Source organism: Pseudoalteromonas sp. SG44-8 (assembly GCF_014164125.1).
GTDB classification, from domain to species: Bacteria; Pseudomonadota; Gammaproteobacteria; order Enterobacterales; family Alteromonadaceae; genus Pseudoalteromonas; species Pseudoalteromonas rhizosphaerae.
This window is the reverse complement of record NZ_JACJEQ010000008.1, coordinates 57672-115342: the sequence shown is the minus strand read 5'-3', so window position 1 is coordinate 115342 and position 57671 is coordinate 57672. Positions and strand designations below refer to the sequence as shown.

General features: G+C 39.4%; 51 protein-coding genes and 1 pseudogene (2 of these 52 cut by a window edge). 37 read left to right on the top strand and 15 right to left on the bottom strand.

Annotated features, from left to right (window positions below; all coding sequences use genetic code 11):
- A protein-coding gene (locus tag H5163_RS09080) for a hypothetical protein (protein ID WP_182734982.1) crosses the window boundary here: on the bottom strand, positions 1-34 show its start. The gene continues 170 nt to the left of window position 1, outside the view; only the first 34 of its 204 coding nucleotides appear in the window; the start codon lies at positions 32-34; its stop codon lies beyond the left edge, outside the window.
- A 329-nt stretch (positions 35-363) separates the two neighbouring features.
- Between H5163_RS09080 and H5163_RS09075 the strand changes: the two genes are divergently transcribed.
- From H5163_RS09075 to H5163_RS21300, 8 genes and pseudogenes are all read left to right on the top strand, one after another.
- Positions 364-936, top strand: coding sequence for a hypothetical protein (locus tag H5163_RS09075; RefSeq protein WP_182734966.1), 573 nt, complete (start codon positions 364-366; stop codon positions 934-936).
- A 127-nt stretch (positions 937-1063) separates the two neighbouring features.
- On the top strand, positions 1064-1468 hold the full coding sequence (locus H5163_RS09070) for a hypothetical protein (RefSeq protein WP_182734965.1): 405 nt from the start codon (positions 1064-1066) through the stop codon (positions 1466-1468).
- 157 nt (positions 1469-1625) lie between these two features.
- Complete coding sequence (locus H5163_RS09065) at positions 1626-2225, top strand: hypothetical protein (protein WP_182734964.1); 600 nt, start codon at positions 1626-1628, stop codon at positions 2223-2225.
- A 436-nt stretch (positions 2226-2661) separates the two neighbouring features.
- Complete coding sequence (locus tag H5163_RS09060) at positions 2662-3258, top strand: hypothetical protein (protein WP_182734963.1); 597 nt, start codon at positions 2662-2664, stop codon at positions 3256-3258.
- Positions 3259-3549: 291 nt separating this feature from the next.
- Positions 3550-3966 (top strand): hypothetical protein, encoded by a 417-nt coding sequence (locus tag H5163_RS09055; protein ID WP_182734962.1) that lies wholly within the window; start codon positions 3550-3552, stop codon positions 3964-3966.
- A gap of 122 nt (positions 3967-4088) precedes the next feature.
- Positions 4089-4703 carry a hypothetical protein gene (locus tag H5163_RS09050; RefSeq protein WP_182734961.1) on the top strand — a complete coding sequence of 205 codons (615 nt, stop codon included), beginning with the start codon at positions 4089-4091 and terminating at the stop codon, positions 4701-4703.
- A 672-nt stretch (positions 4704-5375) separates the two neighbouring features.
- Positions 5376-6158, top strand: a complete 783-nt coding sequence (locus H5163_RS09045) for a GNAT family N-acetyltransferase (RefSeq protein ID WP_182734960.1) — start codon at positions 5376-5378, stop codon at positions 6156-6158.
- Between the two features lie 174 nt (positions 6159-6332).
- A pseudogene (locus tag H5163_RS21300) lies at positions 6333-6464 on the top strand (alpha-amylase family glycosyl hydrolase); the annotation flags it as partial.
- A gap of 897 nt (positions 6465-7361) precedes the next feature.
- On the opposite strand, the gene H5163_RS09035 reads toward H5163_RS21300, so the two are convergent.
- Complete coding sequence (locus H5163_RS09035; protein ID WP_182734958.1) at positions 7362-10814, bottom strand: hypothetical protein; 3453 nt, start codon at positions 10812-10814, stop codon at positions 7362-7364.
- Positions 10815-11134: 320 nt separating this feature from the next.
- Here H5163_RS09035 and H5163_RS09030 point away from each other — a divergent pair, with 320 nt between their 5' ends.
- The 6 genes from H5163_RS09030 to H5163_RS09005 all read left to right on the top strand — a co-directional run bounded on the left by H5163_RS09030 (position 11135) and on the right by H5163_RS09005 (position 21629).
- Entirely contained in the window at positions 11135-12052 is a 918-nt protein-coding gene (locus tag H5163_RS09030; RefSeq protein WP_182734957.1) for a carbohydrate kinase, read from the top strand.
- A gap of 231 nt (positions 12053-12283) precedes the next feature.
- On the top strand, positions 12284-15223 hold the full coding sequence (locus tag H5163_RS09025) for a SusC/RagA family TonB-linked outer membrane protein (protein WP_182734956.1): 2940 nt from the start codon (positions 12284-12286) through the stop codon (positions 15221-15223).
- A 33-nt stretch (positions 15224-15256) separates the two neighbouring features.
- Positions 15257-16966 carry a RagB/SusD family nutrient uptake outer membrane protein gene (locus tag H5163_RS09020; protein ID WP_182734955.1) on the top strand — a complete coding sequence of 570 codons (1710 nt, stop codon included), beginning with the start codon at positions 15257-15259 and terminating at the stop codon, positions 16964-16966.
- A gap of 50 nt (positions 16967-17016) precedes the next feature.
- Positions 17017-18354: a sugar porter family MFS transporter gene (locus tag H5163_RS09015; protein WP_145242824.1), complete on the top strand. Its 1338-nt coding sequence runs from the start codon at positions 17017-17019 to the stop codon at positions 18352-18354.
- The gene (locus H5163_RS09010) at positions 18341-20353 is read left to right on the top strand and encodes a glycoside hydrolase family 32 protein (RefSeq protein ID WP_182734954.1); all 2013 of its coding nucleotides are present in this window, start codon (positions 18341-18343) and stop codon (positions 20351-20353) included. The genes H5163_RS09015 and H5163_RS09010 overlap by 14 nt, the downstream gene beginning before the upstream one ends.
- Positions 20354-20414: 61 nt before the next feature.
- Positions 20415-21629, top strand: a complete 1215-nt coding sequence (locus H5163_RS09005) for an oligosaccharide MFS transporter (protein WP_145242828.1) — start codon at positions 20415-20417, stop codon at positions 21627-21629.
- Here the strand turns inward: H5163_RS09005 and H5163_RS09000 are convergent.
- Positions 21601-22596, bottom strand: coding sequence for a LacI family DNA-binding transcriptional regulator (locus tag H5163_RS09000; protein WP_182734953.1), 996 nt, complete (start codon positions 22594-22596; stop codon positions 21601-21603). The two genes, H5163_RS09005 and H5163_RS09000, sit on opposite strands and share 29 nt — an antisense overlap.
- A 540-nt stretch (positions 22597-23136) precedes the next feature.
- On the opposite strand from H5163_RS09000, the gene H5163_RS21295 reads away from it, so the two are divergent.
- From H5163_RS21295 to hflC, 3 genes are all read left to right on the top strand, one after another.
- A complete protein-coding gene (locus H5163_RS21295; protein WP_259399797.1) occupies positions 23137-23271 on the top strand; it encodes a hypothetical protein in 135 nt (44 codons plus the stop codon).
- Positions 23272-23462: 191 nt separating this feature from the next.
- A complete protein-coding gene (gene hflK / locus H5163_RS08995; protein ID WP_182732215.1) occupies positions 23463-24527 on the top strand; it encodes an FtsH protease activity modulator HflK in 1065 nt (354 codons plus the stop codon).
- 2 nt (positions 24528-24529) lie between these two features.
- Positions 24530-25513, top strand: a complete 984-nt coding sequence (hflC, locus tag H5163_RS08990) for a protease modulator HflC (protein ID WP_182732214.1) — start codon at positions 24530-24532, stop codon at positions 25511-25513.
- 80 nt (positions 25514-25593) lie between these two features.
- Here hflC and H5163_RS08985 read toward each other — a convergent pair whose 3' ends face one another.
- Positions 25594-26421 (bottom strand): PRC-barrel domain-containing protein, encoded by an 828-nt coding sequence (locus H5163_RS08985; protein ID WP_145242835.1) that lies wholly within the window; start codon positions 26419-26421, stop codon positions 25594-25596.
- Between the two features lie 169 nt (positions 26422-26590).
- Here H5163_RS08985 and H5163_RS21175 point away from each other — a divergent pair, with 169 nt between their 5' ends.
- From H5163_RS21175 to H5163_RS08935, 10 genes are all read left to right on the top strand, one after another.
- Positions 26591-27112, top strand: coding sequence for a BON domain-containing protein (locus H5163_RS21175; protein ID WP_218939791.1), 522 nt, complete (start codon positions 26591-26593; stop codon positions 27110-27112).
- The gene (locus H5163_RS08975; protein WP_145242837.1) at positions 27109-27534 is read left to right on the top strand and encodes a hypothetical protein; all 426 of its coding nucleotides are present in this window, start codon (positions 27109-27111) and stop codon (positions 27532-27534) included. Before H5163_RS21175 ends, H5163_RS08975 begins: the two co-directional genes overlap by 4 nt.
- Positions 27535-28015: 481 nt before the next feature.
- The gene (gene dkgB, locus H5163_RS08970; protein WP_145241103.1) at positions 28016-28843 is read left to right on the top strand and encodes a 2,5-didehydrogluconate reductase DkgB; all 828 of its coding nucleotides are present in this window, start codon (positions 28016-28018) and stop codon (positions 28841-28843) included.
- A 55-nt stretch (positions 28844-28898) separates the two neighbouring features.
- Entirely contained in the window at positions 28899-29186 is a 288-nt protein-coding gene (locus H5163_RS08965; RefSeq protein WP_149982864.1) for a putative quinol monooxygenase, read from the top strand.
- Between the two features lie 434 nt (positions 29187-29620).
- Positions 29621-32323: a TonB-dependent receptor gene (locus H5163_RS08960; protein ID WP_145241099.1), complete on the top strand. Its 2703-nt coding sequence runs from the start codon at positions 29621-29623 to the stop codon at positions 32321-32323.
- A 76-nt stretch (positions 32324-32399) separates the two neighbouring features.
- Positions 32400-33176 (top strand): family 16 glycosylhydrolase, encoded by a 777-nt coding sequence (locus H5163_RS08955; RefSeq protein WP_182734952.1) that lies wholly within the window; start codon positions 32400-32402, stop codon positions 33174-33176.
- A 49-nt stretch (positions 33177-33225) separates the two neighbouring features.
- A complete protein-coding gene (locus H5163_RS08950; protein WP_182734951.1) occupies positions 33226-35748 on the top strand; it encodes a glycoside hydrolase family 3 protein in 2523 nt (840 codons plus the stop codon).
- 61 nt (positions 35749-35809) lie between these two features.
- Complete coding sequence (locus tag H5163_RS08945; RefSeq protein WP_310736643.1) at positions 35810-36865, top strand: histidine kinase; 1056 nt, start codon at positions 35810-35812, stop codon at positions 36863-36865.
- Positions 36862-37653, top strand: a complete 792-nt coding sequence (locus H5163_RS08940) for a LytTR family DNA-binding domain-containing protein (protein WP_145241093.1) — start codon at positions 36862-36864, stop codon at positions 37651-37653. The genes H5163_RS08945 and H5163_RS08940 overlap by 4 nt, the downstream gene beginning before the upstream one ends.
- Before the next feature lie 105 nt (positions 37654-37758).
- The gene (locus H5163_RS08935) at positions 37759-38334 is read left to right on the top strand and encodes a hypothetical protein (RefSeq protein WP_182718958.1); all 576 of its coding nucleotides are present in this window, start codon (positions 37759-37761) and stop codon (positions 38332-38334) included.
- A gap of 90 nt (positions 38335-38424) precedes the next feature.
- Here the strand turns inward: H5163_RS08935 and H5163_RS08930 are convergent, their stop codons facing one another.
- From H5163_RS08930 to H5163_RS08920, 3 genes are all read right to left on the bottom strand, one after another.
- Positions 38425-39396 (bottom strand): glutathione S-transferase family protein, encoded by a 972-nt coding sequence (locus H5163_RS08930; protein WP_182732208.1) that lies wholly within the window; start codon positions 39394-39396, stop codon positions 38425-38427.
- Positions 39397-39417: 21 nt separating this feature from the next.
- Positions 39418-40260: a pirin family protein gene (locus H5163_RS08925; RefSeq protein WP_182734950.1), complete on the bottom strand. Its 843-nt coding sequence runs from the start codon at positions 40258-40260 to the stop codon at positions 39418-39420.
- Between the two features lie 71 nt (positions 40261-40331).
- Positions 40332-41312, bottom strand: coding sequence for a YihY/virulence factor BrkB family protein (locus H5163_RS08920; protein WP_145241085.1), 981 nt, complete (start codon positions 41310-41312; stop codon positions 40332-40334).
- A 136-nt stretch (positions 41313-41448) separates the two neighbouring features.
- On the opposite strand from H5163_RS08920, the gene H5163_RS08915 reads away from it, so the two are divergent.
- Together H5163_RS08915 and H5163_RS08910 are read left to right on the top strand one after the other, a co-directional pair.
- A complete protein-coding gene (locus H5163_RS08915; RefSeq protein WP_182734949.1) occupies positions 41449-42537 on the top strand; it encodes a mechanosensitive ion channel family protein in 1089 nt (362 codons plus the stop codon).
- Positions 42538-42871: 334 nt separating this feature from the next.
- A complete protein-coding gene (locus H5163_RS08910; RefSeq protein ID WP_182734948.1) occupies positions 42872-43744 on the top strand; it encodes an MYG1 family protein in 873 nt (290 codons plus the stop codon).
- A 59-nt stretch (positions 43745-43803) separates the two neighbouring features.
- Here H5163_RS08910 and H5163_RS08905 read toward each other — a convergent pair whose 3' ends face one another.
- Together H5163_RS08905 and H5163_RS08900 are read right to left on the bottom strand one after the other, a co-directional pair.
- Positions 43804-45321 (bottom strand): DUF3360 family protein, encoded by a 1518-nt coding sequence (locus tag H5163_RS08905; protein ID WP_145241079.1) that lies wholly within the window; start codon positions 45319-45321, stop codon positions 43804-43806.
- A gap of 329 nt (positions 45322-45650) precedes the next feature.
- Positions 45651-46055, bottom strand: a complete 405-nt coding sequence (locus H5163_RS08900; protein ID WP_145241077.1) for a YkgJ family cysteine cluster protein — start codon at positions 46053-46055, stop codon at positions 45651-45653.
- Positions 46056-46239: 184 nt separating this feature from the next.
- Between H5163_RS08900 and H5163_RS08895 the strand changes: the two genes are divergently transcribed.
- Positions 46240-46830, top strand: a complete 591-nt coding sequence (locus tag H5163_RS08895) for a LysE family translocator (RefSeq protein ID WP_182732204.1) — start codon at positions 46240-46242, stop codon at positions 46828-46830.
- A 10-nt stretch (positions 46831-46840) separates the two neighbouring features.
- Here H5163_RS08895 and H5163_RS08890 read toward each other — a convergent pair whose 3' ends face one another.
- On the bottom strand, positions 46841-47677 hold the full coding sequence (locus H5163_RS08890) for an AraC family transcriptional regulator (RefSeq protein WP_149982853.1): 837 nt from the start codon (positions 47675-47677) through the stop codon (positions 46841-46843).
- Between the two features lie 198 nt (positions 47678-47875).
- Positions 47876-48811 (bottom strand): LysR family transcriptional regulator, encoded by a 936-nt coding sequence (locus H5163_RS08885; RefSeq protein ID WP_149982852.1) that lies wholly within the window; start codon positions 48809-48811, stop codon positions 47876-47878.
- Positions 48812-48905: 94 nt separating this feature from the next.
- Between H5163_RS08885 and H5163_RS08880 the strand changes: the two genes are divergently transcribed.
- The 6 genes from H5163_RS08880 (at position 48906) to H5163_RS08855 (ending at position 51772) form a co-directional block, all read left to right on the top strand.
- Positions 48906-49340, top strand: a complete 435-nt coding sequence (locus H5163_RS08880; protein ID WP_145241069.1) for a DMT family transporter — start codon at positions 48906-48908, stop codon at positions 49338-49340.
- Between the two features lie 9 nt (positions 49341-49349).
- A complete protein-coding gene (locus tag H5163_RS08875; RefSeq protein ID WP_145241067.1) occupies positions 49350-49811 on the top strand; it encodes a DMT family transporter in 462 nt (153 codons plus the stop codon).
- Between the two features lie 244 nt (positions 49812-50055).
- Positions 50056-50472, top strand: a complete 417-nt coding sequence (locus tag H5163_RS08870; protein WP_182734977.1) for a tetratricopeptide repeat protein — start codon at positions 50056-50058, stop codon at positions 50470-50472.
- A gap of 37 nt (positions 50473-50509) precedes the next feature.
- On the top strand, positions 50510-50950 hold the full coding sequence (locus tag H5163_RS08865; protein ID WP_182734947.1) for a GNAT family N-acetyltransferase: 441 nt from the start codon (positions 50510-50512) through the stop codon (positions 50948-50950).
- Positions 50951-50957: 7 nt separating this feature from the next.
- A complete protein-coding gene (locus H5163_RS08860; RefSeq protein WP_145241061.1) occupies positions 50958-51176 on the top strand; it encodes a DUF6500 family protein in 219 nt (72 codons plus the stop codon).
- Between the two features lie 74 nt (positions 51177-51250).
- A complete protein-coding gene (locus tag H5163_RS08855) occupies positions 51251-51772 on the top strand; it encodes a YgjV family protein (RefSeq protein WP_182734946.1) in 522 nt (173 codons plus the stop codon).
- A gap of 40 nt (positions 51773-51812) precedes the next feature.
- On the opposite strand, the gene H5163_RS08850 is transcribed toward H5163_RS08855, so the two are convergent.
- The 4 genes from H5163_RS08850 to H5163_RS08835 all read right to left on the bottom strand — a co-directional run bounded on the left by H5163_RS08850 (position 51813) and on the right by H5163_RS08835 (position 56295).
- Positions 51813-53783 carry an RICIN domain-containing protein gene (locus H5163_RS08850; RefSeq protein WP_182734945.1) on the bottom strand — a complete coding sequence of 657 codons (1971 nt, stop codon included), beginning with the start codon at positions 53781-53783 and terminating at the stop codon, positions 51813-51815.
- Positions 53784-54660: 877 nt separating this feature from the next.
- On the bottom strand, positions 54661-55140 hold the full coding sequence (locus H5163_RS08845; RefSeq protein ID WP_182734944.1) for a YchJ family protein: 480 nt from the start codon (positions 55138-55140) through the stop codon (positions 54661-54663).
- A 40-nt stretch (positions 55141-55180) separates the two neighbouring features.
- A complete protein-coding gene (locus tag H5163_RS08840) occupies positions 55181-55615 on the bottom strand; it encodes a SulA-like leucine-rich domain-containing protein (protein WP_145241055.1) in 435 nt (144 codons plus the stop codon).
- Positions 55616-55839: 224 nt separating this feature from the next.
- Positions 55840-56295, bottom strand: a complete 456-nt coding sequence (locus H5163_RS08835; protein WP_145241053.1) for a sel1 repeat family protein — start codon at positions 56293-56295, stop codon at positions 55840-55842.
- Positions 56296-56422: 127 nt separating this feature from the next.
- Between H5163_RS08835 and H5163_RS08830 the strand changes: the two genes are divergently transcribed.
- Positions 56423-57671: the 5' portion of an NCS2 family permease gene (locus tag H5163_RS08830; RefSeq protein ID WP_145241051.1), read on the top strand. Its footprint extends 44 nt past the window's final position; 1249 of the gene's 1293 nt are visible here — the first part of the coding sequence; its start codon is at positions 56423-56425; its stop codon lies beyond the right edge, outside the window.

Below are 57671 nucleotides of genomic sequence, written 5' to 3'. Positions count from 1 at the left end.
TATGATTAGCACTAGGTTGAATATCGCTAGGCATACATACCTTAAAGCCAAATAAAAGTTATATTTAATAATCGCACTCCTGCTATCCAGCTGATAGTCGGGTTAGAGCGATAACCGGACACTGAAAAAGTTGAATTTTTTCCTACTTTTTTGAGTTGGAGCCTAATTTTGTCCAATAACATTATTAAACGGCGTTTTGGTGCAAAATAACAAGAACAATTCCTAGCTATTTTAATTACTTGTTTACAAAGGTAATTTTTGGTGAAATTATCAGGGTGTGTAATACACGCCGTTTTGGTGTGTTATAAACCACCACAATGGTGTTCAATAAGCTGCTATGTTTTTATTCTGAAAGGTTCACTTATGGATGCAATATCAAAAGAAGTATCGGCTCTTGAAAGCCATTTGGGGTTACCAAGTGGTTTTTATGATGCGTTGTTAGCGGAGGATGATTGGTCTTTTGTTATTAAGTTAAGTGCACTTTTTGAAGCCGCAAGTGGGCAAGCTCTTGGGGCTAAACTCCAACATCCAGAAATCGAAAATGAACTTTCTTATCTTGAGCAATCCAAAAAAATCTCTTTAATTACTAAACTAAACATTATTAAAAAAGATCAATCCACTTTCTTAATTAAGCTTTCTGAATTAAGGAATAAGCTTGTACACAATATCAGCGAAGTAACGTTTGATTTTGACGTTTTCACTTCTAAGTTTGATAAAAGTGCAAAAAGATCTTTTGCTAATGTGTACGGGCATGGAATCCATGAAAATTTCACTGTGGATGATGTATCCCTTAATAGAACAGACTTTACTGTTGAGAATCCGAAAATGGCGATGTGGATAACCGCTCAAGAGATTTTGGCTTGCTTACATGCTTACATGCTGACATTGCAAGTAGCGCTGACATTAGAAAAATTAATGAAATTGGTCAAGAGTTAGTCCAAAAAATAACAAGACACTTAAACGGGTGAAGTTAAACTAAAACAGTTAGTTAGGTTTCGCTTCGTTACATATTATAACTAACAATTTTAATCCGCTTAGTGCGGCGTTATGTTACATGGAGAGTATGGTGATTCAAATTCAAAAAGTAGTAATTATTACGGCAATCTTTTTATCTTCCTGTTCATACGTGACAAGCGAGAAAGACGTGGAGCGCAGATATAAAAATGCAGGCTCACTGAGTGGAACTGCATTGGCTTGCAAAAATAACTTGCAAATTGTTAACACTTCAAAAGCACTCGAAATGTTTATTTCTAAGCAAGAGTTAGCTAAACATTTTACCAAAGAAAAACTAGATTATTTTCTAGCTGCTCACGATAGGGTTGCAATGGAAACATGGCAAAACTTGGAAGATATAAATTTAAAAATGGGGAAACCTCATAAAGTATGCAAAAGCCCTGACTTTATTAAAAATACCGTTAAAAGTTTGTATCGCTGTATTCGTATGGGTGAGGCTACTTATTGTCTCTAGCGAGGTAACATAACAAAGCACTTCAAAGGGCTAAAACATCTGGCTGTGCTCGTGCCTCGCTATTTTAGCCATCAATTTTTAGCTTCTGAGTGATGAGTTATACGAATCGTAGACAATATGCACAGCATTCATTCAAAGCACCTTTAATGGAATATAAATGCCAAAAACAATAGATACGACAGTGCAGGATTGGGCTTCTAAGTTTATGGAAGAATCCAATGATGAAGATCAGCTTATATTACCTGCTTCCATTCAGCCTATGGAGCTTGCAAAATATATTTCTTCATTAGCAAATTCCAATGGCGGCAATATATTGCTGGGAGCTTATTCTCATGAAGGTTATAGTTCAGGTTTTCAAAATGTTGATGATAAGTTAGTAGAACAATCGCGAAGTTTGCTAGATGGCGTGGATTTTGAAGTCAGCTTAGATAAAGCAAGGTTTCAAAGTATTTACTTGTTAAGAGTTAGTAAAAGTGAATCGTTAGCTTTCGCAGATGGTAGCCCTTATGCATTAAAAAATGGAAAACCAGTGCTCATTTCTGAAAGGCAGGTTATTGAAAAGTTGGGGCTGGGAGTGGATTCATCATTAATTAATATGATTTCAGAGCAAATAACTAAACAATCCAGTAAGGTTGATAGTTTAAGTGCAGAGCTAAAAGAAAAAAGCAAAATAAAAAACCAAGTTCCTGGCCTGCTAGCTGGTGCAATCTTGGGATGGTTATCTTCGACTATTTTAAATGTGCTGTTTGGCCTTTGAACTAAGGTGCTAAATTCGTATAACAAAGTCATAAACGCGGACAAAAACTTGTTGGCTGTTACGCTTCGCTTCATATTTTAGCCAATAATTTTTTGCTGGTTACAACGACGTAAAAACCAAAGGGGTCAATCTTGACTTCAGATATTATACTCCTTACCGTCCGCAATTGGCACTTTTGCGAAGTTCGGCTGAGAGCAAGAAGCGGAAGTTGGGGGTGAACAAATAATCTTGTTAATTGGCTATTTATTGCTTACTGTGGTGATTCAAACAAATGGGCTACGCGCTCAAGTTGTTTGCTGTAGTTTTGCTCATATATGATAGAAAATTTATTGATAGTAATATTTGTTTCAACTATGAAAAGTATAAATGTGAGCAAGGTGTCAGCAGAAGTATAAGCGTTCGCTCGCAACTAACTCGTTGGTGATAAAGGATAAATATGGATAAATTAGCATTCACTATTTTTGGCGCGTTATTTTCACTTTTTCTTGTTCCTATGGTTGAAAAGAAGAAGGCTGAGTTTCAGTGTAAAAAAGATCTTGAAATGATGTTTATCGAGCTAGGTGATTTACAATCTGAACTTACTTGCCATATTGAATCGTATTTTAAATTTCTATTAAAAATCAGGCAAGAACCTGAGTTGACCAATAGCTTGGCAATCCCTATTCCTCTTTCAAGAGATATTAATGTCGATATCTTAATTGAACTTTATAAGAATTTAGCTTTAGTGCTTTCCCGAGACCAGCGTTTAGTTGTTAAAAGGGTGCCAAGAAACATAACTTTAATAATGTCCCATGCCCAAACTGCGGTGAGCAAATTGGTGGATAGCGACGAATATTGTATTCAATCGATAAAAAATACAATTAAACTTTCTTGTAAATTAGTGCACGAGCTAAATAGCATAAATGAACAAAGAGAACGTTATGTAGACATTTACTTAGACTCACAAGGTGCAATGGAGCCTGTATTAAAAAGCATGGGTTTTACAGAAGAGCAACTTAATATATCTACAATTAGGGAGACTCACTTCGTTTAAATTATAGCAGGCCAATAGTTGCTTTTTGAGCACGCGTTATTAATGTCTGGTATTGGCACTTTTGCGAAGTTCGGCTGTGAGCGAGAACCGGACATTCAGGTGAGTTGTCATTAACTTAATAAGAGTCAGAGACACTTTCTTCTTTTTTACATGTTTATATGAGTTACAGAAAGCATAATATTTATAGCTGGCAATCACTTATACTATTTGCTATTAATGTAAGTTCATTAAATAAGGACGTTTTCGCGCTAAAATAGGGAAAGTGTCCTCTGATAAAGTTGTTAAGTGTCCATGATGGATAGAGCAATCTACGAAGAAGTATTAGAAATTTCTTGTGAGCTAGTAAATGCTTCAGGAGATGATGATACGAAGAGTTTTTGGGAAAATTACCAGAAGCTTAAATCTATCTGTGAGAAACATGAAGGACTAGAAACTGATCATCCATTACAGTGGGAAGCGCTTGGCGATTTCACAAGAGATGATACAGTATCAATTACCATCTATGAGAAAGCCCTTAAACTTGCAATAAAGAAACAAGTTAAGGAATATGAGGCTTCTATTAATTTCGCAATAGCTGAGAGACATCAATCAATAGGCAATAATGATGAGTCTAAAAGTTTTGCTCACATGGCTAATGAGTTAGCAACGCAAACTAATGACTTAGATTTGCGCAAAGAAATAAGCGAATTTTTACTAAATGTCACGTGACACACTTAACAAGCGCCTGCACATGACCTCCGGCCACCGTCACCTTTTTTGCGGTGTAACTGCAAAAAAGGCGCCATTGGCTTCCGGCAAGTGAGGGGGGCGTTATTTCACAGGAGGTGAAATTGAACATCGATACATTACTACTCTTTTTTGGTGGTCAAACAGTTGTATTAATTGCCTTAATTGCGTTTCTGGGAAAGGTGTGGGTAAATCGTATAAACTCCCGTGAAACTGTTAAATCTAATCAATTGCTTGCAAAATTACGGGCAGAGTTACAAAACAACCTTTCTAGACTATCAGAACGAAATGAAAGTGTCGTGCACACTCATAAGCATCTAATTGAACTCGAGTATGGTCATTACCAGAAAATATGGGAAGCACTAACAAGAATTTCTCCGCTATTTGAGTCAGTTGAGAAGAAACTTCTGTCCAGTGAAGAAATCCTAATTACTGCGAATGAGCTACATGAAGCTCGCACCTCATTAGGTTATACGCTTACCTCTGCATATCCATTTATAAATAAATCTATCTATGATGCAGCCTTTTTGGCACTAGAACTTTCAACGAAGGCTTCTGGTTGTTTGTGGGAAAACGAAAAAAAGATTAAACCTGAAAGCGCGTTGCATGAGAGCCTAAATGAATTTAAGTCCTATGCTCACGAGTTTCAAACTTACATCAAACATACAGCCAAAGGTATTAAAGTTAGGACTTCTGCAATGGTCGAGTTTAGTGATTAAAAAGTGACATAATAAGTAACTATGGATGGGACGCTTAAAGCTTGGCAGGCACTCATTCTTCGCTAATTTTAGCTAAACTTAATAGACTCATATTACTGCGTTTACCAATGACCGCAATTGGCACATAGCAGCCAACTAAACTTGGCAGTATTTTTATGGGATTGACCTCATAAAGCCTGTATTTGGTAACTTTATGGCATTATATGCTTCAATTTTATGCCAAGTTACACTTTACTTACGGCGCTGTAGCCCAGTAAAAACGTATGTTATTATGCCAGCTTATGCTTCAAACAACATCCGCTCCATGTTTGAGTATTTAAGTAATGAATCATATTCTGAAATTTTAGAGTCAGAAAGGCTTTGAATTCTATTAGTTTGGTATTTCACTAAGGACTCTAAATAGCGTTCGACTTCATTGTCTCCCATTGAGGCGGGGTGTGAGCCGTGAACCAGGCACTTTAATAGAGAATTTGGGGGAGGTGATCTTTTGCGAAGCAGAAGAGATATCATAAAATGGAGTCAAGTTTGCGCCTTTGGTAGCGTTCTTAATTGGAGCAATTACTAATAGATATAAAATAGTGATCACCTTTATTTAAAGGTGATTCCATCATTTGGTCGGAGCGGTTGGTTGACAGCTGTTTTAGCCAAATTAATATAATAAGAGAGATAAATATGGGGCAGCTAAACCATAATCAGAAAGATAATTTTGATAATCTTCCGCTGCTTAAGGCAACGGAAGCATCAGTTGAAGTTGCGAAATATTGGCAGGCTCTATTTGCTACAGGTGATGATGTGTTAACCACTTCTAGTATTGAGGTACGTAGCAATACTAAGTTAGAGGCAGAAGAACGGTTTATGCTTTTGGGCACAGTTACTGGGCCGGATAAGGCAATAATGCTACCTGAAATTGCAGCTCAATTACCGTGTTTAAATCGTACTCAGTCTGTTAATTTATCACAATTACGCAGTGAGCTGGCTAAGGCAGGATTGATTCTGCATAGCGCAGATTACATTTTTTACTTTAGCGCCACACAGAAGCTAACACTTGCTCCTGATGTCGCAGTGCGTCAGCTTAACCAAGATGATGCCGCCGATTTTTCTGAGTTTCAACGTCAATGTTCTGAGTCCGAACTCGATAATGCTTCCGTCGAGCTCGATGACTGGATGGTTTACGGTTTATTTAATGATGGCCGCTTAGTTTGTATCGCGAGTGCTTATCACGGAGAGAACGATAAGATGGCTGATATTGGAGTCATTACGTTGCCGACTGAACGGGGAAAAAGTTATGCAACTAGAGTTGTTCGAGCGATGAGTCATGATATTTGCGCGCAAAATCTTGAACCGCAGTATCGTTGCCAACAGGATAATGAGGCTTCAATCTCAGTGGCAAAATCAGTGGGTTTAGCATTATATTGCACTTGGGAACCGCTGTCGCCAAACAGTGACATTGATTGATCAGACCATTTATCGTCATTTTAATTTATATACATATCAACAAGAGAGATTATTAGTGTGATTATTAAGAAAATTGCAGTTATTGATGGTGGCTACGAGTAAAAAAGGACAGGCACATTTTTTGCAAAAATCATAGTATCAACCACTGTCATTACATACAGTGGTTGATGTATTATGACTCGCGCAAGAAAAAAGCTTATTGATTTAGCATCGACATTTTATTATCACTTAATCTCACGATGCGTGAGACGTGCATTCTTGTGTGGTTATGATAAATACACAGGTAAAAACTTTGATCACCGTAGGACGTGATTACCTTACCATCAGGTGAAAAGAAGTCATCTATTTATAGGCAAATAAATGTTAGTGGACACGATGGAACTTTTGTTTGGCCTTTTGATTACTATTTTGATCTAGACTACGAAGTTGAGCCGGGGAAATGGGATATAAGAGTTTTTTCTGAAGGTAACTTAATTAATTCATCTGATTTCATGGTAATAGATAGTGAGTAAAGCGGTTATAACGCATATGAGCCTAACTCTATCAATAGGCACTAGTGTTTTTTTTGACCGTTTTTATAAATTGACGGTCAATTCAAAATCAACTCTAATTCAATAAACAAATTCGTTTACTTCGTCTGTTGGTGGGGCAGTTAAGCAAGTAGCTTACGGCAAACACATATAGGCGCGTTACGCAGTAATCGATTATTGCGATCTCATCGCAGCCAGGTTTTTCCCATATCCTTTTGGGGTAGCTGGGGCACTACGACTAAATGGATTTAGAAGGTAGAGCGAAGCAGGATGCCAGAGCCGAGACATTCATCGGTTAACCTCATCATGGCACTATTCAAGGCGCTGGTTTCATTATTGGTAAAAGCATGAGCAGTTGACCTTGCGCGGACAAACGAAAGTGAATGCACAATTATCCTGACACAGGGGGAGCACCACAGCATCTAACATGCACTTTTTATTAGTAGGAAGTGCAATGGGCGGTTCATCTCCCATACAAAATGTGTTTATTGTTTTCAAAAAATAATTATGGTGGGTGTCAATGTATTTCAATGTTGGCCAAAACTAGTCGATCGTTACATGGTTAGTGCCTTACTGATATGGGCCGCAAATCAGCAAAGCAAAATTTTTCATGGCATTACAATATAGGAATTAAACCTCAGAGGCTCTAGTTGCAAACCTCTGAGGTAGTTTATTAAGGGTTTACTGCCTCAGAGAAGCGTGACATTTCACTTACGTTGAGTGTACCTTGTTTACTATAGATGCCTACTTGGCGTTTATCTAAGTCATAAAGCCTAAAGGTTAGCGCTCTAAAATCATTGATATATGCGGTACCAAAGCCACTTTCTGGTTGTAAAAGAAGATCCACGGTTACCCCTTGTTGTAAATTGATAGGAACAGTAACTTGTGAGTCGATTCGACTTTCTGAAGTAGGTGCAGATTGCTCACCCAGTACCGCAGGTAATGCTGCTGCCCTGAATTCATCAGCTAGAAGGTAAGCTAAGCTGTTGTCTGAGCCATCGTCATTATGAAGATCAATAAACTGTATAAAGGCTGTTTTCCCTATGAATTCTTCAACATCCCAGGTTGCCCATTGCATTGTTAGTTTATTATTCTCATCGGGTTGTGTATTTTTACCAGATTGGCTACGTACAACTTTACCGTCCACTATAAGCACAACTGCAGTTGCTTTAGGGTGGTCAAACTGATTTGAACCCCCACCTATCTTGAAATTAATATATTGCTGTGAGATTACAAATGACGGGCTATCCATTTTTCCTGTTGCTGAGTAACCTATCCACCCTAATGCAGTTCCATCTTCATCATAGCCATCTGCAAAGCTGGAAAAAACTCGTTCGCCAACGTTGTTGTTTACATCGGCCCCCCACCAACCTCCATCTAGTTTAGAGAAGTCTCCAGTTAGATTATTAAAACCGTGGGCTTGGAGGGTGTTATAACCGCCGCAGCAAAATTCAAAACCAGCTATATGCTGAGTCAGGTCTTCCTCTCGATTGAATAGAGGTTTGCCTTCTAGTTCAGGTGTGAGGGTGATGTTAGAGTTTGATTGAGTAAGTGAATCGCCGAAGTAAAAAGTAGCTGTTTCTGTGGCTGTGTTTATTTCTATACTAGCCGTTTGCGTAGTCTCTTCATAAGCGGGAAATATCAGACCAAATCGGTTGTCGGTATCTTCACTCGAAATACTAAAGTGAAGACGGTTGATTTTATTGTTACTACCTAGTAATACTTGATCACCTGGTGAGACTAATAGTGAATTATCATTATTGGTTTGTGCTGATTGGGTTTGTGCATTTTCATCTATTGGTGTTGCTAATGCGCTTAAGTATTGCTCAGGAATTGATACCGCTAGTTCTCCCGATTCTGTCATTGATACTTGATGAATTGCTAAGTCACCACCAAAATCAGCACTGCCTATATTTGAGCGGGTATTTTTATGGGCGACCCAACCAAACATCAGGGTTTGAGTAGGGGAGCTTGCAGTTCTTCCTGCGTAGTAAAATTCTCCATCTAGTGAAGGGTATCGACCAGGTACCCATGTGTCTTCATTCTTTACTAAATATTTTACATCGCGCTCATTATTATTTTGATCAGAGTAAATTATTGCTTGTCCGTTATTGAAGCTCACCCAATCAGGAACCTCAAAGTTAAGTGGTTTGTTTGCAGTATAAATCGGCTCTTGCGCTTCCCAAGTTTTGAGATCGCTCGAAGTATAAAGAGCAATAGCTGCATCTGCGTTATATCGACTAGTTAATAACATCCAATAGTTGTTGCTTTGTTTGTTATAAAAAACGTCAGGATCACGAAAGTCAAAGTCGCTATATGATCCTGTACCACTGAATGTGCTATTAACTTGTTTTTCCCATTTAGTCAGCGTGTTATCTGTTGCTTTTGCATGCATAACTGCTTCGACAGGAGAAAAATCGAGATTGTGTCCTGAGTAAAATAAATGAGCTACATTGTCTTTATCTTTAATAACACTACCAGATCCGGTCCATTGGTCTTGTGTTTGTGCATCTCCCGTCGCTTCTAGAACACGTTGTGGGAATGTACCATTAATTAGATCTGTGGTTCGGGTTAGATACCAATCATGAAATGCGGTATCAATTAAATAATAAATATAAAACTCACCGTTTAAAAATACAGGGTTAGGGTCTGCCATCGTTAATGGTAAAGGTATCGTGTGTTGATCCAGTTGGGTGACAATACTTTCACTCGACGGGTCAACGGCTGCATACTCTGATAATTTAAATTCATCAGCCATAATAAATGCAAGTGCAGTTTCGTCTGCAGTGTCATCCTGATCAATGATTTCAATAACAGCTGTTTCACCGATTAAGCTATTAACATCCCAAGTAAACCAATCGAGCTTATCTGATTGCCCGTTACCTGTGGCATGCCTGACAATTTTGCCATTTATTCGCAGGACAATTGCTGTCGCTTTTTCAGTATCAAATGGGTTTGTACCACCACCAATTAGAAAGTTTACATAGTCATGTGTAATCGTGAATGGGGGCGAAGAAAGTGTGCCGGTAGCTTCGTTACCAATCCAGCCTAATTGGCTCCCATCTGCTAAAAAACCATCGGCGCGGCTAGAAAAAACTCTCTCACCAACATGGTTTGTGATGTCTGCAGCCCACCAACCACCATCTAATTTGGCCATATCGCCAGTTGCTCTAAAGTCATGGTTTGCGTAGGTATTAAACTTACCGCAACAAAATTCAAAACCCGCAATATTTTGCTCAGCATTTGATACACGAGTGAATGCGGCTTGGCCAGTACTAGCAGGTGCGGTGGTTTTTTTTATTTTCTTTATCAACTTACTATTTTGACTAGGAACTTTGGCTGCACTGTCGGCTTGGCGAATTTCGTCGACTAATAAATATGGTAAGTCAGTATCTGAATTATCATCAGCATGATGGTCAATAAATTTAATTTGCCCTTCTTGAGAGCTAAACTCGCTGACATCCCATGTTTGCCAATCAACTTGCATTGCAGTATTGCTTCCACTTGCTTGACGAACTATCTTATTATCAACAACAAGTGCAATTGCGGTTGTATTTGCGTCTGTTATGCCATTATTGCCACCACCAATTAAAAAATTGATATAGTTTGATTGTATTGTAAATTTAGGACTTATCATCGAACCTGTAGCGGAAAAGCCTAGTTGCCCAAGTGCTTCACCTTCTAAATCAAAGCCATCCGCAAAGCTCGAAAATACGCGCTCACCTAAATGACCTGAAATATCTGCAGCCCAAAAACCACCATCAAATTTAGAAAAATCACCTGTTAATTTATCAAACCCATGAGCTTGAAAGGTGTTATTACCACCACAACAAAACTCAAAGCCAGATAGTACTTGCTCTGTATTTTCAGGGTTGTAAAATAATGGTTGACCTTCGCTTTCAGGGTTGGAAGTTATTGGAATGTCATCTGTATTTGGTTCATCATCACTGTCGCTTTCATCTTTATTAATAACGTCAGCAGCGGTTTGTCCTTCTTCTAGAATGATCAGTTTGTAATCATCTTCTTGTTGGTTTTTGTGATCACCAGAGCAGGCTGTCGTTAAAGATATAAGTAACGCGAGCCCCGTTTTTTTCCAGCAAAGTGCTATGTCTTGCTTTGTTTTCATGCTTATTCCTCCACAACTATTATTGTTGTGTTTGTGTGTGTTTAAGTTATTGAATATATTGGTTAAAAACTTTATTTCCTTAACTTTTCTTATTGTTACAGAGTAATACTTTTAAAATAAACAACGTTGTCTTTTTTTAAGGTAGATGTTATCTTTATTTTTTGCAACATGTATTTTACACAATGGCTGTAATTGTGTATTTAAATACAACTTTTACTATTCGTGGCCATTTCTCCCTGATTTATCTAGAGGATATTGTTACGAATTTATAGTGTGAAAATTTATTTGGAAATGGTCTAAATAATAAAGGGAGTAACTCGGTGAGTATTGTAATAAGCAGCAAAAAGGCTGAAGAAATTAATTTAACATGTTTTGGAGAGGTACTGTGGGATTGCTTTGAGTCCGGTATGCGTTTAGGTGGTGCTCCTTTAAACATGTGCTTTCGTTTTAATTCACTAGGCCTGAAGGCACATATGATAAGTGCTGTTGGTAATGACAAATTAGGTGAAGCACTACTATCTGAGATTGAGCAAAAAGGGCTCTCTAAAGAGTTTATTTATGTTCATGAGTCTAAGCCAACGAGTGTGGTTGAAGTGAAGCTTGATCAGAGCGGATCGGCCAATTATCAGATTGTGCTTGATACTGCATGGGACAATATAAGTTTATCGCAACGAGTTATAGATAAGGTGCAAAGTGCAGATGTGTTTGTATTTGGTAGTTTAATTGCTCGAACAGAAAGCTCTATGAGTTCATTAGATCAACTTTTAGATTTGGCAAAATTTAAAGTGTTTGATGTAAATTTACGTGCACCTCACTATCAGTTAGAAAGCTTAATTAAGTTGATGAATAAAGCTGACTTTATCAAGCTCAATGATGAAGAGCTATATGAAATAGCAAAAGGAATGGGGTGTAAATACCATTCATTAGAGCAAAACTTAGCATTTATAGCAAAGCAAACCAACACAGAGTTTTTGTGCGTGACGAAAGGAAACCATGGTGCTTTATTATCGATTAAAGGTAAAAACTACTATAACTCAGGCTACCTGATCGATGTTGTGGATACTGTTGGTGCAGGGGATTCGTTTTTGGGGGCTTTAATTTATCAACTGTGCATTCAAAACGATCCGCAACAGGCAATTGATTTTGCTTGTGCTGCCGGAGCTATGGTTGCTCAGCAGTCAGGGGCAACACCAGATATAACGTATCAGCAAATCCTAGAATTTATTGAACCATGTTAGCGTATAGTGTTGTATTTCAAGTTATACATATTTTTAACAAAATATTTTGTTATTTATATTGAATAGATGTTTTTTTAATGTTAAAAAGACAACGTTGTTTATTTTTATTGGGCCTGCCAAGCTAAACAACAAAATGTAAAAAGATATTTTTTTTGCACTAAAAAGACAACGTTGTTAATTTGACTGATGAAATCAACATTAAAAAATAAAATTAAAATGAGGACACACACAATGCTCAGATTTAGGAAAAACCAGCTTGCTGCGAGTGTTAGTACATTATTGTTAGGCTGTTGGCTGCCATCCAACAGCTTCGCCGCTGAACAACTGCAAGAAGAAGAGTCGGCCAAGATTGGTATTGAAGTTATTGAAGTTTCATATGGTTATGGAAGTGTTAAAAAACAAGATTTAACAGGCGCAGTGAGTACGGTTGACCTTGAAGATTTAGTAGACCAGCCTTCAGGCAATATAATGCAAAACTTGCAAGGGAGGGTGCCAGGTCTACAAATTACAACGAATGGTTCACCTGACTCTACTGCGACGGTACGAATACGTGGTCAAGGCTTAGGGCCACTTGGAAATAACGATCCATTATATGTTATTGATGGCGTACCAACTAAATCTGGAATGCATGAACTTAATAGCCATGATATTGCTGATATACAGGTGCTAAGAGATGCGGCAGCTGCAAGTATTTTTGGTGCTCGCTCTGGTAATGGAGTCATTATTATCACAACCAAAAAAGGGAATGAAGGGCTGGATTTCAATTTTTCAGTTAATCAATCTCAAGATGCCTATAGCTATGACCTAAATCCGCTAAATACCAAACAACGTGGGCAGGTTGTATGGCAGGCTGCTGTTAACGATGGTTCAGATCCAAGTGCAGCGAGCCCATTATATAGCTATGATTGGAATGGTGACTACAATAACCCACAGCTAAACTCAGTAATATTGCCCACGTATACCGATCCTCAACAAGTTCAGCGTCCTGCTGACACTAACTGGTTTGATGAGGTCACTCGTACAGCTAAGGTCACTGATCTTAACTTTTCAGTTTCAGGTGGTTCTGAGAACGCCTCTATTTATAGTTCATTAGGTTACTTTAATTCAGAAGGTGTTGTTGATGGTTCTGAATTTGAACGCATTAGTTTTAGGGTCAATTCTGATTACCAACTAACAGATAAATTAAAAATAGGTGAAAATTTCACTGTAACCAATCAAGAGTCAAACCTAATCAATGCTAGAGCTGGTGAAATATTGGGTTTGGCTATAGAGCAACAATCTATCGTTCCTGTGTACAACGAGGTAGGTGGCTGGGGAGGACCGGTTCCTGGCGTAACTGACCGAGATAACCCTGTCAGAATTATCGAAATGAACCGTGATAATGTTAGTAGGTTCAATAAATTAATGGGAAATATTTTTGTTGAATATGAAGCAATAGAGGACTTAACGTTAAAAAGCTCTATCGGTTTAGACTACGGGCAATATTACTTCAGAAACTATACCCGTGCTTTTCAAGCAGGCTCACTAAATTATGGTGATCAGCTATCAGTGACAGAAAATTGGAATAGTAGTTTTAGCTGGACTAATACCGCCGAATATAAGCTTGATTTAAACGAAAATCATTTTACGTTTTTGCTCGGTACAGAACAAATAGATTATGAGTATGAAGGGTCTGTTGGTTTTGGTTCAGGTTTTGCGTCTGATGATCGTGATTACGCACATTTATCACAAGCAACAGGTGATGTTCGTGTAGAAGGGGATGGTGATAAATGGTCTCTTAATTCTTATTTTGCGCGTATGGACTATAACTTTGATGACCGCTATTTAGCAGGCTTAACAATACGTCGTGATGGCTCATCTCGTTTTGGTAGTAATAATAGTTATGGAAATTTCCCAGCTATCTCTGCAGGTTGGGTGATCAGCAATGAATCATTCTATGATATTGAATTTTTATCTACCTTAAAGCTTCGTGCTAGTTGGGGCAAAACGGGTAATCAAGAGATACCTACCGATGCAACATACACAACGTATTTAAGTCGTTATGCAACACAGTCATTATTCACTGATCGGCAAGATGAAGGGACCGCTTATGATATAGGCGGTGCTAATGGCGGCACGCTTCCATCTGGGTTTGTAAAAGCACAAACAGGGAATGATGACCTAAAGTGGGAAACATCAACGCAAACAAACATTGGTCTTGATTTTGGTATGCGTTACGAAACCATATACGGCAGTATCGATTGGTTTGAAAAAACCACAGAAGATATTTTAACGTTAACCAATCCGCTTGCAACATTGGGCGAAGGTGCTCAGCAATGGGTTAATGGTGGCACAATTGAAAACTCTGGTTTTGAGTTTCTTATTGGATACGCCGACTATCTTACTTTTGATAGCTTAGATGGTGATATCGATGTCGATATTAGCTTTAACATTTCTTCGGCTAAAAATAAGGTTGTTTCGTTACCTGGAGACGTTGTGAATTCATTTGGTGGCAATGGTGTTGATAAAACGATTGTTGGTCATTCTATTAACTCTGTTTATGGTTATGTCGCTGATGGGTTATTCCAAAATCAAGATGAAATAGATGCTCACGCAGCGCAATCTGGGGCCGGTTTAGGTCGAGTTCGCTGGAAAGATTTAGACGGTAATGGCGTGATTGATGAAAACGATCAAAGCTTTTTCACCGATACTGATCCTGACTTTATGTATGGATTGAACATGAATTTCAAATACAAAAATTGGGATTTCAATATGTTCTGGCAAGGTGTTCAGGGAGGTGAGATACGTAATAGCTGGCGTGGGTTTACTGACTTTACATCATTAAATATAGGTTCTAACTACGGTGATCGCGTTCTTGATGCATGGTCAGTTAATAATACTGACAGTAATGTACCGGCATTAACTTTAATCGATAACAATGGTGAAGGCCGTCAATCAAGTTTGTTTTGGGAAGATGGTAGCTACCTCAAGCTTCGCAACTTATCTATCGGTTATACACCTGATGAACAGTGGTTAAATCAATACGGTATTAGTTCTGCACGAATTTATTTGCAGGGCAGTAACTTATTGACCATTACGCCATCGGGGACGCTAAGCCAAGATCCAGAAACTCCAAACGGCAACTTCCCAATTCCAAAACGTATCACGTTAGGCGTGAACCTTTCTTTTTGATTTATTAAAACGACAACGATACGAGCACATATTATGAATAAAATTAAAACTCTATTTACAGCAGCTACACTCGCGCTTTCTTTAGCATCGTGTGGTGGTTCTGATCTTGATGTTGCACCTTCTGGGGTATTAACCGAAGAGCAAGTTTCTAACAGTGAAAATATAGATGCTTTGGTCATTGCTGCCTACTCATATCTAGGCAATGATCATTATACTGCCCCTAACTTTTTATGGCCGACAGGAAACTTACGTGCCGGAGACGCTCACAAAGGCGGTAATGGACCTGGTGATATCTTTGCTTATCATGCTTTGTCTCTATATCAACCAATAGTGCCTGATATGGAGTCTTTCCCGCCAGATTTGATTGATTTGAACAATAAGAAATGGGTACGTAATTACACCGGTATTTCAAGAGCAAACTCAGCATTAGCGGTAATCGCAAATGCGCCAGATGCTATTGAAAACAGTGCTGCAAAACAATCCGAACTGCGGTTCATTCGCAGTATTTTCTACTTTGATTTAAAAATACATCATAAGCATATCCCGTGGATTGATGAAACAATGACTCAAGATCAAATTCTTAGCGCTACTAATCGTGAGCTGAGCGATCAGGAGCTATGGGATAAAATTGCCGCAGATTTTGAGTTTGCTGCAAACAATTTACCACAAACCCAAGAAGATGTAGGGCGCGCTTCAGCGTTATCAGCTAAGGCATATCTAGCTAAAACATTGCTCTACCAAGCGTATGAGCAGAATGAGCTACATGAAGTTATCAATATTAATAAAGATAAACTTGTAAAAGTAGTGGCCCTAGTTGATGAAATTGAAGAGGCCGGCGTCTATGGCTTATTTGATGATTACGCGAATAACTTCTTGTTTGAAAGTGAGAATGGTAAAGAGTCAGTTTTTGCTATTCAGCGCTCTCTAAATGACGGCTCTCCAGATGGACGTGGTAGCTGGCCTAGTGCATTAAATGCGCCAATGGCTGGTGGTTTTGGCTGTTGTGGTTTTCATGTACCAACAGAAAATTTTGTTAATGCGTTTAAAACAGACCAACAAGGCTTGCCGTTATTTGGCTCTTTTAACGACTTTAATTATGACATGACGACTGACTCAGTTGACCCTCGCCTAGATCACACTGTGGCAATGGAAGGTAAACCATTTAAGTATGACGAAAACTTAATTCATGGCGGTGATAGCTGGGCACGTGCCCCTGGTATATATGGCAACTTTACGGCAATGAAAGATCTTGAACACCCTGACTGTAGTTGTCGTGGTGAGAATGGCCCTTTTCCTATCTTTTCATTAAATACACCACTCATTCGTTACGCTGAAGTATTGCTTTGGAAAGCAGAAGCATTAATTGAGTTAGACAGATATGACGAAGCATTGCCAATCATTAACCGTATTCGTGAACGCGCTAAACAAAGCACCGATAAATTGCATAACGCGAGTATTTATAACATTGGCTTATATACAAGTTTTGGTTCTAAAGAACAAGCAAGAGTAGCACTGCGCTTTGAGCGACGTTTAGAGTTAGGGCTTGAAGGACATCGGTTTTTTGACTTAGTGCGTTGGGGAATAGCAAAAGAAACGATTGATAGTTACTTGGCAATTGAAGCTGTACGTAAACCTTATTTAGTCGATGCTATTTTCACTAAAGGTAAGCATGAGTATTTACCTATTCCAAACCAGCAAATTATTTTAAGTGGTGGGTCGTACACACAAAACCCAGGTTATTAATAGTGGTGGGTTTCGGCCCACCTTTTAAGCTTTAAGTTTTAAGAGTGATTATGAAAAAAATTATTTACTGGTCAGTCACTGTTGCAGTTGCTGGTTTTTTATTCGGCTTTGATACTGCTGTTATATCCGGTGCGGATAAACCTATTCAAGCATTATGGAATACGAGCTCGTTATTTCATGGCTTATTTATTATGTCTTCAGCTTTATGGGGAACACTACTTGGTGCCTTAACTGGTAATTACCCATGCGATAAGTGGGGTAGAAAACCCACATTGATTTTAGTCGGTGTGTTGTTTTTAGTTTCGGCGCTTGGCTCCGCCATGGCACCTGACGCATATAGCTTCGCCTTACTACGGTTTATTGGTGGCGTGGGAGTGGGTATTTCTTCAATTGTTGTACCTGCTTATATATCTGAGATTGCACCTGCTAAGTACCGTGGGCGTTTGGTCGCGCTTTATCAGTTTCAAATTGTATTTGGTATTTTAGTTGCGTTTGTTTCTAATTTTTTAATTGCAGGAACATCAGCAATTGACTGGCGTTTAATGTTAGGCGTGGAGGCAATACCGGCCTTAGCTTATTTATTAATGATCATTAAGGCACCTGAAAGCCCACGTTGGTTAGTGCAAAAGAAAAACGAAAAAGCTAAAGCGCGTTCAATCTTAGTGACTTTAGGTGAACAAAACCCAGACCAAGTATTAAATGACATTGAACGCGACAAGTTACAAAACAGTCAATCAAAGCTATTTGGTGGTAGTTACAATAAGGCGGCTTTATTTGCATTTTTATTTGCCGCATTTAATCAATTATCTGGCATCAACTTTATTATTTATTATGCACCGCGCGTATTTGAACTTGCAGGATTGGATGTAAATCAATCCTTACTTTCAGGCGCTGGAATTGGCGTGGTTAACTTATGTTTTACCATGCTTGGGTTATCGTTGATTGATAAATTTGGCCGACGTTCGCTGATGTATATCGGCTCAATTGGCTACGTTATTTCCCTCTCTGTTGTGGCGTGGGCGTTTAGTACGGATTCTGGTGGTTTAACGGTTGTAGCGTTTGTATTTGTGTTTATTGCCGCTCATGCTATTGGCCAAGGTACCGTTATTTGGGTCTTCATTGCAGAAATATTCCCGAACAAAGTACGTTCAAAAGGGCAGTCTTTAGGCTCCGGTACGCATTGGTTTTTTGCCGCAGCAATCACTTTACTTATGCCATTTTTCTTAGAACGTTTTAGTGCCACTGAAGTATTCACTTTCTTTACTTTAATGATGTTAGGGCAATTGATTTTTGTTGCGTGGTTTATGCCAGAAACAAAAGGACGTTCTTTAGAAGCAATTTCATTAGATACCAATAATAAGCATGGAGCATTAGATGCGAACCGTTAATTTAGTTTTAATTTCATCATTTTTGGCAGCATGTAGCATGACAAACCCAACTGAAAAAACAGCCCTTAAGGGTGCAGATAAACCGAGCAAAGAGGCGTTTAGACCTGCTTTTCATTTTACTCCTGAAAAGCATTGGATGAACGATCCTAATGGTATGGTTTACTACCAAGGCGAATATCATCTGTTTTACCAGCATAATCCTGACTCATCGGTATGGGGGCCAATGCATTGGGGACATGCAATTAGTAAAGATATGGTTAATTGGCAGCATCAAGAAATTAAGTTGTTTCCTGATGAGCACGGTACTATCTTCTCTGGCAGTGCGGTGGTTGATTGGCAAAATAGCAGCGGCTTTGGCAGTAAAGAAAACCCACCATTAGTGGCTATATTTACCTATCACGATGATAAAAAGGCGGCACAAGGGGCGATAGATTTTCAAACGCAAGGTATAGCATATAGCACCGATAAAGGCCATACATGGATAAAATACGCTAATAATCCAGTATTAAAAAACCCTGGGATCCGCGATTTCCGTGATCCTAAAGTAAGTTGGCATGAAGATACTCAGCAATGGGTCATGGTATTAGCGCAAGATGATCATATCGGCTTTTACAGCTCAAAAGATTTAAAAACATGGCAATTTGAAAGTAACTTTGGCGCTGATTGGGGAAGTCACGCAGGTGTATGGGAGTGTCCAGATCTTATTCGCGTGCGTATTGAAGGCACCGATGAATATAAATATGTTTTATTAGTGAGTATTAACCCTGGCGCGCCAAATGGCGGCTCTGGTACACAATATTTTGTTGGCGATTTCGACGGTGAAAAATTTGTGTTGGATAGCGATTATCAAAAAATGCTTACAACAACACCTGCCGTTTTCCCTCAAGGGCTTGATTTTTCTAACTTCAAAAATGGCTTAAAAAATTGGCAAGTATCGGGTGAAGCATTTCATATAGTAAATGATCAACCAGCAAATACCATTGCCAGTTCTTTTAAAGGCTCGGATGAGGCAATTGGTACCTTAACCTCAAAATCATTTGCGATTGATCATGATTTCATTAACTTTAAAATTGCAGGCGGAAAGCATCATAACAGTACCGCAATACAGTTGTTAGTTAATGGTGAAATAGTTAAAACCGCAAGCGGAAACAATACAGGTACAATGACCGAGCGTTCTTGGAACGTGAGTCAATTAAAAGGCCAGCAAGCTTATATTAAAGTGGTAGACAATGAACGAGGTGATTGGGGGCATATAAAAGTTGCTGATATCGTATTTTCTGATAAAGCAGCAAAAGAAAAGTATGAACCGTCAATATGGCTAGACTACGGAACAGATAATTATGCTGGCGTGACTTTTTCTGATGCTCAAGACGGTAGACACTTATTTATGGGATGGATGAGTAACTGGCAATACGCAAACCAAGTACCGACTGAGGTATGGCGCAGTGCAATGACGATTCCCAGAGAATTAAAGTTATTACAAACGCCAGCAGGCGTGCGTTTGGCATCTCAACCTATCAAAGAACTCGATAGTTTACTGAGTAACACACAGCAAAAGGCAACCCTAACTGGCACAAATAGCTACCAGTTAGATGAGCTTTTTACTGTCGAACCTGGGCAATTTAAGGTGAGCTTTAGTTTATCAAACGCTGAGCAAGTTACTGATATTGTGCTTAGCTCTGATAAAGGTGAATACACTAAGCTGCAGTTAAACCCAGCTCAAGGACAACTTGTACTTGACCGTAGACAATCGGGTTTAAAAGACTTTGAAGATGGGTTTGCTTCTTTACAAACAGCGCCATTACAAAAAGGCCTTGAGTATTACGATGTTGAGATATGGGTAGATAAAGCGTCGGTAGAAGTGTTTGTAAATAAAGGGGTTAGCTCTATGACGTCGATTGTTTTTCCAACCTCTCCTTACAATAAAATACAAGTGAGTGCTGAGCAGCCTTTGTCGCTTAGTGACGTTAAGTTAAATAATATAGCAATAGAAAAATAACTTCCAAAATGACTCTATATTATTATAGAGTCATTAATCATTCTCTAAGGCTATGCGATATATGAGTAGCAATTATCGACTATTAAGTGTCATTTTGTTTGTTTATTTTATGGCATGGTCTTTTTCATTTTCATTATTTCCTATTTGGCTTAGTCAAGAAGTCGGCCTCAATAGTGCTAAAGTCGGGATTATCTTTAGCATTAATTCCATCATGGCTTTACTCGTGATGCCTTGTTACGGCATTTTGCAAGATAAACTCGGTTTACAAAAAACACTGCTTTACTTCATTGCATTTTTCATCATGTTGATTGGCCCGTTTGTAAGTTTTGTATACGCGCCACTACTACAAACGCAGTTTTATCTGGCTGCTATTTTAGGCGGTGCCGTTTTTTCATGTGCATTTTTAGCTGGAGTAGGGACGCTTGAAAGTTATATTGATAAACAAAGTCGCTCGACCAACTTTGAATTTGGTAAAGCTCGAATGTGGGGGTCACTGGGTTGGGCTATGGCAAGCTACTTTGCCGGTTTATCCTTTAATTTATCTCCTAGTTTAAATTATTGGTTATCAAGCATTGCGGCGGTTTGCTTAATGGGTTTTTTAGCCTTTGTTAAGGTCGCACAAAATCAGCGTGAAATAGCGCCTTCTCGAACTTTTTCTCCTGTAAAACAGCTTACAGCATTTTTTAAAATCGCAGGGCTTTGGCGTTTAAGTGTATTTGTGATCGGTGTTAGTTGTATTTATGCGGTATTTGATCAGCAATTTGCTATTTATTACACCTCTTTTTTTGACACCCCAGAGCAAGGTCGAGAGTTTTTTGGCTATTTAACTTCAGCGCAAGTTATTCTTGAAGCGGCTATTTTGTATTTAGCTGTTAAATGGGTGAATTATGTGGGCATTAAAAATTCGTTGCTGTTAAGTGGTGTATTGATGGCGATACGAATATATTGCTCGGGGATTGTTAGTGACTCTATCAGCATTAGTTTATTGAAATTATTACACGCCATTGAATTACCGCTGATGCTGATTGCGTTATTTAAATATATCAATATGCATTTTGATGCGCGCTATTCAGCGATGATCTATATCATTGGCTTTCAATTTACTACGCAATTGGTGGCGTCAATGTTAGCCGTCGCGGTAGGTGTTGTATATGATCATGTAGGCTTTGCGTTAGCCTACCAGTATTTGGGTTTGGTTATCTGTGTGTTTATTGTATTATCGCTTTTTACATTAAAAAAAGATGTTATTAAAACGAATCACGAGCAATCAATTTAAACGGTAGGCTGTGATGAACAATATCAGTACGCTGGTCTATGAGGTATTCCATTGCCCAACGTCCCATTGCATGATGGGGTAATGCCATGGTAGTTAAATTCGGTTGTAATAATTGTGGAATACTGCCCCAATCATCAAAACTTGCTATACCAATATCCTTACCAACGATCATTCCTTTATCATGCACAACAAAGTAAATTTCTAGCGCCATGGGATCTTGACCACAAATAATAGCATCAGGTTTAAACTCGTCTATTACTCTCGCTGCAGACTCTCTCGAAGTAGAAATCTCAGTACCATCGGCTTGACCAATAATCACCGATTCAATGAGTAAATCATCGAGTGGTAAGCCGTGCTTTTTAAATGAATTTATAACGCCTTGTTTGCGACCTTTGGCTGCAATTATATGCTCATTTAAGTTTAAAAAAGCAATTCGGCGATAGCCTTTGCGTATTAATGCATCGGTAATATCTTCACCTGCTTGCTGTTCATCAGGGACTACACAAGGGAAATTATTCAAAGCAGGAAAACAGTTAGCTAAAATTGTTGGTATTTTTTTTAGTTCATCAGCTACCACAACTTGGCGATGATACATTGCTGAATATATAACGCCCTCTACGCGATACTCTAAAAGGCTTTCTATAGCTCTGTCTATACTCGCTTGGGTTTCGTTAACATTGAGGATCAACAGTTCTTTATTTTTCTGCCACGCAATTTCTTGGGCACCACGAATAATATCAAAAGTATAAGGAACACTAAGCAGTTCATCAGCAATAATTGCGTAAATGTTTGAGTTTTTACGTCGCGTTAAACTTGCCGCACGATTAGGACGATAACCTAATTCTTTTATCGCTTTAAGAACCTTCTCGCGGTTAATATCTTTGACTGTTGGATCATTATTGACCACTCGCGATACAGTTTTAAATGAAACACCTGCGTGGACAGCGACTTGCTTAATTGTAACCATACTAGAATAAGACCCTCTCTGAATAAAAACAGTATAACAGCAGATTGCACTTTATTTATATGTTTTTGTTAAGGTTTGAGTTGTCGTTGTTATCTAAAGATAAACTTATTCAGAGGCTTACTTTTAAGTTATTGAGGCGAATTATACTCATGATGTAACAACATGGGTCAGATATAAAAAGGGCTGATACAAATTTTTTCAAAATTTACAGTAGCTATAAATTAGACACCTATTTAGGAGTTAGGTGATATGAAAGTAAAAGAGTTTCGTAAACATCAGAAGAATTTAAAATAAAACTAACATAGGTTTCACGAAACATAATCGGCTAGCCTGAGGTTTCTAACCTCCAGTTATCACACCATCGTTCATACAGGTCGCGAGCATAGTAGTGATAAATCAGCGTCCATTGAGCACCCAGCGAAAATAAAACCAAATATAGTATTTAAGTGTTGTAGCGCACAGAGTTGGAGAGCTTTATAAACTAGGCTTTAAATCTCGGCCTTTTACATTAACGTGAGAGGCGAGAACTCTGAGGCAACTATGCAAAATCCAACTCATGATAAAAAAGTAGATGATAAAAAGTCTGCTGAAACACTAAAAAAAGAAGCGGCAAGCAAGCGCGCAGCTTTAGAACCTAACACGAAAAAATCATACAGAAAACCCCAGCAAAAATAATAGAGTCGTTAATTATCTAACCAGTTTTCGCAAAGCATTATTTGAGCTTAATTAAGGATTGAGTGGCATTATCGACAGGTAGATTCGATAAATATACAAGGAGCTAGATAATAGATGTTCTCTACTATTTGTGGTTCTTCACTCGTTGGTGAGGGCTCATATTCTTGTTGTTTAAGGCTACTGAGAGCGCTATGTCATTAATAACAGAAGACAAAAATAATGAAAGTAATGGTCTAATTAAACGGCTAGGTAAATATCAGTTGTGGCTTCCCAACGGCAAGTATAAAACCAGCTTTGTTATTTTAGCAGTGCTGTTTTGCTTTAGTGCTTTATACACCGCTTTGTTTACTGTACCCAGTGATTCGGTGGCGGTAGTATTAAGATTTGGCAAATTTAGCACTATTTTACCATCGGGTTTACACTTTAAACTGCCTCTTGGTATCGATAGAGTTCATATTGTGCCAATCAAACGCCAACTAAAACAAGAGTTTGGCTTTTCTACTCCCGGCGCAACCGATCCTAATCAAAATGTGACTATTAATAATAATATATTCTTTACTGGCAAGCGCCGTGACGTGCAGTTACGTAATCAATTGGGCGAAACGCAAATGGTGACTGGCGATTTAAATACAGCCCTTGTTGAGTGGGTGATCCAATATCGTATTGCAAATCCTAAAAATTATTTGTTTGAAGTGCGTGATCCTGCCGGTACCTTGCGCTATGTATCAGAATCGGTGATGCGAGAAGTAGTCGGCGATCGTACCGTTGATGAAGTTATTACCATTGGTCGTCAAGAGATTGAAGTTGAAGCACTGCGTAAGATGCAAGCATTAGCGAGTAAATATGTGATGGGGATCAGCATTGACCAAGTGCAGCTAAAAAATATTAATCCACCAAAAGCCGTACAAGCATCTTTTAATGAAGTAAACCAAGCGCAACAAGAAAAAGAAAAGCTGATCAACGAAGCGCGACGTGATTACAATCGCATTATTCCATTGGCTGAAGGTGAGCGTGACCAACGTATCCGTGCGGCTGATGGCTACCGACTAAAACGTGTAAATGAAGCGCAGGGTGATGCGCTGCGCTTTAACGCCTTATTTGCTCAGTTTGAAAAAGCGCCTGAGGTGACTCGAAAGCGTATTTATTTAGAAACAATGCAAAAAGTAATGCCCACAGTTAGCGAAAAAATCATCATTGATAGCAGTGCGCTAGATGTACTGCCTTTGCTTAATCTAACACCACTTAAAGGCCAGTGAGCATGAGACATTATCTATTGTTTTTTCTTGGTATTTTATTAGCATTTATTTTAGCGGCATTAAATAACGCTTTGTATACAGTTAACGAAGTAGAGCAAGTTATTATTACTCAGTTTGGCCGTCCTGTTGGCAACCCTATCACTGATGCGGGTATCAAAATTAAAATGCCATTTATTCAACAAGTAAACTCAATTGATAAACGTGTGCTGGAATGGGAAGGCACTCCTTCTGATATGCCAACTAAAGATAAGCTTTATATTTCAGTCAGTTTGTTTGCCCGTTGGCGAGTGACAGATGCATTACAATACTTTTTACGGTTAGGTGATGAACGCAGTGCACAATCAAGGCTCGATGATATTTTTGGCAGTGAAACACGTAATGCAGTTGCTAAACATGAGCTGATTGAAATTATTCGTACCTCTAAAGACCGCCAGCCTCTTCGCGATAAGCTATTGACTGAAGCCGAAAAGGCGCAAGATATTGGAAGTTTAGTACCAATACATATTGGTCGTTTGCTGGTGGAGCAAGATATATTTAATGCAGCGGCAGAAAAAGTCAAAGTGTTTGGTATTGAGTTACTCGATATTCGTTTTAAGCGTATTAATTATAATGAGAGTGTCCGCCCGAAAATTTATGAGCGAATGATCAGCGAACGTCGGCAAATAGCTGAACGCTTTTTATCAGAAGGTAAAGGTGAAGCGGCTAGAATTTTAGGTAATCGTGAGCGAGATTTAAATAAAATTCAGTCAGAAGCATACCGCGCAGTAGAAGAGATCCGTGGTTTAGCTGATGCAAAAGCTGCGGCGATTTATGCCGACGCTTATAATCAAAATGCACAAGCGGTTGCATTTTATGCGTTTATTCGCTCATTACAAGCATATGAGTTGGTACTCAATGACAATACGACACTGGTATTATCAACCGACAGTGAGCTATTTAAGTATTTAAAAAACACCGATACACAACCAATACCAGGCAATAATTAGTCGCAGGTCACAGTGTAAATAGGAAGGTTAGTGAGATGACAGTAGACGCCAGCAAGCTGGCGTTTTGGGGGATGTTTTGTTTAATTGGTTGCCAGCTTTTTAGCTTTGGCTACTTTTGCCCAGTAACCCGCTAGTTCGTAATGTTGATATATAGCTGTTTCAAACTCGGGAGTTATTTGCAGGTTATAATCATACTCTGGCGCATCTTTTATTACTTGGCGGTTGAGATCAACGCTGATGGTATTGTCGAGCCAGCATACTTCGCTGATCCACTCTGGTGGCACGAGCACTTTATGTCCACCCCACCAATTACTGGTATCGATGATCAGATAACGCACCGCCCACGTTGTTTCTTCTACTAATAATCCAGAGACATGACCAATATCACCATCATTTGCATTAATATGATAGCCAATAACCTCTTTGCAACTGCGTAAATTTGGATCTGCTTTTTTATTATCTTCACTTTTAACATTATGGTGAGTTAGTTGTGCGCTGCGTGCACCTGCTTCTGTATGTGGGAGGTGTTGGTGGTCACGGTACAATAAATAAGGGTAAATACCGCCTCCCCAAAATCCTTCGCCTACCCAATAATAAGGGTAGCCATAATAATCGAGTAAGCTGGCCTCATTTTGCCGTGACACGGGTTTATCGTTATCGATAGTTGGGCTGTTTTTAACTTGTTCTTTACTGATCAACACAGGCAGAATTTTTTCTATCCAGTTTGGTTTTTGAACCGCAATTGGTGAGATCAAAACCTGACGGCTGGATAGCCAAGAACCTGTTTCAACAACAAAATAGCGGATCACCCATGCTAAATCATCGAATAGAAAATCTTTTTCTTTACCGATCACACCATCGGTAGCAGCGATAGCGCAATTTTCAAGATCTTTCATGCTACGTAACATAGTAGTTATCCTTTTTAATGGGGTCGACAGTATAAAGTGTTGGCGTGTTTTAGAGCTGATATTGAGGTTGCCAACTAGGCGATGATTTGAATGAACCGCTTTAGTTTTAGCTTATTTGCCGCGGTTGTCTGTGCGCTGCAGTACACAGTCAAATTAGCGAGTTAATTACATGAATGCAGTAATGACCAGTATGAATCGCTGCTTTTTATTATTGACACACAGTTGTTTTGAGTTCGATAACGAACAGAACGTTAGCCTCTTACATAATAAAGTGATGGTAGGTAGTGAAGAATACACTTTACCGCCGATGGTGATCGCTCCACTTAATACTGAGGATATCCTAATGGATAAATACTTTTCAAAAATACTATGTGTTGTTGCAATACTGATGGTTTCACAATTAACTGGTTGCTATAAATCCCCAGAAATTGCTGCGGAAAAGCCGCCAAAAAGTACGGTGGCTAACAATGTTTTAGATATCGATGTAACTACAAACGTTAAAATGGCTTTAATGAATGATCCTATTCTCAGAGCATTTAATATCGAAGTCATTACGAATAAAGGCGATGTGCGTTTAATTGGTATTGTTGATAGCCAAAGCCAAATTGACTCAGCAATGTTAATTGCCAAAGGTGCTGAAGGTACGCATGCTATTCATGATGAACTGACTGTGAAAAGGAGTTCGTTATGAAAGGATATCTAATCGTGGGGGTTATAACCGCTGTTTTTGCTGTTACAGCAGTTGCCCAAGAAGATGAACGCGAAGGTGAACACCATATGATGATGGGCAAGATGATGCATGATAAAGAAACATCGCATATGGAACCAAAAATGCGGCAAATGTTTTCGCTAATGCAACAGATCGAAAACGAAAATAATCCACAAAAGCGTGAGCAGCTAATGGAACAACATATGAACTCAATGCGTGCAAATATGCGGATGATAAACGACCTAAATGAAAGTGGTGATGATTCAGAGTCAGAAACTGAGGGCGATGAACGTATCAATAAAATGGAAGGTCAGCTGAGAATGATGCAAGTGATGATGGATCAAATGATGGAACACAGCAGCTACAGTGAAATGAAAATGTTACAAAAACATAGAGATAAGTAACTAGAGCGCAGTAGAATAAATCGACTTTGAGCCACTACTTTCAGCGCTAACAGTGTTGAAAATAGCGGCCTTGAGAGATGCACTTTCAATTTTTTTAAAGCAGCCATTTATAAATATAATTATTAGGTTCTAGGGCCGGTTAACCTCTCTGGTTGAAGATTGTTTAATTTACAAGCTATTTAATCACCATGCTAGGTTTGTAATCTGATGGGTTAAGTAAAAAATTAAGTAAAACTTCCGCATTTTATTCTGGCTCTCTAGCTACATTAATACTGCCTTATCTAAAAACCAAACATATGGATGTAAAAGTAACTGTGAAAGATAAACAGGCTCTAGCCCTTGAAACTAAGGTTAATGGCCTCATACCTTTTACGAGGTCAAAAATTTTAAATGAACAAAGTAACAGGTGTATTTCGAAAAACTTAGGTTAGAAATCTAATAAGTTTGTATTTAAACCGATTATTTTTATAAGGATAAAGTTATGACACAACGTGTAATTGAAATGCCAGACTTAGGCATGGGGACATTCCGCTTAGAAGGAAAAACAGCCTATGAATCTGTAAAAATGGCATTAGAAGTTGGCTTTCGCCATATTGATACCGCACAGATTTATGGCAATGAAGAGCAAGTTGGCCAAGCGATAAAAGACAGCAATATCCCTAGAGACGAGCTATTTATTACCACCAAAGTGTGGAATAACAAACTGAATAAAAGCGATTTTATCGCCAGTGTGAAAGAGTCTCTTAACAAGCTGCAACTCGATTCTGTCGATTTATTGTTGATCCATTGGCCTGCGCCATCAAACGATGAACCAATGAGCGAGTATTTAACTGAGTTATTAACGGCAAAGCAGCTTGGATTAACTAAGCATATTGGTGTATCGAACTTCACTATTGCGAATTTAAAAGAAGCCATGCAAACACTGGACTCACGTGAAATATTCACCAACCAAATAGAAGTACACCCTTATTTAACCAATACCAAGTTACGTGCTTTTTGTCAGCAGCATGACATTCATGTCACCGCCTATATGCCATTTGTGGTAGGTAAAGTGTTAAACGATCATACCATTATTGATATTGCTAAGAAGCATGATGCAAGCCCTGCACAAGTGGTTATTGCATGGGTAAACGCCAAGGGTATGACGACCATTCCGTCATCAACTAAGCGTAAAAATCTTGAAGATAACTTTAATGATAAAGCCGTAAAACTTGATGAAGAAGACATTGCGCGTATTGATGCTCTCGATTGCGGCGACCGTCAAGCAACCCCAAGTTTTGCACCGCAGTGGGATCAAGACACGTTTTAAGCGTGTTCAATATAAAGTGCAGTGAGTCTGCACTTTTTAATGCAAAGGAATAACTATGTTAACCGTTATAGCAATGCTGTCATGTAAAAACGCTGATGCAGCTACGTTACTTAGTGCACTTGATAACTTACAAAAGTTATCGCGCAAAGAAGTAGGGTGTTTACGCTACGAGCTGGCTGTGAAAAATAATGACACGCAAACCGATTACATTGTAACTGAACAATGGGCTACAAATGAGCACTTTGAAGAGCATAAGTTAGCGCCACATTTTAAAACGTTTGGTGAACAGGCTGGTGCTCTACTTACTCACAGTAATATTGATGTGTATAAAACGATTGGTTAATAATATAGGGGCAGTGTTTAAAGCCACGTATTTTATATCGAGCTTAGCATGTTAAGCACGGCTTTAATCACGCCTTAGCAGGTGACAATGAGTGAGCCTTGATAACTTACCTAATGTATTGACCTGCGTTTTTGGGTATATAAAGTTATGCCATGGTATTTTTCATCGCACACTGATTATATCCGCTTTCTTTGTGTTTATGGCATCGGTGGTCAGTTTTACTTTCATGCAATAATTTTTTAAGTTTTTTGACTGTCGATACTAAATCAAGGAGTCAGTTTATTTATTGTCCAAGATTTAATTTCGGCTTGTATTATATCTAACTCGCCTTAGCGTATTTGACTAGTAATCAAAAAAGACCCTATGGATACTATGAGACTGTTAAATAAAAGTAACAAACCTTAACGTTTTACACACACATCAAAAGGTCGAATATGCACACAATAAATAAAAAAGCATTATCAATTGCCGTAGCATTGGCTTGCTCATTCCCGTTACATGCCCAACAAGCTGCTACGAATAATCCAACGAATACGAATGAAAGCAACACTGCGCAAAAACAAAGTACCTCCTTAGAGGTTATCTCTGTAACAGCAACCAAACGTAAAACAAAGTTAATGGAAACCCCTGTTGCTATTACAGCATTAACGGAGGCTGAGCTCAGGCAAAATGGCGTAAATAGTGTTAAAGATATTGCTAATCTAGTGCCAGGGTTAGATATCTCCACAGCGACGGATCAATCAGCACCTGTTATCTCGATGCGTGGCGTACGCTCTACCAATATTACTGAGCTTGGCGACCCTGCTGTTGGCGTTCACCTTGACGGTATTTATTCGCCAAGAATGCAAGGAGCGCTAGCTCTGATGTATGACATTGAACGAGTTGAGGCATTAAGGGGGCCACAAGGCACATTATTTGGTCGAAACTCTACAGTTGGTAGCATTAATGTTATTTCAGCAAAGCCTGAATTCACTCATTTATATGGCAATGTGAACGTTGAAGCAGGAAAATACAACAGCAAAAATATTGATGGCGTAATTAATATTCCAATTAATGACGAATTTGCAGTACGGTTTTCTGGCAAAGGATTAAAACGAGATTCTTACCTTGAGGGTTACTACGATCCTAACCAATACGACTCAAGACGATTAAGCGACGATATACTCAATGCTCCTGTTATCTCAGAGGATTCTTATCAAGGTATTGGTCAAACAGTCACGCAGCGAGAAAACTGGTGGATAGATGGCGCAGGCACAAATCCAGAGGCGCAAAAAGTTCGCCAATTAACCCCCGCAGAAAAAGACGACTTTTATAACAACGCTGATGAATACTCTTTTAGAATTAGTACGCTTTGGGAGCCGTTAGATGGTGGCTTTTCAAATCATACCGTTTTTCAAAAGTACGTTAATAACAGCAATAACAATCTCGATTTAGTTAACTGCGATAAAATTCGCGGTAGAAGTGAAGAGCTGGGCGGCGATTGCACAAACTTTTTACCCAGTGATAATACATATCAAGCTGTTGTGAATGTGCCTGGTAAGCTTAATTTAGATATCACCTATCTTAGAAATACCCTTAACTACGATATAAATGATGAATATTCGCTTGTGTGGCTACTTGGCTATGAGGATATGGAACGCTCTTCAGCACAAGATAGCGAAGTCGGCCTCGATCCTTGGGATGGGGCAACGTACTTTTTAGATGGCACTGGTGCTGAATCTTTTTCTACAGAAGTGCAATTACAATCTGACGAATACGGCGATTTTATTTGGATTGTTGGTGCTAACTATTTCCACGAAAAAACCACGACCTTGGGTTATTACGATAACCCAATGGACGATAAAGCCTTTTGGGATCAACCTGATCGCTCTACAGACGCATTCGCTTTGTTTGGCCAAGGTACATACAATTTAACTGAAAAATTACATCTAACACTTGGTTATCGTTTTAGTGATGAAACGAAAGAAGATAAAGGAGGCAAAACATACCGCTGCTCTAATGCCGATGGTTGCGCTGTTGGTTGGTTAAATAGAACAGATCTAAATAACTTACCAGTTGATTACTACGAAGATCCTTCAATTTATGCGTCATACTTTGCAAACGATAATAAAGGAAGTTGGCAGCATCATGACTTTCGTGTTGGTTTAGACTACGACATTTCACCTGAAACGATGGTTTATACCTATCTTGCCAGTGGTTTTAAAGCCGGCGGAATTGGTGATGTATATGAAGTCGTAAATGATAGAACCGGCGACGTAACACGCTTTGAAACTAAGTTCGACCCAGAAGAAGTACTTACATGGGAGCTTGGCGCTAAATCGAGCTTTTTTGATAATTCATTAAACTTAAAAGCCGCGTTTTTCTACACAGATTACACCGACATGCAATACGCATCAGTGGGCTCAATCGGTAACGTAGAACGTTTATCTGTGGTAGAAGATGAAGATGGCTCTCCCGTTTTAGATAGCAATGGCGAGCCTGTACTTGATTTTCAAAACAAGCCTGTGATTGCTTATTACACACAAAATGTTCCTAGTTCAACAATCAAAGGTATTGAGCTTGAGTTTGATTGGAAGCCATATCCAAGCGGGCGTATCACCGGTTATGTAACCTGGACCGATGCCAAAGTGACGGACGATTGGAATACTAAGTGGGATTACGATGCTGAGTATCTTTTTGATATTTCTTATGAGGAATCAAAAAATCCTGAAAATACACTGCTATCAACCAATCTTAAAGGCAATAACCTAGCGATGACGCCTAAGTTCACGGCGAACATCAGCTACACACATACATTTGATTTAGGTGAATATGGTTTTATCCATAGTTGGCTTAATGCGAGCTGGAAAGATGAATCGTACTCAACAGTATGGAATGTTGATAAACACTTAGATGATATGGACTTTAGCGTGTCGGACGAGGCGACAAAATACATTGACGATAGCCGAGATGCATTTGCAGTTTATAACGCGTCAATTAAATATGAGCCGCAAGGACAAAGCTGGTACGCAGAAGTATTCGTTAATAATGCCTCTGATGAAACTATTCAATATTGGAATAATACTAGCAAAGGAATTCCAAAAGGCAGCTTTGGCATGCCAAGGTATTACGGTGTAAGAGCTGGTTTTTCATTCTAGATAACCTAACCACAATTAAACTTCCCACAGTCAATATACCACTGTGGGAGGTGTACAATTTAAATAAGGATCAATAATGAAAACTAAGCTTATTAGCTCGTTAGTTGCAGGTTGTGTGTTTATCTCACCTTTTACATATGCCAATTATTTTAAAGATAATTTTTCATGGGGTTACGATAATGCCATTTGGAATGCGCGAAGTGGCGACAATGGCTCGCCTTTTGGCTGTGAATTTTCCCCTGCAATGATTAACCCAAGCCAACAGGGGATCACGCTTTCATTATCACAAGGCGCATGTGCTGAGCTGCAAAGTAATAATTTCTATGGCTTTGGCAAGGTGCAAGGCAGTGTTAAGTCAGGGAATACGCAAGGCACTGTGTCTTCCATTTTTACTTACACATCGTGGTGGGATTCACCCGGCAGAGCATGGCAAGAGATAGATATTGAGCTTTTACCCTCCCTTGGGAACGTTGTTCATACCAATGTGATTTATCAGCCGCAAGGTGGCACTTATCAAAGCTGGGAAAAGGACATCGACTTAAGTCAGTTTGGGCTTGATTACAGAGAGAACTTATTAACTATTGGCTTTGATTGGTCTAGCAACTCGATTCGTTGGTACCTATACGACGCTCAAGGAAATGAGCAAACATTAAGAGTGCTCTACAAAGACAATGGCGATGGTCATTTAGCTGAAAATGAAATTCCCGCGTATGCATGGCCGATGGATAATACAAAAATAATGATTAACCAATGGAATGGTGATAACTCAACCGAAGGCTATTACTTCCCAGGTCAATACTACGGCAGCCCTTCGTGGGCGTACTATGATTTTATTGAGTACATTCCCCAATAAAATTAAGAAGTTTGTATCTATAAATAGAATTTAATCTCGAAGGTTTTTAATGTCTCAAATCAAATATTCTAAATTATTATTTTGCTTATTGCCCGTAGTTGGGGCGCTTACTTGTCAATATTCATTCAGTGCAGAGCGTGAGCAAGTCAACTGGCCTTATGTAAACACTAAACTTAAACGCGATCCCGCTGTAGAAGCGCAAATTGAACAACTACTGGCAAAGATGACCATAGAGCAAAAAGTGGCGCAAATGATTCAGCCCGAAATTGGTTATTTAAGTGTTGAACAAATGCGCAAATATGGGTTTGGTTCATACCTCAATGGCGGTAATACTGCGCCCTATGGCGACAAACGCGCTGATCAGGCGACATGGCTAAAATATGCCGATGAAATGTACCTAGCATCAATGGACTCAACGAAAGACGGTATTGCAATACCGACTATTTGGGGTACTGATGCCATGCATGGACATAGCAATGTGTATGGCGCTACATTATTTCCGCACAATATTGGCTTAGGAGCTGCGCACGATGCCGACTTAATTAAGCGCATAGGCCAAGCAACAGCAAAAGAAGTGTCTGCCACTGGGATTGAATGGAGTTTTGCTCCTACTGTCGCTGTAGTCAGAGATGATCGCTGGGGCAGAACCTATGAAAGTTACTCAGAAGACCCTGAATTAGTTAGGCTGTATGCGGGTAGTATGGTGACAGGTATTCAAGGTGATATAGGGGCTGACTTTTTAAAAGGCAGTAACCGTATTGCAACCGCAAAACATTTTGTGGGCGATGGTGGTACAGAGCGAGGCGTTGATCGCGGAAATACGCTTATCGATGAAAAAGGATTAAGAGATATTCACAGCGCAGGTTATTTTTCGGCTATTAATGAAGGTGTGCAATCAGTGATGGCATCGTTTAATAGTTGGAATGGCAAACGTGTACATGGCGATAAACATTTATTAACGGATGTACTTAAAAACCAAATTGGTTTTGATGGGTTTGTAGTCAGTGATTGGAATGCTCACAAGTTTGTAGAAGGCTGCGATTTAGAGCAATGTGCGCAAGCAATTAACGCGGGCGTTGATGTGATCATGGTGCCAGAGCATTTTGAAGCGTTTTATCATAATACTGTTAAGCAAGTGAAAGACGGTGTAATCGCAGAATCAAGAATTAACGATGCCGTTAGGCGCTTTTTAAGGGCTAAAATCCGTTGGGGGGTATTTTCGAAGAGCAAACCATCAGCGCGACCTGAATCACAACACCCGCAGTGGTTAGGTGCTAATGAGCATCGCATTTTGGCAAGAGAAGCGGTTCGTAAGTCACTCGTTCTATTAAAAAACAACGAAAACGTGCTGCCAATCAAAGCGAGTAGCCGCATCTTAGTTGCCGGCAAAGGCGCGAATGCAATTAATATGCAAGCGGGTGGCTGGAGCGTTTCTTGGCAGGGCACAGACAATACCAATAGTGACTTTCCAAATGCGACCTCTATTTATGCGGGTTTACAGTCGCAAGTAACAAAAGCGGGTGGTGAGATCACTTTGAGCGAGTCTGGTGAGTATACTAGCAAGCCAGATGTAGCCATCGTGGTGATCGGTGAAGAACCTTATGCAGAATGGTTTGGTGACATCGAGATGCTTGAGTTTCAGCATGAAACTAAACATGCGCTTGCGTTATTAAAGCAGCTTAAAGCTGATAATATTCCTGTAGTAACGGTATTCTTAAGCGGCCGCCCGTTGTGGGTTAATAAAGAGTTCAATGCATCGGATGCCTTTGTTGCTGCTTGGCTACCAGGCTCTGAAGGTGAGGGCGTTGCAGATGTACTATTAACTAATAGCGAAGGTAAAGCCCAGTTTGATTTCAGCGGTAAGTTGAGTTTTTCATGGCCTAAATATGATGACCAATTTACGTTAAACTTAAACGATGCTGACTATGATCCATTATTTGCTTATGGCTATGGCTTAACTTATCAGGACAAGATAAATGTGCCTGTTTTGAGTGAGAAAACCAGCCCTAAAAAAATTGTTAATAGTGACTCACATCCCCTGTTTGTAAGAAACTTAGCCAAAAATATGACTTGGCAACTGGCAGATACAAGCACAGAAAAGGTGTTAGCCAGCGGTGCATCAGCAACCAGTGGCGATAAACAAAGTTTACTTATGCAATCAGTCAATTTATCTTATCAAGAAGATGGCCGTGGCTTTAATTGGCGCGCACAAGCCGCTGTTAGCTTGAGTTACCTAGAGCCTAAACAGCTAGATAGTAAATTTAGTGCAGGTTACCTTGAATTAAAGATGCGCATAGATAAAGCTCCTGAACAAGGAGCAAACTTGCAAGTCATGTGTAGAGAAAATCATTGCTTAAGGAATATTGATTTTTCATCGTTTTCACAATTAATGACAGACAAAAGTTGGCATACTCTAGCAATCCCTCTGCACTGTGATGATAGCGGACTTGCTGAGCAAAAAATAACAGATGCGCTGCGCATTACTAGTCAAAATTTAAGTTTAGCAATTGCGGATGTGGCGTTAACTATAAAACCGAGTAATGACTCATTATCATTAACGTGCGCAAAGTAATACCCTAAGACCGTTGATTAATTATTATTAATCAACGGTCTATAACATTGGATTTAATAATGTGAATAGTAATAACCCTAGAAGTCAGTTGTTCTGGTTATTCCAAAGTTGTGGTTGGATTGTCTATGCAATGCTGACCGAATTAATGATAAAAATACCAAGCGATGAGCCATGGACAATACATATACCGCATTTAATTATTGATGTAGCATGTGGCTTTTTGATCACTTTAGCGTTAAGACGATTTTACAACTGTTTTAGCCAGCAAGAGCTCAAAGTTAAAGTCGCGTTACGTATTATGCTGCTTCTAATTGCAACATTACTCTGGACGCAAATTAAATGGATTTCCTTGCAGTGGTTATATGGTAACTGGTGGCTTTCAATGTCATGGTTTGACTTTGGTACATGGACGTCAGCCTCGTTAACCATGCTTTCAACATGGACTGCCTTTTATTACGGGATCAAAATTTATTTAGATAATCTTGAGCAAACTCAAAAGGCCGCAGAAGCAACCCATTTAGCCAAAGAGTCACAGCTAAAAATGCTTCGATATCAGCTTAACCCGCATTTTATGTTCAATAGTATTAACGCCATTTGCACGTTAATATTGAAAAAAGAAAGCTTGCAGGCAGTAAACATGCTTGAAAAACTATGTGACTTATTGCGCCATAGTTTATATACCGACCCACTTGAAAAAGTAGCTATCAAAGAAGAAATCGCAATGTTAAGAACCTACCTAGATATTGAACAATGCCGATTTGCTGACAAGCTAGAGGTTAATATTAGCGTTGATGAACCATGCAATGATTTATTAATACCTTCTTTATTAATTCAACCATTGGTAGAAAACGCGTTAAAACATGGTATGCGAGCAGATCAAAAAATGGTGATCACAATTAATGTTGAAAAAACAAAATCCGCATTGCTCATTAAAGTTGCTGATACTGGTAAAGGCTTTGATGATAATAAAAAAACCAAAAGAGGCATCGGCTTGGCTAATTGTGAGCAACGCTTAAAATTAATATATGGTAATAGTCACCGAATTGAAAAAGGCAATGCGACTACCGGTGGTGCGTGGTTTTGTATCTCTCTTCCAATTAATGGTTTGCAATCATGATTCAATTAAAAACGTTACTCGTTGATGACGAATACAGTGCTATTGAAGGTTTGCGTATTCGCTTAGAAGCCTTTGCTGAAATTGAAGTGATTGGCAGTGCACAAAGTGTTGATGAAGCAATTAAAGTACTTAACGAATATGATGTAGATTTAGTGTTTCTAGATATAGAAATGCCAACAAAGTCAGGTTTTGAATTAATTAAACATTTTCAACCAGAGAGCTGCCCTGCGGTTATCTTTGTTACGGCATTTCATCAACATGCTGTTAAAGCTTTTGAGGTGAGGGCGCTGGATTATTTACTTAAGCCCGTTAAGTTAGCTCGCCTTGCAGAAGCCATTGAAAGAGTTATTAAAACAGAAAAGCTAAACAGAAAAACCGAACTTATTGAAGTGCACCAATCGCTGGTGATCAATGAATCGCAACCACTTGAAGTGGCGGGTAATTCTGACTATAAGTTTGAAGCTGAGAATTTAGTTATTCAAGATGCTAAAAACCCAATTCAAATTATTCCGTTTAAAGATATTTTATGGATTGATGCGGCGGGGGATTATATGTGTGTACACACACCTGCTGAAACACACGTAATGCGGGCGCGTTTAAAAGAGCTTGAAAAAAACACCTTGCCTGAAGATTTCCTGCGAATACATAAATCAACGATTGTAAATTTAAGCCATATAAAGCAACTTAACCCACTTAGAAACTCTGAATACACGGCTGTATTACAAAGTGGTAAAACACTTAAAGTCAGCCGTACCTATAGTAAAAATTTAAAGAGTTTGTTCAAATAATAAATATATTAATATTGAGAGTATTAAACTATAACTGCAACAGTTTGTATAATAGGCATTTGTTACGCTATCTCAGGTCATAATTTATAAGGATTTTAAATTTCTATGGCAAAACCTCAGCTTTTTTGGATTATTTTAATATTATTGATTACCTGTTTTATGCCTTGCGGTTTTTTCATCTGGTATGAAAGTGTGGATCCCGCATTTATCCCTAATGCTAATTACAATTTTATTTTACAATGGGTTTTACCCTCGCTGACAGTGCTGACGATTGGTTACCTTTTTAGTCAGTATAAGAATTTTGCTCAAGTGAAGGAAAGCTTAGATGAGCATTTTATTGCTGAGGGACGTTTAGTTAAGTATTTTACGCTGCTTTTTAGTCCAGTGTTTATTTACTTTTACTTTTGGACATTCATTAATATCCCAATACAGTTATGGGCAAATTATCAATTGGCTGAGTATTGGTCGCAAGAATATTTATTAGTTGAGGCAACAACATGTAGTAGTGACTATGAGCCGCACTGCGTAGAATTAAAGTTTTCCGATTTAGCAAGTGAAGAAACACATTCAATAAGATGGTATTTAGATAAAGCTGAATTATTAACGCTCAAGAATAAAAGAGTAAATCTGGTCGGTGAAAAAAGTTATTTTGGTTATATTATCAATACAATACAGTGGTGATCAAAGCTTTAAAAGGCATTATTGTGATTTGTGGTGGTTATAAAAAGGCCTATACTACCCCTGCCATTTTGCAGGGGTAGTATAAATTGGTTAACCGCGATTATGCTCGCGAGCGTAATCAATATTGGGCCCTTTAGGGACGATTTGCGTTGGGTTGATCATGGTATGACTAAAATAATAATGTCGTTTGATATGATAAAAATCAACGGTTTCTTTAACGCCAGCAACTTGATAAAGCTCACGTAAGTATTCACTCAGTGCCGGGTAATTTTCGATAGTACGCAGATTACATTTAAAATGCCCAACATACACACTGTCAAAGCGTATTAGAGTGGTGAATAATCGCCAATCTGCTTCGGTTAGGGTGTTGCCCACTAAATAGCGCTGCTTGAGTAAAATACTTTCGACTTTGTCTAATGCAGTGAATAAGTCATTAAATGCTTCTTCATAGGCTTTTTGAGTGGTCGCAAACCCAGTACGATACACGCCATTATTAATGTTGTTGTACACCAGCTCATTAATTGCATCGATTTCAGCGTGCAAGTTATTTGGGTAAAAGTCTAGTTTATTGCCAGTTAAATCATTGAAGGCGCTGTTAAACATGCGAATGATTTCAGCAGATTCATTACTGACTATTTTATTTTGCTGTTTATCCCAAAGCACAGGCACAGTTACTCTTCCGGAATAATCTGCTTTATTTTCGGTGTATATTTGATGCATAAATTGCTTATCAAAAAGTGCATCTCCAGTGCTGTGGTTGTTTTTATCAAACGTCCAACCATTATCTAACATATCTGGGCTAACCACAGAGACATCAATATAGTCTTCAAGGCCTTTTAATTTTCTAAAAATCAAGGTGCGGTGCGCCCATGGGCAGGCTAATGAAACATATAAATGATAACGGCCTTTCTGTGCCTTAAAGCCCGCCTCACCAGTTGGGCCTGCGCTGCCATCTTTGGTTACCCAGTTACGTAATTGTGCAGACTCGCGTTTAAACTCACCATCGCTTTTATCGGTGTCGTACCATTTATCTTGCCATTTACCGTTGACTAGTAATCCCATAATTGACTCCTATATCGTGTTTTAAAAGCTACCAAATTTACCGCTTTGGTAATCACTAATTGCTTCTCGTAATTGATCTTGCGTATTCATCACAAACGGGCCCATGTGAGCAATAGGTTCATTAAGCGGATCACCGGCTAAAATAAGTACCCCAGCGCCGCTTTGCGAGCTAAATTTAATATCACTACCGGGCTCTAAAATAAGTAGGCTGCCAGCCATTACTGGACCACCTTGTTCGGTGTTGATTGAGCCGGTATGAATATAAATCATCACCTTGCTTTGTGTCAGTGGTGGATGAGCAAACTCAGTGCCTACAGGTAATGTTACATCTGCTAGCATGCCATTGGCTGCTAGTTCTTGTAGGCTTGAAACCTGAGTTTGCTGGTCAAATTGCCAATTGCCAGCCAGTGCTTTTAGTTCAACACCTTGACTATTTTTATGTTCAGGTGCAGGGTGCTCAGTAGTATCTTGATATTTCGGTGCTCTGAGCTTTTCAGTGCTTGGCATATTGAGCCAAATTTGAAAGCCATGCATCCCCTCAATCGCATCGGCAAGTGGCATTTCGCTATGGATAACGCCAAAGCCGGTACTCATCCATTGCACATCACCTGCGCGAATAGCTTTTTTATTGCCCATTTGATCTTGGTGTTCAAAGCCGCCTTTAATAATGTAGGTAAAGGTTTCGATACCACGATGCGGGTGGGCAGGAAACCCACCCATAAAGTCACTGTGATCGTCGGATTTTAATTCGTCGATCATTAAAAAAGGATCTAAATGCTTACCATCAAAGCCTGGTATCCGGCTAATATTTACGCCATCACCATCTTGGGTTGCATGGCTATTGAGTTGCTTTATTACTTTCATTGCTTTGCTCCGAATCTTGTATGGTATTATTTAAACACAATAAAATTAAACAACCATGGGTAAAAATAGCACTATTCATTCGTTTTAACAGAACGTTCTGATTTTTGTTTTTTCGTTAGGTTATCCGCTACAAAAGCCCCGCGATTGCCAGACTGATGTGCTGGTCCCACGGTGCTATCAACCATGGTTTGTTGTTCGGTGCTGGCATTAATCGCAGCGCCAAAAATAATAATATAGGCGCTGATATACAACCACATCAACATGATCACAACCCCGCCTAACGAACCATAGGTCTCATTGTATGAAGCAAACTGTGACACATAATATGAAAACCCTAATGATGCGATGATCCAAAGCCCAGTAGCCATTACTGAACCAGTTGTAACCCAACGCCACTTTGCCGCTTTTCTATGGGGTGCATAACGATATACAAAAGCTAAAGCAAAATGAAAAGTCGCTGCTAGTAACAGCCAAGTGAGTAATTTGATCACCGTATCGATACTGTTTTCTAGACCAACAATATTGAGTGCGATAGGCAATATACCAATTATTAATAATGCGATTACGGCGACCAATATAGCGCCAATAGAGAATAGAAAGCGCACTAAAAGCGCTTTGAAAAACTGCCTTTTGGTTTGCTCATGGTAGGTAATATTGCAGGCTGTGATCAGTGCTTGGCAGCCCTTACTGCTACTCCATGTGGTTAATAACAACGTGCTTATTGCACTAACACTTAACACTTTTTGTGATTGTTGGGTTACTTCAGATACCTGTTGTAGAACGATTTCTCGGCTGCTCGGTGGCAATAAAGTAATAAACTTACTAATCTGTTCACTAACATCCGCCGTAGAGGCGAAATAAGCATACAGCGAAACACAGGCTGCCAGTGCTGGAAAAATAGCGAGTAATGCGTAAAAAGCGACACCAGCGGCAACAAAGGATAAGTTATCTTGCGACATACTTTGGTATACCCGCTTGCTGATATCCCACCAGCCCAGCAAGGGGATCTCGGTTGGTTTATCTGCTGTGTAGCCACGTGGTTTATGTGCCATATTTTATTCCTTGCTGATGGTTATTAGTCACTATTTATTAGAAGTTAAGGTGCAAGGTGCTTGCCAGCTTAAGTTGGCGTTTAATTTGCTTCTACAGAATTAATGGTTTTATCAATAAAGAGCGCATGAGTTACATATGGAAATAATGAATAGTATTAATAATCAAATTATTAGCGCATTAAAAATACAAACAACGAGTACCAACGCGGATCCTTTAGCGCCAGTATCTTGGCAAGGTATAAACTCACAAATTGCGCATTTTTTACAAAGTGCTTGGCAAATGTTACCCGCTCTCACTTTAGGTATAGCAGCAATAATCGTGTGCTATTTTTTAGCAAAGCCTGTGTCTTATTTATTAGTGAAACCTATTGGCTATGTAAGTGAAAGGCGGTTATTGCATGTTGTTGCTCGTCGCTTTATTAGTACTGTGATCATTTTGTTTGGAGTTTATCTATTTTTACGCTTAGCAGGCTTAAGTGAATTTGCCGTTGCGATAATGAGCGGTACTGGATTAGTAGGGCTAATCTTAGGTTTTGCATTTCGTGATATTGCAGAGAACTTTATATCGAGCATGCTATTAAGTGTGCAACGTCCTTTTCGTATTGATGATGTTATTGAAGTCGATGGCTGCTTAGGGGTAGTAAAAAAGGTCACTGCGCGGGCGACCACATTAGTTGATTTTGATGGTAATCATATTCAAATACCTAATGCGACTGTTTATAAAAATGTGATTAAAAACCTTACTGCTAATCCGAAAATGCGCGGTCACTATAAAATAGGCATAGGTTACGATAACGATATACGTAACACTCAGCAGTTAGCGCTGAGTTTAATGGATAAACAAGCTGCTGTGCTAAAAGATCCGGCCCCACAGGTGTTACTTGATGAATTAGGCTCAGCCACTATCAATCTCAGTATTTACTTTTGGGTTAATAGTGAGCAAAACAGCCCAGTTAAGGTAGCGTCGCAATTGATGCGTGAAATGGTTAATAGCTTTGACGCGCATGGTATTAGTATGCCTGATGATGCTCGTGAACGGATTATTTTAAATGCACCAAGTGAGCAAGCACAAAAGACTCCGGAACAACCCACTACGCAAGATCAAAAAGTCAAACCGATTGCGCATCTGGATGCTGGTATTGATGATGTGAGCAGTGATGCTGATGAAATTCGTGAACAAGCTGAGCGCTCTCGCGATCCTGAGCAAGGCAACAATATTATTTAACTTGCTCTTTAAATAATATACTTAGTTTAATGGCTGTGGGTTCGGCAATTTTATTTAGTAAAGACTGAGGTATCGCTCGAGGAGAAAGTTTTACAGAAGACAGTTCATGTATGGATTGGTTATGTTTTTACCATCAATCTACTGTTGCTTTGTTATTACTGTCGCTTATCTTCCTCTAGACGATTAATTACCACAAAGTGGTTCACTGTTTTTGTGGGCTGCTCGCCGATAGCGTATACTGTTGTGCTTGTAATTTTGACTTATCTATTTTGTGCTAACGGATCAGTTTAAATTTCGCCGTCTTCTTACTCCTTTCTAAAATGATATTAAATAAATGAATGATATAACAGTAGCAACTCATAACGGTAATTTTCATGCGGATGATGTGTTTAGTATCGCCGCACTTAGGCATATTCTTCCTACTTTTAAACTTATACGTACTCGTGATTTAGAATTAATCGCGCAAGCTGACATAGTGATTGATGTTGGCGGCGAATATGACCCAGCTGCTGGACGTTTTGATCATCACCAACGTGGCGGTGCCGGTGAGCGTGAAAATGGCATCCCATACTCATCATTTGGTTTAATTTGGCAAAAATATGGTTTAGAGCTGTGTCAGGGTGACCAAGATGTTGCGAATGCAGTTGATGCTGGTTTGGTATCGACCATTGATGCGATTGATTGCGGTCATGTTGAAGGTGTATCGAAAGGGATTAGTCTTAGCCAAACAATTTCAATGTTTAACCCAACATGGCAAGAGGAAAGTGACTTTGATCGTTGTTTTGATGAGGCGGTTGAATTTGCATCGCGTGTTTTAACACGTTTTATTGCAGCAGCCAGTGGCGGCATTAATGCTAAAGCAATCGTCGCTAAAGCGATTGATAACGCAGATGATGCAAGAGTGATTGTATTAGAGCAATACACGCCGTGGAAAAAAACAGTGCATGCTTTATCGCAAGAAGCGTTATACATGGTTTATCCATCGCATTCAGGCAAATGGATTTTGCAAACGGTGCCTGTTGAACCGGGTTCATTTGAAGACAGGAAGTCACTACCAAAAGCATGGGCTGGTTTATCAGATGCTGCATTTCAAGCGCAAACGGGCATTGATGACGCAATGTTTTGCCACAATGGCTTGTTTATCGCAGGCGCAGAATCATTTGCAAGTACCATGAAACTTGCTGCTATGGCGTTGCAAGACGAATAAAACGAAGTCACGGTTATTAAAAAGGGGGGAGCGCTGTACTGGCTTCCCCCCTTTTTGTATTAGTGTCTAAAGTTTTCTAGCAACGCTGGAATACCTGGCAGCATGCCCACCATGGCCATAACACTGGTCAATAATACAAACATAAACAGCGGAATGATCCAGCGACTCATATGGGTAAGCTCAGAGCTGCGCTCTTTACAGCCAATTAAGCCTAAGTTATCGAGCAGCATGGTCAGTGACCAGCCAAACGCTGGGTTTACTAACGTTGAAGCAAATACCACAATAGCTGCTGATTGCGTGGTTTTACCTTCGCGAGTCATTTCCATACCCGCCTCAAGCAGTGGGATAAATACACCCACTATTAACGCCACACACAGTACCGGTTGCCAAATGGCGAGATCCATTGGATAACCCCATATACCTGCAATTACACAAAAAAGTGCGGTTAAAATTGCACCCGCTGGAATAGGGCGCTTAGCAATCGCGGCAGGCACAATATACGTGCCCCATGATGAGGTGAAGTTAGACCCACCTAAAATAGAGCCAAAGGTTTGCCTAACTGATGCACTGAGCATAGTATCGTCAATGTTCATTTGCACTTTTTCAGTGCGTTTTGGGTAGCTGATCTTTTGGAATACTTGATGGCCTAAAAAGTCTGGCGACCACATGGCCACTGCCAGTATGGCAAAGGGCAATACGACTACAAAGCTTTCAAGAGTCGGCAAACCTAACATCCAACCGGTGTTTTCACCCCACCAATACATAGGGTTCATATTTGGTAACCCGGGGGCGGTTTTAAATTCAAACGGCGCACCTAAGGCAAAGGCCGTTAGACCACCAATAAGGCAGCTGAGCGGCACAGCTAACCAACGTTTTTTAAAATGTTCGAGTAGCGCGTACAGTAAAATAGTGGCCAAAATAACGATGAAGGCAATGTGGGTCATTTGAATTTGTTCAGCCCATGCAAACAGTTTCTTTACTTGCGATATAGTGCCTATGAATCCTAAGTAAAGTAATAATCCGCCGCACACCCCTTTACTGGTTAGTCGTGCCAACAAACTGCCGCCTTTACTGATGGCAAGCAGTAACCCTAAGGCGCCAATGAGTAGCCCGAATGCCATTGGGTGTCCGCCTGCTGCAACAACAATGGGAATTAATGGAATGAGTGGTCCGTGGGTTCCCGCTAAGTTAGCAGTGGGTAAAATAAAACCTGAAAACAAGATGATAAAAATAGCCACTATGAGTAACTCATAGCGTACGTTTTCTAACACAAAGGCGTCACTTAAACCAAGCGGTGCGGCAAAGGTGGCGGCAATAGCGCCTACCATAACAACTTTACCAATTGTCCCTGCCATCGCGGGAATTGTGTCTTCAAATTCGAAGCGGTAATCCCGAAAAGGCAAGTTAGGACGCCAGCGCTTTGGCTGCATAATTTGCAGTTCATGCTCGAGATAATCGTCTCGACTGGCAAACTCAGAGCTTGGTTTATGAAGATTTTTATAGCTATCGGAAACGGTTTGAGTATCGCTTACCTGCTCAGCTTGGGATGACGTGTCATCTTTTGGCGTGGTTGTCATGAATTCTCCTGCAACATTGTTGCTAACTCAAAATAAAAAAACAGCTTGTATAAAGCAATGAATATTGAATCGATAGAATAAAGTAGAGGTTTATCAATTACGATTAGGCAAAGGTCGAGCATGACGGATTAAAGTAGCTTGGCGCAGGTATAGCCAGCAGAGAAGAAAATATTCAAAAGTTAATTTCTATTGTTAATAATCAATACCTTATTTTCATATTTGTTGTTTATTGCTTTAAAAAAGCCAGTTATACGGCACGCATTAATGAATTACTGGGTGCTAAGTCTTTAGTCTAATGGCTAGGAGCTCACTCAAAGCTAAGCTCTGTTTTATTCTGTATAGCCGCCAGGGCGACTGTCTTGCATTAATAGATCAAGTTTTCTTTGTGCTTTTTTATAGTTATCTAAATCGATTACTTCAATCATTTCGCATTCGTCTCTTACCATTTCGGTGATAAGGCTAGGATAGTGGCGGCAATCTTCAGGGCGGTCTAAATAAATACTGCAGGTATATTTATTTGCGGCGAGGGGATTTATTTTTGGTGCTATTTCAAGAAAAGGGCATTGGCTTAGTTTTACTCCCGATTGTGGGTCGTGCCATATTTGGTTATTTTTAACGAACTCAAAGATTTCGGGGTTAAATATCTCCCATAGATCAATCTCTTCTTGCGTGGCGCTCAGATCGCCACCACCGTATTTAATACAGCATTTACCACATTGATTACATTCTTTCATGGTTCGCTAATTTGTAAGATGGACTAATTCTAGTGTATCACCGATTGTTTTTAGTGCAGCTGTGTTTTTGCAGGGGTAATTTGTCAGATGCTATTTTATTTACAACAAGGTCAATTTTGTTCAATACATGGCTTATTGCAACAACAGATAATAAACGCCACTTTAAATAACCTAAGTATACGTTATGACTTTATCAGTGATCATCTCAATGGCACTATTTGCCTTGGCGGCGTCTATATCACCCGGGCCAGTTAACCTTGTTTCGTTAAGTAGTAGTGCGCGATATGGGGCAAAAAGAGGCTTAATATTTGTGACTGGTGCTACCTTTGGTTTCATTGCATTATTTTTGTTTATTGGTTTTAGTTTGCATTATCTCATTGCGCAATTAGCCTGGATCACTGGTGTATTACAGTGGCTCGGTATCGCTTTTTTACTTTATCTCAGTTATCAATTATTTATCGATGATGGCGGCCTCACAGCTGACGCTAAGCAAAATGCCCCTACCTTTATGACAGGTGTGATCATGCAATGGCTTAACCCTAAAGCGTGGTTGGCTTCTTTATCAGGCATTGCAGCATATAGTCCAGGGGCGCAAGGATTTGAACTGGTTACTTTTGCAAGTTTATATTTACCTATTTGTTGGTTATCACTTGGCTGTTGGGTTTGGCTAGGTATACGGCTCGGGCAGCATTTTCAAAGCCCAGCTAAAATGCGAGTGATGAATAAAATTCTTGCACTATTACTGGCTGGCAGCTGCTTTTTATTATTGATTTAGTGGTTTTAATTTACAGTGATAAAGTACGGCGATATTGCTCGGGAGTTGCCGCTACGCGTTGTTTAAAGACCCGCTGAAAATGCGCTTGATCACTAAAACCTGCACTGTGAGCGATACTTGCTATTGGCTGGCCTTGTTTTAGTGCTTGCTGACCTAATTGAATACGACGATTTAACCGATAAGCGTGCGGAGTCATATTAAAATGACGTTTAAAAGCGCGCACTAAATAACTGCTGCTAAAGCCAAAAAGTTTACTGATTGTGTTAATTGATTGGTCTTCAAAACAGTGCTCATTCAGGTAGTTCGCTACTTGATATAGCTTATTTTCAGGTAATAACGTTTGCTCGTGTAATGGCTCAACGCAATCAAGGTACGTAAATAATTGTACGAAGTAACTACTTAGCAACGTGCGCTTTTGTGCTGCGGTAAACGTATTTGTCATTAGGTTTTGGCACAAGATAACAAAGTCCTGATAAAGCTGTGGTAGTAGCACTGTATCCAAGCGACTTCCTTGCCAGTTTTGTTGCTTTGTGACGCCAGACTCGAACAATAACGCTGCTAACCAATTTTTATCTATATGCATCATGTAATAAGCCCACGCTGAGTTTTGCTTTGGATTACAGGCGTGGACTTCATCAGGGTTCATTAATACTAAATTACCATGTGTTACTTGATGTAGACGATCTTCACAAATGAATTCACTTTGCCCCGCTAAAATTGCGCCAATTGACCATTGCTGGTGGGAGTGGGGAGCATAAGTGACTTTGCGGCCATCTAATACTTGGCGCAGCTCGACAAATGGTAACTCGGGGTCGCGCCAAAAAATAGGGTGTGTTGTTGGGAGCATACTATTTTCCACAATTGAAAACCTATTTCCAGTATACCCCTAGTTGTAGTGTATAAATCTACTCTCAGAGTAAATTATTCACCAAAAAATCAGTGAGTAACTGCGTCACTTAGCTGCATGCAATTGTGTGCTGAGCGGGTGTGTTTTTTAGGTATCACTATTGGTCTGTTTGCACCCGTTAGAGCATAACGTAGATACTTAATTTTGGTATTTCCAGTACGGCGGGTTGCCATAAACTTCACTAAAGTAATCAATACATACTCGAACATTTAACGGTGGTTGTCGTGTATTAGGGTAAATTGCAGTAATGTTTTGTGGTCCTGTTTTTATTGTTGGCGCAAATTCACTTAAGAGTGAAACAAGAGCGCCTGTTTTTAAGCTTTCACCAATTAACCAATCAGGGAATAATACAATTCCCATGTCGTTCAAAGCCCCGATAAACAGCGTTTCAGCATTGTTAGATACTAAAGTCGGTATTACACTTTGCTGCTGCCATGACGAATTAATTTTGAATAACCAACGATTTTGCCCCGATGAACCGCTATAAATTAAGCCCTGATGCTGACTAAGATCAGCCGGCACTTTTGGTGTGCCATATTTTTTCAGATAAGCAGGGGATGCGGCTAAATGATAAGTTTGCAGTCCTAATGTTTTAGCATGTAACGATGAATCTGCAAGAGATCCGATACGAAAAATCACGTCAGCGGCATCAATATGCGGATCGATAAAATCATCGGTTTGAGTCAACTCTACTTGAATTTTCGGATAGCGATTTAAAAACTCACCAAGCCAAGGCGCTATGTGTTTTTGTCCGAAAAAAACCGGCGCATTAATTCTTATTAACCCTTTGGGTTGAGTTGCTCTATCTTGCAGCTCGTTACGTACTTCGTTGAGTTGCTCGGTCATTGAGCGCGCATAATCATGAAAAATTCGGCCCGCTTCGGTTGGCATTATTGCTCTTGTGTTACGGTAAAAAAGTTGCTGACCAAGGGCATCTTCAAGTTGCAAAATTACTCTAGAGACCATAGAAGGCGATACATTTTCATGTCGAGCAACAACAGAAAAGCTTTTACATTTATACACGGCGATAAAAAATTTTAACGCTCTGATATTGATCGAACTGAAATCATTCATTTGTGCAAATCCTGCAAAAGTGTTTCTTATATAATCCCATTTTTCGCGTTAAAGCTCTAGGTTATTATTTATTCCTTATTAATAGGAGATTTGCATGCAGTTTATTTTGATTTTAATTGTCGTTATGGGAGGAATGGGGCTGTCTGTAGAAGCAGGCTTATTGGGCCCTTTAGGTGGTGAGGTTGGAGAATTATGGGCCACATTTAGTGTGTTTGGTGTTGGTGCTGCTCTTACCTTTATGTTGATGCTATTTTTTAGTCCTCGGAATAGCCCATCTTTTTTCAAACAACCATCATGGACATTGTTAGGTGGCGTGTTGGGGCCTGTTTATGTCGTTATATTGACGTTCACAGCACCTGTGATAGGTATTGCTATGACGATGATCAGTATCTTGATGGGACAAATAGCGAAAAGTTTGCTGATAGATCATTATGGTTTATTTGGTAGTCAACATCGCCAGATTGACCGTAAACGGCTTATGGCACTATTTTTTATTGTCATTGCATTAATTCTGATGGCACAAGGTTAGGGGACGCTAATGACTATAATTATGATAATTCTGGCGGTGATTGGTGGTGCAACCTTGAGTATTCAGGCTGCCATTAATGGCCAATTAGGAAGTAAAGTAGGTGTTTTTCGCTGCGCATTTTTAACCTTTTCGGTGGGTGCGTTGATCACCGGGTTACTTATCTTTTATTTTGAACCTAGGCATGCGCTAACCCTGTTGGATGTGCCAAAGTGGCAATTATTAGGGGCAATGTGTGGAGTACCCTATATCGTGATAATGGTGTTTGCTGTGCAGCGAATTGGCACCGCAGTCGCAACGGTTGCGGTAATATTCGGTCAATTATTTATGAGTATGTTAATTGATAATTTTGGTTGGCTTGGTAACGATGTGATTGCTTTTTCGCCAAGTCGTATTGGCGCTGTAATATGTTTGGGTATTGCGCTGTATTTTATTCATGCAAGTGGTAAAGATACAGCAAAAACTGAGAGTTAGCCTTGAAACAATAAAAATTTGGCTGAGGTGATAACTTGTAACAGGGGGGTATCACCTGATTTGAGCTGAGATTTTTCCCCCGCCTTAGGCTTGATACGCTTTAGAATGAATCATTTTAGTCTCGAGTGTATTAGAATAGTACGCTCTCGGCCTTGTATTTTCTTTCGTTTCGCTTTGAGTTGTTGTTCTTAGCCATGCAAGATAGTTAATTTGGCTGTAATTTCTAACAAAAGGTAATGAAAGAATAATGAATACAAAACTGTATAAATCAGTATTGAACTTAGCCGGTGAGCTAATGAATGCTGCACAGCAGCAAGATCAAGTCACGTTCGATTCACTCTATGGGCAGCTAAAAGCACTGTGTATTGAGCATGAAAATACTGAGAAAGATCATCCTGTACAGTGGGAAACGCTCGCTGATTTTACCGATGAGTTTGCCGATGCGTTGTTGATCTATGAAAAAGCATTAGCTAAAGCTAACGCCATCAATGCGAAAGATTATATGTCGTCAATTGGTTATGCGATGGCAACTATGCATGTTGAACTAGGGCAAACCGAAGCTGCTATTGTAAGTTTACAAGCTGCGCAGGTTAGCGCAAATAAAATTCCTGATAAAGCGCTGAAGGCTGAAATAGCTCAGCTGCTACAACAATTACAGTAAAATTAGCTCGTTGATTATGTTTAAGAGGTCACAATAAATGGATGTTACGCTAGGCACTAGCCCTGAACTGATTGCGCAAGCGCATGCTATTCGCCACCAAGTATTTGTGATCGAACAAAGTATTCCTAAGCAGTTAGATTTAGACGGTTTCGACGAACGAGCTGTGCATGTGGTGGTAACAGATGGTGGTGCTTTAGTCGCTACTGCGCGGTTAGTGGAACGTAATCGACGGTGTGGCGTTATGGCAAGGATTGCAGTGTTAAAGCAATACCGAGGATCCGGCATTGCTAAATTGGTTATTAATGCCTTGTTATCACATGCTGGTAAAATTGGCCTTGAGATCATTGAAATTCATGCACATGCCTATTTGCAAGGCTATTACGAAAGTTATGGTTTTAAATATATTAAAGATGTTGAAATAGTTGGCGAACACCAACTTATTGAAATGCAATGCAGTTTAAAAAGTGAAGTGAGGTAACGCCGTAATGCGCGACGAATTAAGGACTAAGATCATTCAAGTTTGCGACAAAAAAATAGCGGCGAAGGGAGATAATGTTGGGCTGTCGTTTTATGCTTTTTTTGCCAACAAAAATGATGATCCAGAATTACTTATGGAAGCTGCGACATGGTGGATACAAACCCACCAATTAGATCACTTTGTTAAAGCGCGGATCATTAAAACCATGATTGAAAATAATCTGTAATAGCGTGTAGATGTTTGATTGTATATTAACCACAATAGCGGTTGAGATATTTATTTTAGTGAGGTGTAGTGCTGGTGGTTGATAGTTGGATTGCCCAAGGGTTTGGTTTACTCAGCTTTGTTTTAGCATTGGTGTGCTTTTATCAAAAGGATGATCGTCGTTTAAAAATAATGATGGTGGTGATGAATCTAAATCATGCACTGCACTTTTATTTACTCAATGCTATCACTTCATCATTGTGCTGTTTATTTTCAGCGGGGCGTACAGCCGTATCAATGCGGGTAAAATCGGTGTGGATAGCAGCCATTTTTATTATTTTAACCGTGGTTATCGGTTATCTAACAGCCCAGCAATGGACGGATTACCTTGCGATTGTTGCCGCTTGTTTGGGTTGTTTTGCACTATTTTGCTTAACGGGCATCAAAATGCGTGTTTTGCTGTTTGCAGGATCGTGTCTATGGTTGGCAAATAATATAATTGTTGGATCTATTGGCGGCGTGTTATTGGAAGCGACTGTAATTATTATTAATATATCGACTATCTACAGACTACATAAACAACGCTTTACCCGTGAGGCGCTGACTGAACATGGTTAATAATGAAGAGCTTAACAAAGCCCTTCACAGTAAATGTTAGTTATTGTCTGGTTAACTCAAACATTTGATTTTCTGCTCCTGAGGTACATGTCCATTGCAGAATATTAGCATCATCGGCAGTTTTGCTACCTGCGACGTCTAAGCACAACTCACTATTTCGGTTGATGATACGCCACTTACCAGAGCCGGCACTTTGCAAACGAAACTGCTGGTTATAGCTCCCTGTGTATGTCCAGATATTGATATTTTCACCCGCTGTAGTTGAATGCGTATAGACCTCTAACCCTTTAGAAGGAGCATTGACTGGTGAAATACGATGCCACACCCCATCGACTGTTGAAATATTAAATTTTTGGCAATCATTGTTAAGCCAAGACCACTGCCTAACATTTGCCCCATCTTCACTTTGACAGTTAGCAATATCTAATGATGCACCACTGTGTTTTGGGGTAATGCGGTAAGTACCATTGACTTGTGTATTGGTTGGGTTGCCATTATTGCCGTCGGTATAACCATTGTAGATTTCAAACTCTGCAATTTGCGGTACGCCATTGGCGGAATGAATCACAAAACTTACTTTGGATAAGTTAGTGTTAGAAAAAGTGATTACATTTGGCACAGCACCACCGTTAGTAAGTGTTACACCTGTATCGTAGTTCACTAAAGACCAAGCTGTAATGCTTCCTTTACTGGCTGGGGTTTCAATTATTTTAATCGCATTTATGGTGGTGTTAAGGTTTTTAATATTGATCGTGCCCGTGGTAGCTGACGGTGACCAGTAAGTTGACATATCGCCGTCGTTCACATTGCCATAACTCGAGCCACTGGCTTTAGAACTGCCATCAACACCGGCACTGATAGCAAGATTTTCCCCTGATGGCGTTGGCTCAGGTATTGGATCTGGATCCGGTGTTGGATCAGTTGGGGTAGTCGAGCCACATTGGCCATTCGATGTTTGCAAGCCTTTGTTCGCGCCAGCCGTTGCTGCAATGATGTTGGGTATACACTGTGCATTATCAAGTTGATAGTTATAAGGAATGTTGATTGTTGTGGTTGAGGTCGGATTAGGGCCTGCTGGGTGAAGCTTGTTTTCTTGTTCAGACCAATCGATATTATCCCAAACATTGCCACTGACTTGCCAGTAACCCATATCATTTGTATAAAAAGTACCGAGTGGATCTTTGGAATTTTTAAAGTAGTTGTTTTCGGCGCGCATTTTACCGCCAATTCGTGGATTCATGCCCGATGACACGAGTCCATAGTAGTAGTTGTTGTAAGCATGCGCTGTCGCGTGTCTTAGTAAAGGCGTGCGAGAATTAATATTTTCATAGTAATTGTGATGAAAAGTAACAGGGCCGTTAGTATTGTCACTATCACTTGAGCCAACGAGACCACCGCGTCCAGAGTTGCGCAAAATACTGTAAGATAATGTCACGTATTTGGTATTACTCTTCATATCGAACAAAGCATCATATCCTGAACTTTCGCCACCACTGGCCTCAAGTGTAACGTGATCGACCCAAATATTTCTGACGTTTGACTCCATGCCAATCGCATCACCGCCGTTGGAGGTGGGGGAGCCTGATTTTTTGACGTTTCTAACGTGAACATTTTGAATAATGATATTTGAAGATGAACGAATATGGATGCCTAATTGGTCAAAAAGAGCACCGCTACCAACACCGATAATAGAAACATTACTAATTTCTTTTAGTTCAATTAGATCTGGCCCAGTATTGCAACTATCTCCAGATACTTTACTGGTGTTGCCATGATTTATGGTGCCTTCAACGTGGATGATAATTGGTGTGTCACTTGATGCTCGGTTACATAAAGCCTGGTGAATTTGGGTTCCAGTTGTTGCATAAACAACATCGCCACCAGCACCACCGGTTGTACCACCATTCGTTGCGGCAAAGCCTGACGCATTAGCAAGTGCACTGTTTCCATATATAGCAGTTGTTATGGCCAAAGCATGCAAAGAATATTTAAATAACGTACGTTTATTCATTGGTTGTTCCTAATTATTGTATGTTCAGATCAAAACAATCAAATAAATTAATTGTTAAAAATGTTAACACAATCAAGTCCTGTTTATGCTTGCACTGCAGTGCTACCGGTGGCATTATTGCGCTAAATATGACTTTCTGCAATGCTAATTACTGATTGATTAGTTTTAATTTCATTATTTAGTTTTGTTTTTATGCGTTTTAAATAAATATATTTAATTAAAATTAACAGGTTAGGCTTTGTTTTAATTATTTTAAAAAATATAAAAATAATAACGATTTATTTTCTAGTTTTTATTATAGTGTTTTTTTGACACTTGAAATTTATTTAACATTTGTTCCTTTATTGTTTTTTGATATGACTAGATATTAGCATGCTACGGGGCTGGTTCTAACGCAGTATATATATGTTTTATGGATGAGTTAGTTGTTTATAGGTGTTGTTGTGAAGTACTAGAGCATGTTGACCTTTCAGAATTAAAATTTGTTTAATCTAGGAGTGATTTAATCATGACAAGAGGTTTGTAACCTAGTTGGATCGATAACTGCTACCGCGTTATTCTACTGGCGGAAGTAATCTGAGCTTCGGATAATAAATCCATCTCCAGCGGCTATTTTTCAATGTTAACTGCGTTGAATTTACTTGTAATAGGCATGCTATTGACGCGTAAATTCGCCTTATTTTCCCTGAAAATTTCGGCTGGAGAGTAAAAGTAATATTAGTGCTTTAAATCAATGCGTTAGAAAACACATTAACCAAAATTTAGGTTAAGCAACAAAGAGTTAATCGCACTTAGACAGACCACGTTGGGTCGCGAGTTTTTTGAATTTATGATTATTTATAAATACTTACGGTAAAAACTACACTCTAAGAAAGTGTTACACGCTGTGGCATTTTTTATATTTTTTACCGCTACCACACGGGCATTCATCATTGCGGCTAATTTTTATATCTGCAACAGGGAAGATATCACCATCGAGATAACGCCACTGCCCATCTTCTTTTATGAAGCTTGATTTTTCATGTAGTTGGCAAAACAAGTTTTGATAAAAATAGCTAACACAAAATTCAACACAACCAGTGTATTCTTGCTGGTCTGCACTGATCACTGCTAATTTTATAAAGCGGCAACTATTAGCAAAATCAGCAATTTCTTTGATTGGGTTTGCTGCTTGTTTTTCTTGTGCATAAGTTTGGTAAATATACTTAGCATTTTTTAAAGCATAAGCAACAAAGCGAGAGCGCATTAGTTGCTCTGGGCTTGTTGCTTGTATATTGCCTGAGTGCAATTTTTCACAGCAATCGCTATAGCTTTGTTCGCTGCCACATAAGCAAAGACTGTCAGTGAGTGAGGTCATAATTAAAATACGCTTTATTAAAAAACGGCATTTTAACAGCTTATTGTGCTAATGCTATCTCTGTAGCTTGTTGGGTTTTAGTAAAACAGTATAGTTTTGCACTCGCTTGGTCTAACTTTAATGACAGGTTAGCTATTTGATTGTCTTTCACAATGTCTGTCCAGGTGATCACCGCTGCAAAGTTACCGTTATGTAGTGCTGAATTTAGTACATACTCTAAATTAACCAGATGCTTTTGCCTAATCACTAATAGTTTACTGGTATCAATAGAACATGAATCAAGTAAAGCTTTACTTGGTACGTGATCCGGTGCAATCAGTAACGTCCATGCGTTTTTATTATTGTAATGGTGTAACACCTTTAGAAGTTCAAAAGTTGCAGAGATCTCATCTTCTATCTGAATCAAATTTACTGATGCGCTTAAATTATCTTGTTGATAGCTTTTAACTGTTCTGATGGTAATTGGCTGTAACATAAGTTTCACTCACTGGTTGTTTATACAGTACTCATATACAGTAGTTTATACAGTGTTTGTGTGCAAGTGTTTTTTGCTATCTTTTTGAACGATTTTTAAATTTATTTGATACCATCAGCTTTGAAAATGTGCAGAAAATTAAATAATACTATACAAAACAATGTATTAATTATTTAAATTGAGGTGGCAATTGATTTTAACGAAAAGGGTAGATTAGTCCCTTTTCAAGGTGAGTTGGGGATCAGGTGAGCAAACTGCTGTTGGTGTATTTGTTCATACAGTGTTGCAGCATAACACTGGGCATCTTTAAAGCGGCGGGTGGCTAGATGTTTACGTAAATCAGTTAAGGCGGTTGTTGCAGGCTCATAGCCTTGGCTACTGGCTAAACTTAGCCATACTGCGCCATGAAAAACACTAGTAGGTACGCCTTGGCCTTTGATAAAAAATAATCCTAGATAAAATTGGGCTCGCTGATTACCTGACATTGCAGCTAAGCGCATCCATTTAGCAGCGAGAGGAGGTTGATCATTTTTTAAATAATACAGGGCTTTATTAACAGTGTTATCAGGAGTATCAGCTTTAACCGCACTGTGTGGGGCTTTGCTCGGTTGGGTGATAAACGATAATACGTTTTCTAACTGTTGTTCTAAATCTAAGCCAATTGGCGAGGTATCTGTCATAGTGCCACACATATTATTGTTGTCATTTACCTGCTCAGTTTAGTCTAATATCAGGTTAATTGTCCTGTTATTCTTGAAATATATGATAAAATCACGCAATTATTGTCATCTAAAATGAAACTCACTTATGCTCGACGCGTTATTTAAAATTAGCGACCACAACTCGACTGTGCGCCGCGAATGTATTGCCGGCCTCACTACCTTTATTACTATGGTTTATATTGTGTTTGTCAACCCTGCTATGTTGGCTGAAGCTGGTATGGATCAAGGTGCTGCGTTTGTGGCAACTTGTATTGCTGCGGCTATTGGCTGTTTTATCATGGGCTTTTGGGCAAATTATCCGTTAGCTTTGGCTCCTGGTATGGGGCTTAATGCCTTTTTTACTTATGGTGTTGTGTTAGGCATGGGCTATACCTGGCAAGCAGCATTAGGGGCTGTGTTTATGTCGGGCTGTATTTTCTTGTTCCTGAGTTTGTTCAAAGTCAGGGAGTGGATAATTAATGCTATTCCATTGGTGTTAAAGCAAGCCATTGCAACAGGAATTGGAGCGTTCTTAGCGTTAATTGCGCTTAAAAATGCCGGGATCATTGTGGCCAGCCCTGCAACATTAGTGCAACTGGGTGATATAACGGCTGCCGGTCCATTGTTGGCTATTTTTAGCTTTTTTGTTATTGCAGCGCTACTTTATCGTGATTTTAAAAGTGGTGTTTTGATCAGCATTTTATTAGTAACTGTGATCGCGCTAAGTCTGGGTTTGGTAGAGTATCAAGGCGTGATATCTATGCCTCCTTCAATTGCGCCTACTTTTATGCAACTTGATTTTTCTGCGGCGTTTGAGTTGTCAATGCTTAGCGTCATTTTTGCATTGTTGTTCGTTGATTTATTTGATACATCAGGCACCTTAGTTGCGGTAACTCAAAAAGCAGGTCTTGCTGATGAACAAGGTAATATGCCTCGTTTAGGACGAGCATTAAGTGCTGATAGCGCCGCAACCATTGCCGGTTCAGTATTGGGCACTTCGACCACAACCTCATATATAGAGTCAGTTGCAGGAGTATCTGTGGGTGGCAGAACCGGACTTACAGCTGTGGTTGTAGGAATGTGCTTTTTATTGATGATGTTTTTTGCACCCTTGGCGAAAATGGTGCCAGCTTATGCAACTGCGGGAGCTATTTTATATGTGTCGGTGCTAATGCTACAAAACCTCAAGTTTGTAAATTGGGATGATATGACAGATGCCATTCCAGTGAGTGTGGTATTATTGATGACGCCGCTAACATTCTCTATTGCTCATGGCATTGCACTGGGCTTTATTTCTTATACAGTCGTTAAAGTATTGTGTGGTAAACGAGAACAAGTAAGCATCAGTGTGTGGA

Excerpts from the sequence above, each read along its gene's own strand:
- H5163_RS09075 (WP_182734966.1), top strand. The coding sequence starts at position 364 with ATGGATGCAATATCAAAAGAAGTATCGGCTCTTGAAAGCCATTTGGGG.
- H5163_RS09070 (WP_182734965.1), top strand. The coding sequence starts at position 1,064 with ATGGTGATTCAAATTCAAAAAGTAGTAATTATTACGGCAATCTTTTTA.
- H5163_RS09065 (WP_182734964.1), top strand. The coding sequence starts at position 1,626 with ATGCCAAAAACAATAGATACGACAGTGCAGGATTGGGCTTCTAAGTTT.
- H5163_RS09060 (WP_182734963.1), top strand. The coding sequence starts at position 2,662 with ATGGATAAATTAGCATTCACTATTTTTGGCGCGTTATTTTCACTTTTT.
- H5163_RS09055 (WP_182734962.1), top strand. The coding sequence starts at position 3,550 with ATGATGGATAGAGCAATCTACGAAGAAGTATTAGAAATTTCTTGTGAG.
- H5163_RS09045 (WP_182734960.1), top strand. The coding sequence starts at position 5,376 with ATGGGGCAGCTAAACCATAATCAGAAAGATAATTTTGATAATCTTCCG.
- H5163_RS09035 (WP_182734958.1), bottom strand. The coding sequence starts at position 10,814 with ATGAAAACAAAGCAAGACATAGCACTTTGCTGGAAAAAAACGGGGCTC.
- H5163_RS09025 (WP_182734956.1), top strand. The coding sequence starts at position 12,284 with ATGCTCAGATTTAGGAAAAACCAGCTTGCTGCGAGTGTTAGTACATTA.
- H5163_RS09020 (WP_182734955.1), top strand. The coding sequence starts at position 15,257 with ATGAATAAAATTAAAACTCTATTTACAGCAGCTACACTCGCGCTTTCT.
- H5163_RS09015 (WP_145242824.1), top strand. The coding sequence starts at position 17,017 with ATGAAAAAAATTATTTACTGGTCAGTCACTGTTGCAGTTGCTGGTTTT.
- H5163_RS09010 (WP_182734954.1), top strand. The coding sequence starts at position 18,341 with ATGCGAACCGTTAATTTAGTTTTAATTTCATCATTTTTGGCAGCATGT.
- H5163_RS09005 (WP_145242828.1), top strand. The coding sequence starts at position 20,415 with ATGAGTAGCAATTATCGACTATTAAGTGTCATTTTGTTTGTTTATTTT.
- H5163_RS09000 (WP_182734953.1), bottom strand. The coding sequence starts at position 22,596 with ATGGTTACAATTAAGCAAGTCGCTGTCCACGCAGGTGTTTCATTTAAA.
- H5163_RS21295 (WP_259399797.1), top strand. The coding sequence starts at position 23,137 with ATGCAAAATCCAACTCATGATAAAAAAGTAGATGATAAAAAGTCTGCT.
- hflK (WP_182732215.1), top strand. The coding sequence starts at position 23,463 with ATGTCATTAATAACAGAAGACAAAAATAATGAAAGTAATGGTCTAATT.
- hflC (WP_182732214.1), top strand. The coding sequence starts at position 24,530 with ATGAGACATTATCTATTGTTTTTTCTTGGTATTTTATTAGCATTTATT.
- H5163_RS08985 (WP_145242835.1), bottom strand. The coding sequence starts at position 26,421 with ATGTTACGTAGCATGAAAGATCTTGAAAATTGCGCTATCGCTGCTACC.
- H5163_RS21175 (WP_218939791.1), top strand. The coding sequence starts at position 26,591 with ATGAATGCAGTAATGACCAGTATGAATCGCTGCTTTTTATTATTGACA.
- H5163_RS08975 (WP_145242837.1), top strand. The coding sequence starts at position 27,109 with ATGAAAGGATATCTAATCGTGGGGGTTATAACCGCTGTTTTTGCTGTT.
- dkgB (WP_145241103.1), top strand. The coding sequence starts at position 28,016 with ATGACACAACGTGTAATTGAAATGCCAGACTTAGGCATGGGGACATTC.
- H5163_RS08965 (WP_149982864.1), top strand. The coding sequence starts at position 28,899 with ATGTTAACCGTTATAGCAATGCTGTCATGTAAAAACGCTGATGCAGCT.
- H5163_RS08960 (WP_145241099.1), top strand. The coding sequence starts at position 29,621 with ATGCACACAATAAATAAAAAAGCATTATCAATTGCCGTAGCATTGGCT.
- H5163_RS08955 (WP_182734952.1), top strand. The coding sequence starts at position 32,400 with ATGAAAACTAAGCTTATTAGCTCGTTAGTTGCAGGTTGTGTGTTTATC.
- H5163_RS08950 (WP_182734951.1), top strand. The coding sequence starts at position 33,226 with ATGTCTCAAATCAAATATTCTAAATTATTATTTTGCTTATTGCCCGTA.
- H5163_RS08940 (WP_145241093.1), top strand. The coding sequence starts at position 36,862 with ATGATTCAATTAAAAACGTTACTCGTTGATGACGAATACAGTGCTATT.
- H5163_RS08935 (WP_182718958.1), top strand. The coding sequence starts at position 37,759 with ATGGCAAAACCTCAGCTTTTTTGGATTATTTTAATATTATTGATTACC.
- H5163_RS08930 (WP_182732208.1), bottom strand. The coding sequence starts at position 39,396 with ATGGGATTACTAGTCAACGGTAAATGGCAAGATAAATGGTACGACACC.
- H5163_RS08925 (WP_182734950.1), bottom strand. The coding sequence starts at position 40,260 with ATGAAAGTAATAAAGCAACTCAATAGCCATGCAACCCAAGATGGTGAT.
- H5163_RS08920 (WP_145241085.1), bottom strand. The coding sequence starts at position 41,312 with ATGGCACATAAACCACGTGGCTACACAGCAGATAAACCAACCGAGATC.
- H5163_RS08915 (WP_182734949.1), top strand. The coding sequence starts at position 41,449 with ATGGAAATAATGAATAGTATTAATAATCAAATTATTAGCGCATTAAAA.
- H5163_RS08910 (WP_182734948.1), top strand. The coding sequence starts at position 42,872 with ATGAATGATATAACAGTAGCAACTCATAACGGTAATTTTCATGCGGAT.
- H5163_RS08905 (WP_145241079.1), bottom strand. The coding sequence starts at position 45,321 with ATGACAACCACGCCAAAAGATGACACGTCATCCCAAGCTGAGCAGGTA.
- H5163_RS08900 (WP_145241077.1), bottom strand. The coding sequence starts at position 46,055 with ATGAAAGAATGTAATCAATGTGGTAAATGCTGTATTAAATACGGTGGT.
- H5163_RS08895 (WP_182732204.1), top strand. The coding sequence starts at position 46,240 with ATGACTTTATCAGTGATCATCTCAATGGCACTATTTGCCTTGGCGGCG.
- H5163_RS08890 (WP_149982853.1), bottom strand. The coding sequence starts at position 47,677 with ATGCTCCCAACAACACACCCTATTTTTTGGCGCGACCCCGAGTTACCA.
- H5163_RS08885 (WP_149982852.1), bottom strand. The coding sequence starts at position 48,811 with ATGAATGATTTCAGTTCGATCAATATCAGAGCGTTAAAATTTTTTATC.
- H5163_RS08880 (WP_145241069.1), top strand. The coding sequence starts at position 48,906 with ATGCAGTTTATTTTGATTTTAATTGTCGTTATGGGAGGAATGGGGCTG.
- H5163_RS08875 (WP_145241067.1), top strand. The coding sequence starts at position 49,350 with ATGACTATAATTATGATAATTCTGGCGGTGATTGGTGGTGCAACCTTG.
- H5163_RS08865 (WP_182734947.1), top strand. The coding sequence starts at position 50,510 with ATGGATGTTACGCTAGGCACTAGCCCTGAACTGATTGCGCAAGCGCAT.
- H5163_RS08860 (WP_145241061.1), top strand. The coding sequence starts at position 50,958 with ATGCGCGACGAATTAAGGACTAAGATCATTCAAGTTTGCGACAAAAAA.
- H5163_RS08850 (WP_182734945.1), bottom strand. The coding sequence starts at position 53,783 with ATGAATAAACGTACGTTATTTAAATATTCTTTGCATGCTTTGGCCATA.
- H5163_RS08845 (WP_182734944.1), bottom strand. The coding sequence starts at position 55,140 with ATGACCTCACTCACTGACAGTCTTTGCTTATGTGGCAGCGAACAAAGC.
- H5163_RS08840 (WP_145241055.1), bottom strand. The coding sequence starts at position 55,615 with ATGTTACAGCCAATTACCATCAGAACAGTTAAAAGCTATCAACAAGAT.
- H5163_RS08835 (WP_145241053.1), bottom strand. The coding sequence starts at position 56,295 with ATGACAGATACCTCGCCAATTGGCTTAGATTTAGAACAACAGTTAGAA.